This is a genomic window from Micromonospora sp. NPDC049201 (assembly GCF_055586805.1).
This window is the reverse complement of record NZ_JBVJHM010000005.1, coordinates 173014-230684: the sequence shown is the minus strand read 5'-3', so window position 1 is coordinate 230684 and position 57671 is coordinate 173014. Positions and strand designations below refer to the sequence as shown.

Below are 57671 nucleotides of genomic sequence, written 5' to 3'. Positions count from 1 at the left end.
GCGCCGGCCGTCCGGGTTGTCGGTGGGAGTGGTTAACCTGCGCGCGTGACCGCCCCCGGAGACGTCCCACCCGACCACCTCGACCGCCTGCGACCGGTCTGCCTCGGCCTGCCGGAGACCCACGAGGAGCCGGCCTGGGTGGGCCTGCGCTGGCGGATCCGCACCCGCACGTTCGCCCACGCGTACACCGTCGGCCCCGACCACCCGGCCGCCGTCGCGCGGGCCACCGCGACCGACGAACCGCTCAGCGTGCTGACGTTCCGCGCGCCCGGCGACGAGATCGCCGGGCTGCTCGCCGCCGGTCCGCCGTTCTTCGCGCCGGGCTGGGGCGCCGACGTGGTCGGGATGGCGCTCGACGACACGACGGACTGGACCGAGGTCGCCGAGCTGCTCACCGAGAGCTACTGCCTGCGGGCGCCGAGGAAGCTGGCCGCCCGGGTCGACCGGCCGCCGGGCTGAGTCAGCCGAGCTTCTTGCACAGCGTCTCGAACGCCAGGTCCGGGCGACGCGGCACACCGAAGCGCTCGTCGCCGTAGGGGAACGGGCTCAACTCGCCGGTGCGGGCGTAGCCGCGCCGCTCGTACCAGGTGATCAGGTCGTCGCGCTGGACGATCACGGTCATCCGCAACTCACCGGCGTGCCAGCGCTCCCGGGCGTACCGCTCGGCCTCGGCCAGCAGCTCCCGACCCAGCCCGCCGCCCTGGTGACCGGGCGCGACGGCGAACATGCCGAAGTACGCGTGGTCGTCCCGGCGCTCCAGCTGACAGCAGGCGACCGGCGCGCCGTCCCGCTCCGCCAGCAGCACCACGCCGGCCGGACCGGTCACCGCCGCGACCACCATCTCCGGGTCGGTGCGCTGGCCGTCGAGCAGGTCCGCCTCGTGGGTCCACCCGGCCCGGGCCCGGTCCCCCCGGTAGGCCGACTCGATCAGGTCGACCAGGGCGGGCACGTCGGCGGGTCCTGCGGTACGGGTCGTGGTGCTGGTCATCGTGCTCTCCACGGTCGGCGCGGCGTACCCCGCCAGCGTACGCAGGCGGGTGCGCGACGCACCCGGCGGCACGGGACGGCCGGGGCCGGCGCGGCGTGGTTGACTGCCGGCGTGGAGACGACCATCGGCGCGTCGGGCCGGCCGGCGACGCTCGACCTGCCGGCCGGGCCGGTCCGGGGCGGGTTGGTGGTGCTGCACGGTTCGCACGCCGACCAGCGGTCCCACTTCCTCTACCGGCACCTCGCCCGGCTGCTGCCGCCGGCCGGCGTCGCGGTGCTGCGCTACGACCGCCGCCCCCGGATGGACGGCCGCGACGTGCCGCTCGCCGACCAGGCCGAGGACGCCGCCGCCGCGGTGACCGTGCTGCGCCGGCACGTCGGCCCCGCGCCGGTCGGGCTGTGGGGCTTCAGCCAGGGGGCCTGGGCGGCGGCGGTCACCACCGCCGCGCACCCCGTCGACTTCCTGATCCTGGTCTCGTGCAGCGGGGTCAGCCCGGCCGTGCAGATGCGCTACGGCACCGCCGAGCAGCTACGCCGGCACGGCTACGGGCCGGCCGACGTGGCCGAGCTGACCCGGTTGCGCGAGGTCGCCGAGGGGTTCCAACGCGGCGACGTGCCGCGCCCGACCGCGCAGGCGGCGCTGACGGCCGCGCTGTCGCGGCCCTGGTTCCCGCTGGCGTTCCTCCCCCGCGAGCTGTCCGAGCGGCCGGGCACCTGGGCCGACATGGATTTCGACCCGGCGCCGGTGTTCGCCCGGCTCGCCGGCCCGGTGCTGCTCTGCTACGGCGAAACCGACGGGTGGGTGCCGATCGAGGAGAGCATCGCGGTGTGGCGACGGGCGGCCCACGACGCCGACCTGACCGTGACCCGGCTGCCCGGTTGCGACCACGCGCCCACCCTCGACGGGCGCGACGAACTGGCCGCCGTCAGCCCGCGCTACGAGGCCGTGCTGCTCGACTGGCTCGACCGGCGGCTGCCGGCCGGCTCCCCTCGGGCGTGAGCTGAAACCGCGTCGCCGCCGACCCGCGACGCGGCTACGCTGCGCGCCATGACCGCCGAGCTGCCCCCGTACGAGTTCGCCTTCCCCGGCCCGCTGCGTGACCAACTGGTCGCCGCCGTGCTGAACGGCACCAAGACCAGCACCACCGGGCTGCTTCAGGACAACGAGATCGAGGGCGAGCCGCTGCCGACCGTCGGCAGCCGGTTCGCGGTGATCGACTCCGCCGGCCGGCCGGTGGCCGTGATCGAGCTGGTCGAGGTCCGCGTGGCCCGGATCGGCGACGTGGACCTCGACCACGCCCGGGACGAGGGCGAGGGCTACACGTCGGTCGCCGCCTGGCGCGCCGGCCACGAGGACTACTGGCACGGCGACGACTACCGGGGGTGGCTCGGCGAACCCACGTTCACGATCGACGACGACACGCCCGCCGTGCTGGAGCGCTTCCGCCTCGTCGAGACGCTGTGACGGCACGCTCAGCCCGCTGTGGGTGCAGTTGTCGTCGCTCTGGCGACAACACACGCACCCACAACCCGGTGGTGGGCGGGCCGATGCCGCTCAGTCGAGCCACCACGCCTGCATGTCCGCCCCGACCGGCGTGAAGCGCAGGACGGTCACCACGGCACCGGCCACCACGCCGGCCAGCAGCAGCACCCGCAGCCCGCGCGGCAGCGACCGCCGGTCCCGGGCCAGCAGCACCACGCCGTAGCCGGCCAGCAGCGGGCTGGCCAACCCGGCGAGGTAGAGCAGCGCGGTGAGGCCGTAGAGCCACATGAACGGGTTCCAGCCGTGCATGCCGAACGGCACCAGATCCTTCGGGTCGTACGCGCCGGTGCGCAGCTCGGCCGGGCCCGCGTCGGCCGACACCATCCGGCCCAGCCAGAGCGCGGCAACGGTGAGGAACGCGACAACCAGCGCCACCTGCGCCGTCGCGACGGTGCGTGCCAGCGGAGGACGGTCGGGCAGGGCATCGACGGACATGGGTGCACTTTAACCGCGCCGCCGAGGACCCGGTCACCTTCCCGCTCGGTGGCCTTCTGATGTCGGGGGCATCGACCCGGTGCAGGCTGCTTCGCGGCGGCGCCGCACGTCAGTGGGCGGGGGCCTCGGCGCGGAGGAACGCGGCAGCCCGCTGATCGAGCTTCCTCGCGTGCGCGGGAAGGCGGGGTCCGAAGCTGCTGAGGCGGGTTCGGATGTTCGTCACGGCGGTGCGGGCTCGACCGGATCGGACGCCGGCCATCGCGTCCATGGTGTGCTGCCAGTTCTCGGTCGCCTCCCGTAGCCGACCCCGGGCGCACTGCACGTCGGCGAGGTTGGCCAGGGTGAGTGCGTGGGTGCGCCGGTACGCCGTGGTGTTCCGGGTGGCGATCGACCGATTCAGTTGGGCTTCGGCCGCCGGGAGATCGCCAAGATCCCGGAGGGCCTGGCCGGCCTGGCTGGCGAGGGATGTCTCGGTGAATCCGCTGGTCCTGATCCATGCCGGCTCGTCGTCGGGCGAGGCGGCCGCGAGCGATGCCTCGGCTGCGGTGATCGCCGCTGACGTGCGGACCTTGTCGCCCGTCGCGCCGTGCCCTCGCGCGGTGAGGACCGTGAAGAGCGCCGTTGCCGCCGGCGTTGCCCGGCCCTTCGACCATTCCAGGGACGAGTTGGCCAGTTGCAGGGCTTCCTGTGCGTGGCCGAGGTCGACGGCCTGATGTGCCATCGCCCGCAGGGTGAAACTGGCGAGCGCCCGATCGTCAGCCTCATTCGCCAGGCGCAGCGACTGCACGTAGTAGCGCTGGGCGAGCCCGTGAAGTGACGAGTCGAAAGCCTTCCAGCCGGCCAGGTAGGTCAACTCGGCAGCAGCGCTGAACATGGCCCGACGGTCGCCGTCCGAGGAGAAGCCGCCGCGGAGATAGTCAGCGACGTCGGAGACGAGGTATTGCACCACGGCGAGGCGCGCATGCCCTCCCCCGAACCGCTCGTCCGCCGTGCTGAACACGGTCAGCATGTTTCGTACGGCGTCGATCTCACCGCGACCCACGGCGATGCCTCCGCCCTGCGCCCGTCGCCCACGGTCCGCGATCTCCTGCCAGGAGTCGAGGGGGACGGCCAACGCCGCCAATGAGTAGAGCGCGGTACGCCCGAACGCTCGTCGCTCCACGTCGGCCCTCCCGACCGTGAGAAGATCGATGACCGGCGCATGTCCGCGCCAGTCCAGGCCGCCCACCTCGGACTCAAGGCTACCGCTCTTGAGCAGTTCGAGACAGGTTGGTCGGACCACTCGACCGAGCCGGCGGGAGATCGCCTCGGCCAGATATCGGGCACTGCTGCCACTGGGCTTCACACCGGCAACCCAGTGCCCGACGTGGGATCGGTCGCAGGAGAACAGATGCTCACCGTCCTCGCGGGCGACGGCGCGAACCGCAGCGGCGCAGGCGTCGTACGACCACTGGCACTCCCTGATCGCCGCTCGTAGTTTCTCGTTGCGCTGCTTCGGTGACCGCGCCATTCGCTGGCCTCCCACCATGTCGGTGTTCCACACGTTCCACATGCCCGGTGGCCGGTCGGGCTACCGGCCATCAACGCGGCCCCTTCACTGTAGGTAGAACCTATGACACAGAAGGTGAGCGCAGATGGTCTCCGTGGTCGCGTCGGTCGTGTTCGGTGGGCTGGTGCCCGGGCTCCTGCTCGGGCTGCTCGCCTTCCGGGTGAAGTCTCGGTGGTGCCCGCGCTGCGGAGCGTCCACGCTGGCCAGCTACCCACCGGCGGAGCGCGACCGGTGACCGGCCGGCGGCTGCTCGACACCGACGAGATGCCGATCGGACGCCGCGTGGCCCGCTGGCGGGTCCGCCGCCGGATGACCCAACAGATGCTCGCCGACCGGCTCGGCAAGTCGAAGAGCTGGGTCGACAAGGTCGAACGCGGCGTACGCGCGCTGGACCGCTACTCGGTGATCCAGGAGATCGCCGAGGTGCTCCGCCTGGACCCGGCGGTCCTGCTCGGCCCTCACCGGCCACCGTCGGCAGCGGAAACCCGGCTGGACGGGGTCGAGGCGGTGCGCGCCGCCCTCGCCCGCTATCACCGCCGTCCCCCCACGCCGGTGCCGGCGGACCAGGTCGCACCGCACGTCGCCCATGCCTGGCTCACCTACCAGCATGCCCACTACGCCCAACTTCTGCGCGTCCTGCCCTCCCTGCTCGACGCCGCCCACGGCCACCGCGACCTGCTGGTACCCGCCTACCGGATCACCGCTTCGGTGCTGGTCAAGCTCGGCGAACCGGACCTCGCCTGGCTCGCCGCGGACCGCGCCGTCACCGCCGCCGGCAACCCCACCCACGCCGCCACCGCCACCATCGCCGTCACCCAGGCACTGCGCGCGCTGGGTCGGCACCGCCTCGCGCTCACCGCCGCCCGTGCCGCCGCCGACACCACGACCCACGATGCGGTACGCGGAACGCTGCTGCTTCAGGCCGGCCTCGCCGCCGGCTACGGCGACCGCCGGCACGCCGACGACCTGACCGACCGCGCCGCCGCACTCGCCGACCGCTGCGCCACCGACGACGACCCGCACCACACCGCGTTCAATCCCACAGCCGTGCTGCTGGCCCGCTTCCTGACCGCCCTCGAAATCGGCGATAGCACCGAAGCGGTGGCTCGGCACGAGAGCGCGATCCGTGCCGGCGGATGGTCCCGGCTGCCGGTCGAGCACCGCGCCGCGCACCTCGTCGACGCCGCGCGCGCCCACCTCGGCACCGGCGATCTCACCGCTGCCGCCCGGGCGCTGGTCGAAGCCGATCGGATCGCTCCCGCCGAGGTCCGTTGCCGGCCGGTCGCGCGTACCCTCGTCGCCGAGATAGCCCGGTGCGACCCGACGGCGGCCGACGTCGCCCGGATCGCGGCCATGATCGGTCTCACCCGCTGACCCGGACCGGGTGGAATTGAGGGGCGAATTCAGGGGTTGTTTTGCCGAACCCCCTGAGCGAATGCGCATTCCTTGCCGGGCCGACAATTCCACGGCTACTTTTCTCGACGTTGCGCTCACGCACCGCCGCGAAGGAGAGCACCCGTGGACCTCACCCTGACCTTTGACAACGCGTACGCGGCGCACGCCGCGGTCGTCATGTCGACAGTCGCCGAGTCGAACCCGGGCGAGACGCTCCGGTACTGGCTGGTGGCCGCCGACGACGTGCCGGCGAGCGCCCGGAACACGCTCACCCGCATCGCCGGGCCCAACGCCACCGTGGAGTTCCTCCGGGTGGACGCCGCGCAGGTGAACCTGTCGAAGGGCAGCGACCCGCTGATGGCGTACCTGTCACCGGCGATGTACCTGCGGCTGCTGGTCCCGGCGGCGCTGCCGGCGGACGTGCGCCGGGTGCTCTACCTGGACTGCGACACGATGTGCCTGAACAGCCTCAAGCCGTTGTTCGAGGTGGACATGGGCGGGGTGCCGCTCGGCGGGGTGCGGGACCCGTTCAACCGCCGGCTGCTGGACATGGGCGGCATCCCCGGCCTGTCGAGTTACGACCACCTCGACCCGCACGCGCTCTACTTCAACTCCGGCGTGCTGCTGATCGACGTGCCGCGCTGGAAGGAGTGCGAGGTGAGCGAGGTGTCGCTGGACTACCTGCGTCGGCACGCGCACGAGTCCCGCTACCCGGACCAGGACGCGCTCAACTTCGCGGTGCACGCCAACTGGCTGCGGTTGCCGTGGCGGTGGAACGACCTGATGGCCTGGCGACGGGAGCCGGAGTTCGGCGGCAAGCTCACCGACTCGTCGATCATCCACACCGCCGGCCCGGTCAAGCCGTGGCAGCCCGGCTTCCCGCAGGGCGCCCGGCGGGACTTCTACTGGCAGCACCGGCGGCGCAGCGGCGGCGGCCTCGGGTCGACGCTGCGGCGCTGATCCTCGCGGACACGACGAACGGCCCCGCCCATCGGGCGGGGCCGTTCGTCGTCGTCGGGCACCTAGGGGCCGGGCACCGCCCAGCGCAGGCCGGCCGGGTCCCGGAACACCACGCCCACCGGCGGGCCGCCACCTGTGGGTTCGAGCGTGGCACCGGCCGCCAGCGCCCGCTGCACGAGCTGGTGCGGATCGGCCGGCGCGAGCGGCAGCGGGCCACCCGGACCGCCCGGGTCACCCGGGCCGTCGGACCACTCGCTGACCGTCAGCCGGTGGCCGTCGACCACCAGTTCGGCGTGCAGGACGCGACCGTCCAGCAGACACTCCCGCTGCACCGGCACCGCCTCGAAGACCGCCGCGTAGAACGCGGTCACCGTGGCGACGTCGGTCACCGTCAGGTGCGCACCGTTGCGCGGATCCCCGACGCCCATCGCGTTACCGCCTCTCGTTCACTCCGCGATACGGGTTCGGCCGGTCCAGCGGAAGACCGCCGGCGTGCCGTCGACGACGCCGGCCGGATCCCGCTCGAAGTGCTCGTAGCCCCCGTAGTGCCGTACCTTGATCTTGGATTCCACCGGGGACACCCGGTGGTTGCGCAGCTCGACCGGCAACGTCGCCGGCCCGCCCTCCAGCACCGCCTCGACGATGCCGGCGGCGTCCGTGCCTATCTGGGGGGCCGCCAGCGGCCAGGCGGTCCGGTCGTCACCGTTGACGAAGGACGTCGCCGTCCGGACGGCCGGGGCGGGATCGGAAGAAGCTGTCATGGCACGACCTCCGTCGTTCGTGTTCCGCCTCGCCGTGCGCGCGCCGCGGGCGCCGCGCACGAGCGCGGGGCGGATCGCCGCCGGTTCCGCCGGGGCGGACCGTGCGGCGATCTCCCGTGCGACTCGAACGTAATCCAGATCACACCGCCGACGTACCCTTAGCCGCCCCCTAGCGGGGGCCGGCAGGCCCTACTCCCAGCGGAACAGGCGGGTGGCGAGCAGGCAGCCCAGGATGGCGGTGCCGGCCAGCACGAGCAGCTGCGACACGGACGGGCTCTGCCCGGCCCACGCGGCGGAGAGGGTGTCCACGGTGGCGCCCAGCGGCGAGTATTCCCCGATGCGGGCCAGCACGGTGGGCATCTGGTCGCGGGGCAGCCAGGCCCCGGCCAGGAACAGCAGGGGGAAGAACAGCGTCGGCCCGATGGACTGCGCCGACCGCGCCGACGGGGCGAGCGCGGCGATGAGCAGGCCGATCGCGAACAGGCAGGCCACCCCGAGCAGAAAGGCCAGCACGAAACCGGGCACGTTGGCCGGCGCGGGCTGGTCCAGCAGGAAACGTACGCCGACCGCGGTGACCACCGCGCCGGCCACGCCCATGGCCAGGTTGACCACCACCTGGGCGATGAGCAGCAACGCCGGGCTGACCGGGGTGGTGGCCAGCCGGCGCAGCACCTTGCGTTCCCGGTAGATGCCCAGCGCCATCGGCAGCGTGAACAGCGCCAGCATCCCGATCGTCAGGGAGAGCGCGATGGACGGCAGGAACGTCTGCTCGCCGTGCTGCCCGGGGGTCGCCTCCTGGGGAGCCCCGCGCTGCGGCAGGCCGAACACCAACATCAGGCCGAGCGGCAGCGCGAAGACGAAGAACAGCGAGACCGGCTCCCGCAGGAACAGCTTGGCCTCGACGGCGACGAGCTTGGACAGGGCGTTCACGATGACCTTCCGTCGAGCGCCGGCGGGGTGGCCGGGTGGCCGGTGAGGGAGACGAACGCGTCGTCCAGGGTGGGCTGCTCGACCCGGAGGCCGGCGTAGCGGATCTTGCGCTCGGTCAGCGCCGACAGCACCGCCTGGAGCACCTGCTCGGGGCCGGTGACGGTGACCTCGTCGCCGTCCCGGCGCACGGAGCTGACCTCGGGCAGCGCGGACAGCAGCGCGTCGTCGAGGTGGTCGAGCGCGCGGAAGTGCACCCGGTGCTCGGCGTCCACCCGGGACATCAGCCCGGCCGGCGTGTCGATGGCGACCACCCGACCGGCGTCGATGAGCGCGAGCCGGTCGCAGAGCCGCTCGGCCTCGGCCATGAAGTGGGTGACCAGCACAACCGTCACGCCCCGGTCGCGGATCCGCTCGACCAGGTCCCAGGTGTCGCGCCGGCCCTTCGGGTCCAGCCCGGTGGTCAGCTCGTCGAGGATGGCGATCTCGGGGCGGCCGACCAGCGCCAGCGCCACCGACAGGCGCTGCTTCTGGCCGCCGGAGAGCTTGTGGAACGCGGTGTTGCGCTGCTCGGCCAGCCCGAGGTCGGCCAGCAGCTCGTCGATGTCGGCCCGGTTGCGGTAGAAGGACCGGTAGAGGTCCAGCGCCTCCCGTACCCGCAGCTTGTCGGGGAGCTGGCTCTCCTGGAGCTGGGCGCCGACCCGCTGGCGCACCTCGGTGCGGTCCCGGATCGGGTCGAGCCCGAGCACCCGCACCGTGCCGCCGTCGGCGCGACGCAGGCCCTGTACGCACTCCACGGTGGTGGTCTTGCCGGCGCCGTTGCGGCCGAGCACCCCGAAGATCTCGCCCTGCTCCACGCTGAACGAGACGTCGTCGACCGCCACCTTGTCGCCGTACCTCTTGTGCAGGTGCTCGACTTCGATGACCGGCATCTGGCGGGATCCTCCGTCGCGTACGGGTGCCGCCGGCGAGTCGCGGCGTCGGTGAGGGCGGGGGCGACCCGCGCGGCGGGCCGACGCCGCCCATCATCCGGGCAACCGAGACGCGGTTCAACCCATCGGCCGATGAATCGGGGGTGTACGGCCCGTCGCCAGGGGTGTCGGACGGTCACCCGGCGTGTCGGCGGACCCGGTGACGACAGGGGGTGGCCGGCCCCGGGGCGGCCCGGTTACGGTCGGTGCGCCGCCGCCGGCGGCGAATCGCGAGAGGGGCGCCCGTGCCGCTGCTGAGCTGGCTCGACCGGTCCACCGACGAGCGACCGGACGCGGTCCGGGTCGACGACCGGGCACTGTCCTGGGTGGAGTTGCGCCGGGCGGCCGCCGCGGTCGCCGACGACCTGCACGGGGTCCGCCGGGTCGCGGTGCCCGCCACGTCGAGCCTGGAGACCGTGGTCGGCGTGGTCGGCGGGCTGCTGGCCGGCGCGGCGGTGGTGCCGGTGCCGCCGGACGCCGGGCCGGTGGAGCGCGACCACGTGCTGCGCGACTCCGCCGCCGAGGTGCTGCTGACGACGCCCGGGACGCCGGCCGTCGACGGTCCCGCCGGGCCGCCGGCCCTGCCGGTGGACCTGACCCGCCGCTCGGACACCCGGCATCGCGAGCCGGACGCGGCGACCACCGCGCTGATCCTCTACACCAGCGGCACCACGGGCGCGCCGAAGGGCGCGGTGCTGTCCCGCCGCGCGGTCGCCGCCTGCCTGGACGGGCTCGCCGACGCCTGGGCCTGGACGCCGGACGACGTGCTGGCGCACGGCCTGCCGCTGTTCCACGTGCACGGGCTGGTGCTCGGCGTGCTCGGCCCGCTGCGGATCGGCAGCCGGCTGCACCACGTCGGCCGGCCCCGCCCCGACCGGTACGCGGCTGCCGCCGGCTCGCTCTACTTCGGCGTACCCACGATCTGGTCGCGGATCGCGGCGGAGCCGGCGGCGGCGCGGGCGCTGCGCGGCGCCCGGCTGCTGGTGTCCGGCAGCGCCGCGCTCCCCGAGCCGGTCTTCACCGCGCTCACCGAGCTGACCGGCCACCGCCCGGTCGAGCGGTACGGGATGACCGAGACCCTGATCACGGTGAGCGCCCGGGCGGACGGGCCCCGACGGCCGGGCACGGTGGGGGTGCCGCTGCCCGGGGTGCGCACCCGGGTGGTCGACGAGCGGGGCACGCCGCTGCCCGCCGACGGGGAGACCATGGGCGAACTCCAGGTTCGCGGCGACACGCTCTTCGACGGTTACCTGAACCGGCCGGACGCCGACGCGGCGGCCCGGACCGCGGACGGTTGGTTCCGCACCGGTGACGTGGCGACGGTCGGCCCGGACGGCGCCCACCGGATCGTCGGCCGGGCCGCCACCGACCTGATCAAGAGCGGGGGGTACCGGATCGGCGCGGGTGAGGTGGAGGACGCGTTGCTGGCGCACCCCGGGGTCCGGGAGGCGGCGGTGGTCGGCACCCCGCACCCGGATCTGGGCCAGCAGGTCACCGCGTACGTGGTCGGGGACGGGCTGGGCGAGGCCGAGCTGATCGACTTCGTGGCCCGGCAGCTCTCCGTGCACAAGCGGCCCCGGCAGGTGCGGCTGGTCGACGCGCTGCCCCGCAACGCCATGGGCAAGGTGCAGAAGAGCCGGCTGACCTAGCGTCGCGGGGCCGCCGGGACGGTGACGGCGGTGAGCACCAGACCCCGCTCCACCAGGAACCGGCCGTCGAACGCGGTCAGCTCCACGCCGCCGAGTCGCGGGCCGGGCACCAGCAGTCGGGCGGTGAACGTGCCGGCCGGGTCGACCGTGATGTCCGCCTCGGCGAAGTCCAGCCAGCGGCCGGTCAGCGGGAACCAGGCCTTGTAGACCGACTCCTTCGCGCTGAACAGCAGCCGGTCCCAGTAGGTCCCGGGGTGGGCCGCGGTGAGCGCGGCGGTCCGGGTGCGTTCGGCGGGCAGCGCGATCGCGTCCAGCACCCCGTCGGGCAGCGGCGCGTGCGGTTCGGCGTCCACGCCGACGCTGCCGACCGTCGCGGCGCGGGCGAGGGCGGCGCCGCGGTAGCCGTCGCAGTGGGTCATGCTGCCGACGACGCCGGCCGGCCAGCCGGGCGCGCCCCGCACGCCGGGCAGGATCGCCGCCGGTGGCAGGCCCAGCCGGGCCAGCGCCCGGCGGGCGCAGTGCCGGACGGTGGTGAACTCCTGACGGCGTTTCGCCACCGAGTTCGCGACGACGTGTTCCTCGGCCGGGTGCAGGCGCAGCCCGACCGGGTCGGTGAAGCACTCCTCCACCACCACGGCCGGCGGCAGGATCCGCTCGATCACGCCCCGGATGGTAGGGCGTGTCCGCCGTTCCGTCCGACCCGCGGGCGGTGGTCAGGGGTCGCGTACGGGGTGCTGTCCGCTCCGCCGGATCAGCAGCGACTTGCGGACCCGGCCCTGCGCGCCGCGGGGCAACTCGTCGACGAAGTGCACCCGGCGGGGCCGGGCCGCGGCCGAGAGCAGCCGGCCGACGTGGTCGATGAGCGCCTGGGCGGTGAGCCCGGCCGCCGCGACGACGTACGCGACGACCTGCTCGCCGAGCGTGCGGTGCGGCGCGCCGACCACCGCCACGTCGTGCACGCCGGGGTGGGTGAGCAGCACCTCCTCGACCTGCCGGGTCGGCACCGGCTGGCCGCCGCAGCGCACCACGCCGATGCCCTCCGGGCCGAGGATGCGGTGCCGGCCGGCCGGGTCCACGGTGGCCAGGTCGCCGGTGGGGTGCCAGCCGTCGACCGGTGGCGCCGACCCGGGCCGGTCGGCGTACCCGCTGAACATCGTCGGGCTCCGGACGCTCAGTTCACCGACCGCGTCACCGTCGGCGGCCACCGGCCGGCCGGCATGGTCCAGGACCCGGGTCTGCACGCCGGGCAGCGTGGTGACCGGGGCGCCGGCCGGACCGGTGAGCACGATCAGCGTCTCCGTGGTGCCGTACCCCTCCACCGGATGGTGGGAGGTCAACAGCCGCAGCCGCTCGCCCACGGCGGGCGCCAGCGGGGCGTCGCCGGAGACCAGCATGCGCGCCCGGGACAGCGTCCGGGCCCGGGGCGCGTCCCGGGCGATGCGCGCCCACTGCCCGGGCAACGCCAGGTAGATGGTGCCGGCCGGGCCGGCGGTGGCGTGCCGGTCGAGGTGGACGAAGCGGCTGCCCACCCGGAGCGCGCCGAGCAGCCCGACCACCAGCCCGTACGCCCGGAACAGCGGCGCGCCCTGGACGAGCACGTCCTCGGCGCTCCACCGCCAAGCGGCGGCGAGCAGGTCCAGGTCGGCCGCGATGGCGCGGTGCGAGATGCGGACGCCGCGGGAGAGCCCGCCGACGCCGCCGGTGTAGAGGATCACCGCGTCGCTGGCCGGCAGCGGGTCCGGGTGCGTGGCCCAGGACCGCTCCCGCAGGTCCACCGGGACGATCGGCAGGGTGGGGTCGGCGGTGGTGGTGGGGCCGAGCAACACGTCGGCGCGGGACTCGCGCAGGATGCGGTGCCGCTCGTCCGCCTCGGCGCCGGGCGGCAACGGCACCACCGGCACGCCGGCCTGGACGGCCCCGACGATCCCGACCATGGTCTCCAGGCTCGGGCCGGCCTCGACCGCGACCGCCCGGGCGCCCAGGATCCGGCCGGTGACCGCGTTCGCGCAGCCCAGCAGCGCCTCGGCGGAGAGCGTCCGGCCGGCGACCCGGAGCGCGTCGCAACGGTCCGCCCCGGACCCCCGCAGCCCGGGCAGGAGCGTCATCGAACCGGGGCCCGGTATCTCGGCGGTGGTTGGCAGATCACGCGCGAACCCTTCACGTCCCGGGCGCGCGGCCCGTGGCCGATCCCCCCGTCGTGCGGCGGATTGTCATCCGCCGACCATGGCGGACAGTCCGAAATTAGGCGGCCGACGGGCGGCGGACAACCCCTACCCCACATGCGCGACGACGCGTCCGGTCGCGGTGTCTCCGTCCCGGAGCGGCAGGTGGGGGGTGGACGGAGCCCTCCGGATGAAAGTCGTTCGCGTTGATCGGTCGATGGTGCGAGGCATCCGCGGGTACGAACGAAATCGGGCCGTCGAATCGCGCCCGGCGCTCCATCGCGCCATCCAACCAGGACCGGGAAATAACGATTCCTATTTCGTTCCGGGGCAGTTACCGACAGGGCTGCGCTCTTTCCTACCGCCGTTCCGTGGACCGATGCGCCGCGAATTTCTTGTTTAACAACAAGTTGCGGCAAAGGGCTTCCAGACGGACTGAAACGGGCAAGTTGGGCGAGGGTCGAAAGTGCGGCGACGGCTGCCGGAATCGGCCGGCAACCGCCGGGGCGAGAAACGGTCGAAGCGCCGACGACCCGGGCCGGACGCACCGGCCGGAGCGACAGGTGACGACGCCGGCCCGCGGCATGCGGGCGGACCGACCGGCATCGCGCCGCCGTTCGACGCACCCCGCCGACGCGCTCGCCGTCCGGCAACAGGTGAACAGCGAGAACGCTCCCACGCCGTGGGGCGGGGAGCCGGCGCGCGACCCGGGCCGCCGTGCCGACTGCCGGAGCCGGCCGACCGGCCGCCGCGGCCACCCCCCGAGGCCGGACGTCCGTTCTCCACGCGCATTAGCGGCAAGGGTGGAAAACGTTACCAACCGCCCTGTCGGACCGTCTGCGTCACGTTCCGGAAGAACCGGATGACTTTCCGCTGTCGGACCGCCCGGGTCGCCCTCGTCGCCCCCCGACGCGGCGACGCCATGTTTGCTCATCCTTTACATCCTTCGACTTGCCGCCCAATTGCCGGGCTGACATACTCCACTCCATGAATCGGGATCGATAGAGGCGGACCGCGTCGATCCGCCCAAATTGCGGGACCGCAGGTGACGGCGGATTTTCGACGCGTGAGACCAGGCACGACGTTCGATGAGACGCCCACGTCGTACCATCGTTGTCGGTATTCGCCAATTGGAATGGGTCAAGGATTTGTGGGTCTCTGACTGCAACGGGTGTCACCGGAGACCACGGCGCACGGCCCGCCCGGGGGCCGCGGCCGGGCGGAGGCCCGCCCGATGACGATGGCCGAACGGGACCGGCATCTCGACGTCCTGACCGGTCGGCTCGCCGGCCTGCTCCACCCCGGCGGACCCGCCCCCGCCCCCGGCCCGATCACGCTGATCACCGGGCCGGTCGGCGCCGGCAAGACCACGCTCCTCCAGTCCTTCGCCCGGCGGTGCGCCGAGGCCGGGGTCACGTACCTCGGCGCCAGCGCGTCGCGCAGCGAACGCACCGTGCCGCTGGAGGTGGTGCGGCAACTCGTGCGGCGGGCCACCGTGGACGACGCCGACCGCGACCGCGTCGGCCGGCTGCTGGACCAGGCCGTGCTGCGCTGGGGCGAGACGGCCGACGAGGAGGCGCTCGCCCCGCTCACCGCCGCGATCGGCGGCGAACTGCTGGAACTCGTCGCGCGGGCACCCGCCGTGGTCGCGGTCGACGACGTCCAGCACGCCGACGCGCCGTCGCTGCGCTGCCTCGACCACCTGACCCGCCGGGTCACCGGCCTGCCGGTGCTGATCGTGCTGACCGAGGCGCCGCGCACCCGGCCCTGGCAGCCCACCGCCTACGCCGAACTGCTCCAGCCGGCCCGGCTGCACCGGCTCCGGCTGCCGCTACTCACCGCGGACGGGACACACCGGATCCTGGCCGACCGGCTGGGCGCGCCGGTGGCCCGGCGGATCGCCGACGAGGCGTACCGGATCAGCGGTGGAAACCCGTTGCTGGTGCACGCGCTGGCCGACGACCACCCGGCCGGCGCCGAGACGCCGACACCCGGCGAGGCGTTCCGGGAGGCGGTGCTGAGCTGTCTCTACCGCTGCGAACACCTGGTGCTCAAGACCGCCCGCGCGTTGGCGGTGACCGAGGAGCCGCTGCACGGCCCGCTCCTGCCCCACCTGGTCGACCTCCCCTCCGAGCTGAACCTGCACGCCGTCGACGCGGCCACCAGCGCCGGTCTCGTCGACGCCGACGGTCTCCGCCACCCGGCGGTGCGCCGGGCGGTGCTCGACGGCATGACCGTGGAGGAACGCGCCCGGTTGCACCGCGCCGCCGCCCAACTGCTGCACGACGACGGCGCCCCGCCACCGCGGATCGCTCCGCACCTGCTCACCGCCGACGAGCTGGCCGAGCCGTGGATGGCGCAGACCCTGCTCGACGCCGGCGAACAGGCGCTTGCCGACGGCGACGTGGACACCGGCCGGCGCTACCTGCGCCGCGCCAACCGGGACTGCGCCGACGAGTGCCTGCGGGCCCGGATCCGCTCCGCCCTGGCCCGCGCCGAGTGGCGGCTGGACCCGCAGGGCGCGGTCCCCCACCTGCTCGGCATCGCCACCGCCGTACGCGCCGGCCACCTGGACACCCGACAGGCCGCCGGTCCGATCCAGTACCTGCTCTGGCACGGCCAGATCGGCCGGGCCATGGAACTCATCCACCACCTCGGTGAACGTGCCGACGGTGCGGACGCGCGTTCGGCCGGCGACCTGATGATCATCAAGGGCTGGATGGCCACGCTCTATCCCGGGGTCCCGCTGGACGGCATCGCCGCACCGGCCGGCACCACCCGGGACCCGCTCGCCCTCGCCCGGGTCCGGCACCGCCTGCGCGGTGTTCTCCTGCTCGACACCGTGCTGGGTCGGGGCGACCTCGGCGCGCTGGAGAACGCCGAGCGCACGCTCGGGACGCTCGGGCTGGACGATGAGCCGAACATGTGGAGCGCTGTCTGCGCGGTGATCGCCATGATCTACGCCGACCGGCTCGACCTGGCCGGCGAGTGGTGCGACCGGCTGGACCGGATCGCCTCCGCCCGCCGGCACCGGACGCCGCGTGCCCTGCTCACCGCCGTCGCCGCCACCGTGGCGGGCCGACGCGGTGACCTGCGCCGGGCGCGTGAACTCGCCGAGTCGGCGCTCAACCGGCTGTCCCCGAAGGGGTGGGGTGTCGTCATCGGCGCGCCGCTGGCCATCCGGCTGTGGACGCTGACCTGCCTCGAGGAGTGGGACGAGGCGGCGGCCTGCCTGCGTACGCCGGTGCCGCCGACGCTGTTCGAGACCCCGTTCGGCCTGCACTACCTGCACGCCCGGGGCGTGCACGCCCTCGCCGCGGGCAGCCCCGAGGCGGCCCTCGCCGACTTCCAGTTGTGCGGGCAACTGATGACCTCGTGGCGGCTCGACCAGGCGCCGCTGGTCCCCTGGCGGACCGAATCGGCGCGGGCGTTGCTGCGGATGGGCCGCCGGCAGCAGGCCGAGAAGGTGGTCCGGGAAGAGCTGGACCGGCTCCGACCGACCGACCTGCGCTACCGGGGCGCCGCGTTGCGGGTGCTCGGCACCGTCCAGGAGGGCGCGGAGCGGATCCGACACCTGCGGTGCGCGGTACGACTGCTGCGCCAGTGCGGGGACCGGGTCGAGCTGGCCCGCGCCCTCGGCGACCTCGGCCAGGCCCAGCAGCAGGCCGGCGACCTGCGTGAGGCGCGCAGCACGGCCCGGGCCGCGCGGGTCCTCGCCGAGGAGTGCGGGATCCCGGTGCTGCGGCCGACCGCGGCCGGCCGGGCCACCTCGGGCAGCCGGACCACCGCGCCCGATCCGGCTTCCGACGCCGGGATCCTGCTCACCGGCCTCAGCGACGCGGAGTCCCGGGTCGCCTCGCTGGCCGCGCAAGGGCACACCAACCGGGAGATCGCCGAGCGGATGTTCCTCACCGTCAGCGCCATCGAGCAGCGGCTTACCCGGATCTACCGCAAGCTGGACGTCAACTCCCGCAGCGAACTGGCCGCCCGGCTACGGCTCGACCGCTGAACCCGAGCGGCCACCCCCGTACCACCGACCGGCCGATCGTGGCCGACCACTCGGCCTGCCGTGTCCTGCCGACGTATGATCCGAGCTGCGCGACCGGCCGTCACCCGATGTCCATCGTGGCGAAACCCCACCGTCATCCGGTCGGGCGACGCCCCCCTTCCGGACGGCCACGCAACCCCTAACGCCCCATCGACACCGCAGGTTTACCGCCGAAACGGTGGGGTCCCGGGACCGTTGTCGCACGCCAGGGCCGATGCCAGACTCGCCTGGAGCCGGAACGGTCGTCCGACGACGCGCTCCGGTGGGGAGGATTCCAGGGTCCACCCGGCCGGCGACCCGGTGCGCTTCACCCCTGTTTCGCGTCTGCGACGGGTGTGGTGAAGGGGTCGTCGACGACACCGGGCGGAGCGGCCTGCCGGCGGCGGTGACCCCGTCGCGGCGCCGCCGACGAGAAGGGCTGACGACACACGTGCTGGTACAGCGAGAAGAACAGCTCACCCTGCTGCGCGAGACCTTCCAGAACTGCGAACGGCAGCGGAGGGGACACGTCTCGCTCGTCACCGGCGCGGTGGGCAGCGGCAAGACGAGCGTGCTGGAGTCGTTCGGCGACTGGGCGGCCAACGCCGGTGGCCGGGTGCTCAGCGCGACCGCCTCGCGCGCCGAACGCGGACTGCACCTGGGGGTGCTGGGGCAACTCCTCCAGGGGGCGCGGCTCGACCCCGAGACCGGGGTACGGGTGGAGCGCCTGCTGCGCCACTCCCCGGCTGCCCCGCCGGAGCCCGGACACGGCGGCGACGACGCCGCCGACCAGGTGTGGGCGCCGGTGCTGCACGGCCTGTTCAGCACGCTGCTCGAACTGGCCGAGTCGGCGCCGCTCGTGCTGACCGTCGACGACGTGCACCACGCCGACCCGGCGTCGCTGCACTGCCTGCTCTACGTCGCCCGCCGGCTGCGGCACACGCCGATCATGGTGGTGCTCGCGGAGGCCCGCACGCTGCGTCCGTCGCACCCGCACTTCCGGGCCGAACTGTTCAGCCAGCCCCACTTCACCCGGATCACCCTGCCGCCGCTGACCGTGGAGGCGATCGCCCGGCTGGTCGACGACGACGTCGAGCCGGCGGCCCGCGAGGCCGCCGAGCGCTGCCTGCGGATGACCGGCGGCAACCCGCTGCTCACCCGGGCGCTCATCGAGGAACAGCCCCGCCCGGCGACGGACGAGGAACCGACCGTGGACGCCGCCCTCGGCGACGCGTTCGACCAGGCGGTGCTCGGCTGCCTGTACCGGCACGAGCCGGGCGTGCGCCGGGTGGCACAGGCGATGGCGGTGCTGGACCGGCCGGGCGGCCCGGCGGACCTGCTCGGCCACCTGCTCGACGTGGTGCCGGAGTCGGTCACCCCGATGGTCAGCATGCTGCGCACCACCGGCCTGCTGGACCAGGATCGGCTGCGGCACCCCAGGATCCGACGGTCCATCCTGGCCGACATGTCCGTCGACGAACGACGAGACCTGCACCAGCGGGCCGCCGAGGTGCTGCACGAACACGGCGTCGAGCCGGGCGGCGTGGCCGAGCACCTGGTCGCCGCCGGATGGGCGGAGGCCGGGTGGACCGTGCCCGTGCTGCACGACGCCGCCGCCCAGGCGCTCGCCGCCGGCCGGCCCGACGTGGCCGCCGGCTGCCTGCGCCTGGTCGGCCGCGCCGAGGTGGACGACGAACAGCGGGTCGCCATCACCGCCATGCAGGTCAGCGCGCGCTGGCAGATCAATCCACTGGCCGTCAACGGGCAACTCGACCAACTGGTCGACGCCGCCCGGGCGGGCGGCTGGCCGGCCGACGCCGCCCTGTCCGCCGCGCCGTACCTGCTGTGGCAGGGGCGGGTCGAGGAGGCCGACGAGGCGATCGCCGGCTGCGCCGGGGACGACGAGCAGGCCCACGCGACGGGCCGTCGCCGGACGATGCACCTGCTGCTGGGGCTCTCCCACCCGGAGCACCTGGCCGCCGTACGGGAAGCGGCCGGTGCGCCGCGGACCGCGCTGCTGGCCGGCGGCTCCTCACCGGCGCAGGCGCTGGGCCTCGTCGGCGCGGCGCTGACGCCGACCGGCGACCACGACGCGGTGGCCGGCGCCGAACAACTGCTGCACCGCCACCACTGCGACGACGGCATGCTCCCCCTGTTGGCCGCGCCGCTGCTGGCGCTGCTCTGGGCCGGGCGTGCCGACCGGGTGGCCGTCTGGACGGCGGCGCTGCTGGAGCGGCCGGCCGTGCGGCACGCCCCGCTCTGGCGGGCGGTGCTGCGGGCGCTGCGCGCCGAGGCGGCGCTGCGGCTGGGCGACCTGACCGTGGCCGACCAGCAGGCCCGGGCCGCGCTCGACGACCTGCCGGTGGCCGCCTGGGGAGTCGCCGCGGCCGGCCCGCTGGCCACGCTGATCGCCTGCGCCACCGAGTCCGGGCGGCATGCCGAGGCGGATCGCTGGCTGGCGCAGAGCGTGCCGGCCGGCGCCTTCCGCACACCGCTCGGGCTGCACTACCTGGCCGCCCGGGCCCGCCATCACCTGGCGCTCGGCCGGGCCCACGCGGCCACCACCGACCTGCGCCGGTGCGGCGAACTCATGCGCGCCTGGGGCGTGGACGTGGCCGGGCTGGTGCCCTGGCGGCTGGAGCTGGCCCGGGTGCAGCTCGCGGTAGGCAACAAGGCGCACGCCACCCAGTTGCTCCAGGAACAGTTGCGGGTGCCGCACGGGGTGGACGACCGTACCCGGGGCCGGGCGCTGCGGCTGCTCGCCGGCACCACCGCGCCGGACCACCGGCGCAAGCTGCTCTCCGAGGCGGTGAACCTGTTGCAGGGCTGCGGCGACCGGCTGGAACTGGTCCGGGCGCTCGGGGACACCGGGCAGACGCTGCAACGGGCCGGCGACTCGGCGCAGGCGCGGCTGCTGGTCCGCCGGGCGTACCAGTTGGCGCAGGACTGCGGCGCCTCGGTGCTGGCGCAGCGGCTGGTCCGGCGCGAGCCGGGCAGCGTGCCGGCGGGTCCGCCGGCCGAGGCTCCGGAGCCGGAGGACGGGCTCAGCGAGGCCGAACGCCGGGTCGCGGCGCTCGCCGCGCAGGGCCACACCAACCGGCAGATCTCCAGCAAGCTGTTCATCACGGTGAGCACCGTGGAGCAGCACCTGACCCGGGTCTACCGCAAGCTCGACGTCAAGCGCCGCTCGGACCTGCCGGCCCGACTGGTGGCCTTCGCCGAGCCCCTGGGCGAGGAGATCCAGCCCGCCGCGTCCTGACCCGGCCGTCGGTGTAAGGCGGGGCCCCTTGTTAACACCTGGTGTTAACAAGGGGCCCCGCCTCTACCGAATGCGTTAAGAAGGGGCCCTTCCTTATCCGCTCAGGACCAGGTCGGCGGCGGCGGTCACCCCGCCGGCGCGGCGCAGGCAGTCACGCCAGCGGGCGGCGCGGTCGCGGAAGGACGGCTCGGCCAGCAGCCGGCGCAGCTTCCCGACGACGTCGTCGACGTCGAGCGGGTCCTCGTGCTCGACCGCCAGCGCCACGCCGGCGTCGACCACCCGCACCGCCCCGTCGTAGCAGTCGAACCAGAACGGCATCACCAACTGCGGCACCCCGAACCAGGCCGCCTCGTGGATCGCGTTCGCGGCGGCGTGGTTGAAGAACACCCGCACGTGCGGGTGCGCCAGCACCTCCACCTGCGACGGCAGCCACGACTCGACGCGCAGGTTGGGTGGCAGTTCGTCGGCCGGTGGCAACAACGCGTGCCGGGCGGCGGGCAGCTTCCACAGCACCTGGTGCTCCGGCCCGAGCCGGGCGGCCACCTCGACCAGCGCGGCCACCTGCGCGGCGGTCGGACGCATGATGGTGCCGAATCCGACGTAGACCACCGACTCGTGGGCGTCGAGCCAGGCCCGCAGCTCGGCGCCGTCCGGGCTCGGCACGATCTCCCGGGGCACCATCGAGCCCACCATGCGCAGGTTCGCCGGCGCGGTGTCGAACGGGTACTCCAGCCCGAACACCGTGTAGGCGAGCAGCGCCTCCGCCGCCTCGGCGTACTGGGAGGGGCGCAGCTCGACGTTGCTGATGCCGGCGTCCGCGCGCCGCGCCGCGGCGGCGGTGCTGCGGGCGAGCCGCTCCGGTTCGGTGAGCGTGGCCACCAGCGCCGCCCGGTAGCGGTCGTTCGCCGCCCGCTGGCTGGGGTTCATCGCCAGGGGCAGCCCGGACAACGACATCGGGTACGCCGGCGGCAGGCTGTCCTGGAGGAAGTTCGACGGCGGCACCGTGACGCTGATGACGAACGGCACCCCGCGGGTGATGGCCGCGTCCAGGCCGAACGAGGCGAACGAGTCCACCACCGCCCGCGCCGGCCGCACCTCGTCGATGACCGCCAGGCAGCGCTCGTACAGCTCGTGCAGGTGGTCGAAGTCGGTGGACGCGTCGACGTAGCTGGCGAAGTTCACCACCCGGGAGCCGGTGGACATCCGGCGGTGCGTCTCGTCGTCCCAGTGCTCCGGGCGGACCTCCACCCGGGGCGGGCCGAGCGAGACGAACCGCACGTCGCCGTCGCCGGGCAGCGCCTCGATCTCCGCCCGCCGCTCGTCCGTGCAGGCGAACCGGACCGGTCGGGCGGCCCGACGCTTCAGCTCACCGGCCAGCGTGAGCAGCGGGTTGAACAGCCCCGCGCTGCCGGAGCTGACCAGCAGCAGCGGGGCATCGTCGGGGTTCATCGCGGCCGGCCCCTAGTCCATCGCCCGGCGCATGAAGCCGCGGATGCCGACGGCGGTGAAGACCACGAACACCCCGGCGAGCACGACCAGGTCCAGCCAGAGCGGCACCGACTCGACACCGGGCGGCGCGACGAGCGACCGGGTGGCCTCGCTGACGTAGGTGAGCGGGTTGAGCGCGCAGACCACCTGGAACCAGGGCAGCGAGTCCAGCGCGCGCAGCGGGAACTGGGTGGCGCCGGTGAACATCAGCGGCGTCAGCGTGACCGTGAACATGATCTGGATGCGGTGCGGCGGGACCAGGGTGCCGAACGTCAGGCCCAGGGCGGCGCCGACCAGCGCGCCGGCCGCCAGCACGCCGATCACCGGCAGCAGCGTGGAAAGCGGCCAGGTGACGCCGAGGATCAGCATGCCGACCGGGATGAGCACCAGCCCGGCGACCAGGCCCCGGATCGCACCGAAGACGATCTTCTCGAACGCGACGAGCGGGATCGCCATCGGCGACAGCAGCCGGTCCTCGATCTCCCGGGTGAAGGAGAAGTCCATCACCATCGGCAGCGCGGTGTTCTCCAGCCCGATCAGGAACGCGTTGAGTGCGATGACGCCGGGCAGCAGCACGTTGGCGAAGTCGTCGCTGGCGTAGCCGAGATCCTTGAGCACCTTGCCGAAGATCAACAGCATGAACAGCGGCTGGAGGAAGACCTGGGCCAGGAACCCGCCCAGCTCCCGGCTGGTGACGAAGACGTCGCGCCAGAGCACCGCCCGGAACGTGGTGAGCTGGTCGCGCAGGCGTACCGGCGGGGGTGCGGTGACGGCCGGCGGCGCCGGCGCGGCGGGGGCGGTGACGGTCACCGAAGGTCCCTTCCGGTCAGGTGGATGAAGACGTCCTCCAGGCTGGGCTGGCCGACGCTGAGGTCACGGACCTCGCAGCCGAGGTCGGTGAGGACCTTCAACGCCATCGGCACGGCGTTGGCCGGCGCACCGGCGGTGTAGACCCGGAACGACAGCGGCGCGTCCGGATCCTCCGGCGTCGGCATCGGGGGCATGCCGGGGAACATCGGCAGCTCCGCCGCGCCGCCCGCGCGCAGCCGTTCGACGCGTTCCACGTCCGGCACGTCGGTCAGCGCGGTCTGCACCGCCTCGGCCGGGGCGCCGGGCGCGACCACGAGCGTCAGCGTGCTGCTGCCGGGCAGCGTCCGGGTCAGCGCGGTCGGCGTGTCCAGGGTGAGCAGCTTGCCGTGGTCGACGATGCCGACCCGGTCACAGAGCTTCTCCGCCTCCTCCATGTCGTGCGTGGTCACCACGACGGTGACCCCGGACCGCTTCAGGTCGGCGATCCGCTCGTGCACGAACAGCCGGGACTGCGGGTCGAGACCGGCGGACGGCTCGTCGAGGAAGAGCACCCGGGGGGCGTGCATCAACGCCCGGGCGATCATGGTGCGTTGGGCCAGGCCGCCGGAGAGGAAGTCGGTGCGGGCCTTGGCGAAGTCCTTCAGGCCCATCTGTTCCAGCAGCTCGTCGGCGCGTTTCACGCGGCGGGCCCGGGACACCCGGTGGTACGCGGAGTGGAACAGCAGGTTCTGCCGGACGGTGAGCGACCGGTCCAGGTTGACCCGCTGCGGCACCACCGCGAGCAGTTGCCGGGCCACGGCCGGCGCGCGGGACACGTCCGCGCCGCAGACCAGGGCGCGACCGGAGGTGGCCCGCACCCGGGTCGTCAGCACCCCGATCGTCGTGGTCTTTCCCGCGCCGTTCGGCCCGAGCAGACCGAAGACCTCGCCCGCGGCGACCGAGAAACTCAGTCCGTCCACCGCCGGCGGCATGTCGGGCCGGTACTTCTTGACCAGCCCGTCGACCACCACTGCCTCGTCCACGTCGTCATGCTCCCGTCCTGGTTCCTGGTAAGACAGTTGTCCGCCACCGCGATAGGGGGCGTTAGGGGCAGCCAAGGGGCGGCCTCACAGCCCTCGCTCGGTGAGCCACGCGTCGACGGTGGCGGCGAGTTCCGGGCCGCGTTCGCCGACCATGGTGAAGTGGTCGCCGGCCGCGTCCCGCGTCTCGTGCGGGTACGGCCACACCGACTTCCACCCGTCGGGTTCCCCGGTCCACTCCCCCAGCGGCTCGCCGGCGCGTACGAGCAGCGTCGGCGCGGCCATCGGCGTGGGGTTCCAGTCCAGGAACAGCGGCAGGTAGCCGGCCCACGCGGTGGCCCGGTGGTCGTCCATCGGGGTGTACGCGCTGTCCCGCTCGACCATCCCGTCGAGCAGTTGCGAGGTCCAGCCGCCGAGCACCTCGCTGCCGGCCGGGTAGGTGTCCATCAGCACCACCGCGGCCGGGGCACGGCCCTGCCGCTCCAGCTCGGCGGCGAGCAGGTTGGCCACCATCGCCCCGCCGGAGTGGCCGGCCAGCACGAAGTCGCCGGATCCGACCGCGCGCAGCACGGTGTCCGCGTGCACCCGCAGCAGCGCGTCGAGGTCGGCGGGCAGCTCCTCGCCGACGCCGAAGCCGGGGTTCGGCAGCGCCCACACGTCCCGCCGGCCGCGCATGCCGGCGGCGACGCGGGCGTACTCGTGCGCGCCGGAGAGCAGCGACATGGTGCAGCAGCAGACCACCGGCGTGGCCGGCCCGTCGGCCAGCCGCATGACGGCGGCCGGTCGGGTCAGCTCCTCCGGGGTGCGGAAGCTGGGCCGGAACTGGGCCAGCTTGACCAGCAGCTCGGCGTAGCCGGCCGCGTCGGCGCGCGCCTTGGGCTGCCGGAACAGCCCGCCGAGCAGGCCGCCCGCGCCCTCCGGTGACGCCGCGTCGGCGGGCGCGTCGGCGGCCGGCCCGCCGAGGATCGCGCCGAGCAGGTGGCCGGCCAGCGCGACCGGGGTGGGATGGTCGAAGAGCAGGGTGGCGGACAGCTCCGCGCCGGTCTCCTGGCGCAGCGCGTCGCGCAGCTCCAGCGCGGTGAGCGAGTCGAAGCCCAGTTCCAGGAAGTCCCGGTCCTCCTCGACCGCGCCCGGCCCGGCGTGTCCGAGGACGGTGGCGGCCTGCGCCCGGACCAGGTCCAGCAGGATCCGGTGCCGGTCGGCGGCGGGCACGGCGGCCAGCCGGTCCCGCAGCGCGGTCGCCGGGTCGGAGCCGGTCCCGGCGGCCGGGGCGGTCGGTTCGGTCACCGCGTCCGGCACGCCGCGCAGCAGCGGGGCCGGCCGGACCGCGGTGAACGCGGGCACGAACGCCGGCCAGTCGACGTCCGCGACGGCGACCTCGTCGCTGCCGGCGGCGACGGCCCGGTCCAGCGCGTCGAGGGCCACGCCGGGGTCCAGCGGTCGGATTCCCCGACGGCGTAGCTGCTCCGGGTCGGTGACCTCGCCGTGCCACGGCGCCCACGCCAGCACGGTGGCCGGTCGACCGGCGGCGCGGCGGCAGGCGGCGAGGGCGGCCAGGCCGGCGCCGGTCGCGGCGGTGACCGCGGCACCGCCGCTGCCCCAGGTGGCGGCCGTGGAGACGAAGATCAGGAACTTGTCGACCGGGTGGTCGGCGCAGACGGCGTCGAGCCGGGCCACCGCGGCCAGGTGCGCGCCGACGGTGCCGGCCAACCGGTCCGGGTCGGCCGCCGCGACCGGCTCGCCGGCCCCGCCGGCGTCGGCCACGTGCAGCACGGTACGCACCGGCGTGCCGGCCGCGGCCAGTCGCGCCAACGCGGCGGACAGCGCGTCCGGACCGGCCACGGTGGTCACCTCGACGCCGTGCACCGTGGTCCGCTCGACGCCGTCCAGGATGGTCCGCGCGACACCGTCCGGGCCGGTCTGGTCGCTGTCGGCCGGCAAGGGTGGACCGGCCAGGAGCAGGTGGGTCGCGCCCGCCTCGGCGAGTCGGCGCAGCAGGTGCGGGCGGCGGACCGGGGCGTCGCCGTGCACCAGCACCGCGCCGTCCGGCCGCCACGGGCTGTCGACGCCGGCCGGCGCGCGTTCCAGCCGGCGGGCGCGCAGGCCACCGGCGCGGATCGCGAGCTGGTCCTCGACGCCGTCCCCGGCCACCACGCGGGCGAGCCGGGCGGTGTCCGGGCCGGCCGGTTCGGCGGGCAGGTCCAGCAGGCCGCCCCAGAGCCGGGGGTGTTCCAACGCCAGCACCCGGCCGAGGCCCCAGACGGTGGCGACCGCCGGGTCGGGCGCCGGGTCGACGGCGTCGACGGCGACCGCGCCCCGGGTGACGCACCACAGCGGCGCGGCGACCCCGGCGTCGGTGAGCGCCCGCACCAGCGCGACGGTGCCGGCGAGGACGTCCGCGGCGCCGGTGGCCGCCGATCCGGCCGCGTCGCCGGTGGCCGCCGATCCGGCCCTGTCGGTGCCCGGCCCCGATTCGGCCGCGCCGGTTCCCGGCTCCGGTCCGGCCGCCGGCGCTCCGGTGTCCGCCGACGCGTGGCCGGCGGCGAGCAGCGAGATCACCCGGACCGGGGTGACCGTGTCGAGGCGGTCGCGCAGCGCGGCGACCGGGTCGACGCCGGGCGGCGCCGGTACAGGCACCGGGTCCAGGCCCTCGGCGCGTACCGCGTCGGTCACGGCGTCGAGCAGGTCGCCGGGTGGGCCGACGACCAGGCACGGGCCGGTCGGCGCGACGCCGGTCGGCGGGTCGACCGGGGTCCAGCCGGTCCGGTAGCGCAGTCCGTCCAGGGTGGCCGTCCGGCGGTGACGGTCCCGGTAGCCGGTCAGCGCCGGCAGCAGGTCGCCGAGCGGGCCGGCGGCGGCGTCGTCGAGACCGAGCAGGGCGGCCAGCGCGGCCGGGTCGCCGTCCTCGGCCGTGGACCAGAACTCGCCGTCGGCCGGGTCGGCGGGGCGCGGGCCCAGGTCGAGCCGGATCGGGTCGGGCCAGAACCGCTCGTGCGCGAACGCGTACGTGGGCAGGTCGACCCGGGTCGCGTCGGTGCCGGCGAACAGCGCGGGCCAGCGTACGCCGGCGCCGCGCAGGTCCACGGCGGCGAGCGCGGCGAGCAGGCCGGCCGGTTCGGACAGCTCACGCCGGGCGACCGGCACGAACGCGGCCGGTTCGGCGTCGGGCAGGCACTCGCGGGCCAGCGCGGTCAACGCGGCGTCCGGGCCCAGGTCCAGGAAGGTGCCGGCCCCGGCGGCGGCGAGCGTGGCCACCGCCGACGAGAACCGCACCGTGTCGCGGACGTGCTCGACCCAGTAGCCCGGGTCGGTGGCCTGCGCGTCGGTGAGCGGCTCGCCGGTGCGGTCGGAGACCAGCGGCACGCTCGGCGGCTGCCAGGTGAGTTTCTCGGCGACCACCCGGAACTCGGCCAGCATGTCGTCCATCCGGGCCGAGTGGAACGCGTGGCCGACCCGCAGCCGGCGGGTCCGGCGGCCCTGGGCGGCGAGCCGTTCCCCGGCGGCGAGCACCGCGTCCTCGTCACCGGAGAGCACCACCGACTCGGGGCCGTTCACCGCGGCCAGCGCCACCCGCGCGTCGAGCAGCGGCGTCACCTCGGCGGCGGACGCGCGGACCGCGAGCATCGCGCCGCCGGCCGGCAGCGCCTGCATGAGCCGGGCCCGGGCGGCCACCAGCGTGGCGGCGTCGGGCAGCGACAGCACACCGGCGACGTGCGCGGCGGCCAGCTCGCCGACGGAGTGGCCGAGCAGGTGCGCCGGGCGCAGGCCGAGCGCGGTGACCAGCCGGTACGCGGCCACCTGGTAGGCGAAGAGCGCGGGCTGGGTCCACTCGGTGCGGTCCAGCAGCGCCGCCTCGGGGGTCTCCGGCGCGGCGAACGCCACCTCGCGCAGCGGCCGGCTCAGGTGCCTGTCGAGTTCGGCGGCCACCTCGTCGAACGCGGCGGCGAAGACCGGGAACCGGCGGTGCAGCTCGGCGCCCGCGCCGGGTCGCTGGCCGCCCTGCCCGGGAAAGAGGACGGCGAGCTTGCCGGCGGTCCGGGCCACGCCGCGGACCACGCCGGGCGCGGGCCGGTCCTCGGCGACCGCACGCAGCCCGGCGCGCAGCGCCGCCGCGTCGTCGCCGGTGACCGCGGCCCGGTGCGGCAGCGCCGCCCGCGTGGTGAGCAGCGCGTACGCGACGTCGGCCGGGCGCAGGCCGGGGTGGGCGTCGAGGTGCTCCAGCAGCCGGCGGGCCTGCCCGGCGAGCGCCGGCCCGGAGCGCGCGGAGACCACCCAGGGCGCCGGCGGGGCGGGGCGTCCGGCCGGCGGGGTCGGCGGATCCTCGACCTGTTCGATGACGGCGTGGGCGTTGGTGCCGCTGACGCCGAACGCGGAGACACCGGCCCGGCGCGGGCGGTCGGTCGCCGGCCACTGCCGCGCGTCGGTCAGCAGCTCCACCGCGCCGGCCGTCCAGTCGACGTGCGGGGTGGGCCGGTCGACGTGCAGCGTGGCCGGGAGCCGGCCGTGCCGCATGGCGAGCACCATCTTGATGATCCCGGCGACGCCGGCGGCGGCCTGGGTGTGGCCGATGTTCGACTTGACGGAGCCGAGCAGCAGCGGCGTGGACCGGTCCTGCCCATAGGTCGCCAGCAGCGCCTGCGCCTCGATCGGGTCGCCGAGCGTGGTGCCGGTGCCGTGCGCCTCCACCACGTCCACCTCGGCGGCGGTGAGCCCGGCGTTGGCGAGCGCGGCCCGGATCACCTTCCGCTGGGCGGGGCCGTTGGGCGCGGTGAGGCCGCTGCTGGCGCCGTCCTGGTTGACCGCGGTGCCGCGCACCACGGCGAGCACCGGGTGGCCGTGGCGGCGGGCGTCGGAGAGCCGTTCGACGAGCAGCATGCCGACGCCCTCGGACCAGCCGGTGCCGTCGGCGGCGGCGGCGAACGACTTGCACCGGCCGTCGGTGGACAGGCCGCGTTGCCGGGAGAACTCCACGAACACGGTGGGGGTGGCCATCACGGACACGCCGCCGGCCAGCGCCAGCGTGCACTCCCCCAGCCGCAGCGCCTGGCAGGCCAGGTGCAGCGCGACGAGCGACGAGGAGCAGGCGGTGTCCACGGTGATCGCCGGGCCCTCCAGGCCCAGCGCGTACGCGATCCGGCCGCTGGCCACCGCCGCCGCGCTGCCGGTGCCGAGGTAGCCCTCGACGCCGCCGCCGACGCCGGTGAGCAGCGCCGCGTAGTCGCCCTGGCTGCTGGTGGCCGCGTACACGCCGGTGGGCGCGCCGCGCAGCGCGGTGGGGTCGACGCCGGCGGATTCGAACGCCTCCCACGCGGTCTCCAGCAGCAGCCGCTGCTGCGGGTCCATGGCGAGGGCCTCGCGCGGGCTGATGCCGAAGAACGCCGGGTCGAAGTCGCCGGCGTCGGGCAGGAAACCGCCGTCGCGGACGTAGGAGGTGCCCCGGCTGGCCGGGTCGGTGTCGTAGAGCGCGTCGAGGTCCCAGCCCCGGTCGGCGGGGAACGGCGCCATCGCGTCGCGGCCGGCGTCGACCAGCTCCCAGAGCTGCTCGGGCGAGCGCACCCCACCGGGGAAACGGCAGCTCATCCCGATGATCGCCACCGGTTCGGTGAGCCGGTCGGCGAGCTGCTGGTTCTGCTGCTTGAGTTTCTGGTTGTCCAGCAGCGACGCGCGCAGCGCGCCGACCACCTCGTCCAGCGAGACGCTCATCGGGCCCTCCCTGCGGCCGGCCGGGTCACGAGTCGGATCCTTCGAGCGCCATCCGGACCAGTCCGGCGACGTCGAGGTCGTGGATCTCGGCCGCCGGCACGTCCGGAGCCGGGTCGGCGGCCGGCGCGGCGGTGTCGTGGCCGAGGCGCAGCAACTGGTCGAGCAGGCCGGCCTGGCGCAGCCGGTCCAGCGGGATGGCCGCGAGGACCCGCCGGACCGTCTCCTCGTCGGCGCCGCCGGCCGGCTCGTCGCCGCCGGGGAACAGCTCGTCGTCGAGGTACGCGGCCAGCCCGGCCGGGGTCGGGTAGTCGAACACCACGGTGGTGGGCAGCTCCCGCCCGGTCGCGGCGGTGAGCAGGTTGCGCAGCTCCACCGCGGTCAGCGAATCGAACCCTAGATCGAGGAAGCCCCGTTCCGGCTCGACCGCGTCGACCGAGGGGTGGCCGAGCACCTTCGCCGCGTCGGTGCGTACCAGGTCCAGCAGCGCGTCCCGGCGGTCGTCGGCGGTCAGCGCGCGCAGTTCGGCGAGCCGGTCCCGGCCCGCCGGCCCGGTCGTCGTCGCCGGCGGCGGCTCGGCGGCGGCGGCGAGTGCCCGCACGGCCGGCAGGTCGGCCAGCAGTGGGCTGGGCCGCAGCGAGGTGAACAGCGGGTGGAACGTGGCCCAGTCGACGTCGGCGACGGTGACGCAGGTGTCGTCGGCGGCGAGCGCGTGCCGCAGCCCGGCCATCGCCGGTTCGGGCGGCAGCACCCGCAGGCCGCGGCGGCGCAGTTGCTCCGGCGCGTCGTCGTCGAACATGCCGGACTCGGTCCACGGCCCCCAGGCCACCGACGTGGCGGGCAGCCCGCGCGCCCGCCGTCGCTCGGCGAACGCGTCCAGCGCGGCGTTGCCGGCGGCGTATCCGCCCTGCCCGCCGCTGCCCCAGGTGGCGGCGATGGAGGAGAAGAGCACGAACGCGTCCAGTTCGACGCCGTCGAGCAGCTCGTCGAGCAGTTCCGCGCCGGCCAGTTTCGGGCCGATGACGTACGCCAGGTCCTCCAGCGTGGTCTCGGCCAGCGGCACCACCTCGCTGACGCCGGCGGCGTGCACCACCGCGCGCAGCGGCGGCCCGTCGGCGCGCAGGTCGGCGAGCAGCGCGGCCATGGCGGTCCGGTCGGCGGCGTCGGCGCGGGCGACCCGGCAGTCGACGCCGGACGCGGTCAGCTCGGCCAGCAGGTCGGCCGCGCCCGGCGTGTCGACGCCGCGCCGGCTGGTCAGCACGATCCGTTCGGCGCCGGCGTCGGCCACCCAGCGGGCCACGTGCCCGCCGAGCGCGCCGGTGCCGCCGGTGATCAGGACGGTGCCGCGCGGCTGCCACGGCGTCGGGTCACCGTCGGTGGGCGCGCTGGCGAGCCGCCGGGCGTACGTCCCGTCGCCGCGCACCGCGAGCTGGTCCTCGGCGGTGGTGGTCAGCAGTGTGGCGAGCCGCCGGGCGGTGTCGTCGTCCACGGTGGCGGGCAGGTCGACCAGGCCGGCCCAGCGGGTGGGCTGTTCCAGCGCGGCGACCCGGCCGAGGCCCCACAGCGCCGCCTGCCGGGGGCTGGGCGGGGCGTCACCGACGTCGACCGCGCCCCGGGTGGCGCACCAGAGCCGGGCCGGCGCGTCCAGGTCGGTGAGCGCCTGGAGCAGTCCGACGGTGGCGGCCAGGCCACGCGGCAGCGTCGGGTGCTCGGCGTGCGGCGTCTCGTCCAGCCCGAGCAGCGACAGGACGCGGGTCGGCCCGTCGCTGGTGGCGGCGGTGACCAGGTCGGTCAGCCGGGCGGCCAGTTCGTCGGCGTCGGCGGCGGTGTCCACCGGCGCGGTGGTGGCCGCCGGGCCGAGCGCGCCGGCCAGCGTGACCAGGTCCGGTTCGGCGGCCCGGTCGGCGGGCAGCAGCACCAGCCAGCGGCCCGGACCGTCCGGCGCGGGCCCGGTGGTGGCGTCGACCGGCTCCCAGCGCACCCGGTAGCGGCTGCCGTCCACCACCGACCGTTCCCGACCGCGTCGGCGCCACGCCGACAGCGCCGGCAGCACCGCGCCGAACGGCTGGTCCGGGGCCACGTCCAGCTCGGTGAGCAGGCCGTCCAGGTCCTCGGCCTCGACGGCCGCCCAGAACCGGCGTTCCACGGCGGTGTCCTCGGCGGGTGGCGCGGTCAGCCAGGCCGGCGGCTGCGGCCAGTAGCGCTGCCTGTCGAACACGTGGGTGGGCAGGTCGGCCGGCTGCGGGTCGGCGTCGGCGTAGAGCGCGGGCCAGTCCACGCCCACGCCGTGCACGTGCAACGCGGCGACCGCGCGCAGCAGGGTGAGCGGTTCCGGCCGGTCCCGGCGCAGCGTGGGCAGCACCGGCGGGACCGGCCCGTGGGCGGCCAGCACGCCCTGGGCCGGCGCGGTGAGCACCGCGTCCGGGCCGACCTCGAGGTACGCGGTGCAGCCGTGCGCGCGCAGCGCGGTGACCGCGTCGGCGAAGCGGACGGTGTCGCGGGCGTGCCGGGCCCAGTAGCCGGGCGCGCCGATGCCGGCCACGTCGACCGGCGCGCCGGTGACGGTGGAGATCAGCGGCACGGTCGGCGGGTGGTGCGGCAGCCGGGCGGCGAGCGCGGCCAACTCGTCGAGCACCGGTTCCATCAGCGGGCTGTGGAACGCGTGGCTGACGGTGAGCCGTCGGGTGCGTACCCCCCGGGCGGTCCAGTCGGCGGCGGCCTGGTCGACGGCGTCGGTGGGGCCGGCGACCACGACGGCGGCGGGGCCGTTGACCGCGGCGAGCGCGAGTCCGTCGGCGAGCGTGGCGCGGACGTCGTCCTCGCTCGCGGCGACCGCGAGCATGGCGCCGCCGGCGGGCAGCGCCTGCATGAGCCGGCCCCGGGCGGCGACCAGTTCGGCGGCGTCGGCGAGGGTGAGCACGCCGGCGGCGTGGGCGGCGGCGAACTCGCCGATGGAGTGCCCGGCCACCGCGTCCGGGCGCAGGCCCCACGAGGTGAGCAGCCGGAACAGCGCCACCTCGACGGCGAACAGCGCCGGCTGGGTGAACTCGGTGCGGTCCAGCAACGCCGCGGTGTCGGTGCCGGGGTCGGCGTCGAGCAGCGGGCGCAACGGCCGGGGCAGGTGCGGGTCGAGCGCGGCGCACGCCTCGGTCAGCGCGTCGGCGAACACCGGGTACGCGGCGGCCAGCTCGCGGCCCATGCCGGGGCGTTGCGCGCCCTGCCCGGAGAACAGGTACGCCAGCCGGGGCCGGCCGGTCACCGCGCCGGTGACCAGCGCGGGCGAGTCGTCGCCGGTGGCCAGCGCACGGAGCCCGGCGCGCAGCGCCCGACGGTCGGTGGCGAGCACCACCGCGCGGTGGTCCAGCGCGGCCCGGGACACCGCCGAGGACCAGCCGACGTCGACAAGCGGGGGCGCGGTCGGCCCGGCGAGCCGGTCGGCCCACGGCGTGGCCTGCGCGGCCAGCGACGCGGCGGTACGCGCGGACAGCAGCACCGGCACCACCGGCGGCTCCGCCGGCTCATCGGTCGGCGCCGGCGGCTCGGGGGCCTGCTCCAGGATGGTGTGGGCGTTGGTGCCGCTGATGCCGAACGAGGAGACGGCGGCGCGGCGCGGCCGGCCGGTCAGCGGCCAGGGCCGCCCCTCGGTCAGCAGGTCCACCGAGCCGGTCGTCCAGTCCACCTGGTCGCTGGGCGCGTCGACGTGCAGCGTCGGCGGCAGGTAGCCGTGGCGCAGCGCGAGGATCATCTTGATCACGCCGGCGACACCGGCGGCGGCCTGGGTGTGGCCGATGTTCGACTTGATCGAGCCGAGCAGCAGCGGCCGGTCCTCGGGGCGGCCCTGCCCGTACGTGGCGAGCAGCGCCTGCGCCTCGATCGGGTCGCCGAGGCGGGTGCCGGTGCCGTGCGCCTCGACCGCGTCCACGTCGCCCGCGTCGAGCCGGGCGTTGGCCAGCGCCGCGCGGATGACCCGCTGCTGGGCCGGACCGTTGGGGGCGGTGAGCCCGTTGGACGCGCCGTCCTGGTTGACCGCGCTGCCCCGGACCACGGCGAGCACCGGGTGGCCGTTGCGGCGGGCGTCGGAGAGCCGCTCGACGAGCAGCACGCCGACGCCCTCGCCCCAGCTCGTGCCGTCGGCGCCGGCCGCGAACGCCTTGACCCGGCTGTCCGGGGAGAGTCCGCGTTGCCGGCTGAAGCCGACGAACACGCCGGGGGTGGACATCACGGTGACGCCGGCGACCAGCGCCAGGGAACACTCGGCGGCGCGCAGCGCCTGGCCGGCCCAGTGCAGCGCGACGAGCGACGAGGAGCAGGCGGTGTCGACGGACACGGCCGGCCCTTCCAGCCCGAGCGTGTACGACACCCGGCCGGAGAGCACGCTGCCGGCGTTGCCGGTCATCAGGTGCCCCTCGGCGCCCTCCGCGGTGAGCATGAGGTTGCGGTAGTCCTGGTAGTTGGTGCCGACGAAGACGCCGGTGGGGGTGCCGCGCAGCGTCCGCGGGTCGATGCCGGCGCGTTCGATCGCCTCCCACGAGGTCTCCAGCAGCAGCCGCTGCTGCGGGTCCATGGCGAGCGCCTCGCGGGGCGAGATGCCGAAGAAGCCGGGGTCGAAGTCGGCCACGTCGGGCAGGAAGCCGCCCTGGCGGGCGTAGCTGGTGCCCTCGACGGCGGGGTCGGTGTCGAAGAGCCGGTCGAGGTCCCAGCCCCGGTCGGTGGGGAAGTCGCCGATGGCGTCGCCGCCCGAGGCGAGCAGTTGCCACAGCCGTTCCGGGTCGTCCGCACCGCCGGGGAAACGGCAGCTCATCGCCACCACGGCCAGCGGCTCGTCGGGGGTGGCCACGGCGGCCGGCCCGTCGACCGGCGCGCCGGCGCCGGTGAGCAGCTCGTCGAGGTGCCCCGCGAGCACCGCCGGGTTCGGGTAGTCGAACGCGAGCGTGGCGGGCAGCCGCAGCTCGGTGGCGGTGGCGAGCAGGTTGCGCAGGTCCACCGCGGTCAGCGAGTCGAGGCCGAGGTCGCGGAACGGGCGGGTGACCGGCACGTCGTCGGCGGCGCCGTAGCCGAGCGCGGTGGCCGCGCACTGGCGGACCAGGTCACGCAGCGTCTCGGTACGCTCGGCGGCGGTGCCGCCGGCGAGCTGCCGGGCCAGCGCCGAGCCGGGCTGGTCGACCGGTTCGGGCGTGGCCGGCGTCTCCGGGGGCCGCAGCGCGTCCCGGACCTCGGGCAGGTCACCGAGCAGCGGGCTGGGCCGGACCAGCGCGAACGCGGGCGCGAAGCGACCCCAGTCGACGTCGGCGACGACCACTGTGGGTTCGTCACGGCCCAGCGCCCGGGCCAGCGCGGCGACGGCCGACTCCGGGTCCATGGCGACCATGCCGCCGCGGCGCAGCCGCTGCTGGGCGCGTTCGTTGTCGGCGGGCAGGCCGGCGCCGGCCCAGGCGCCCCAGGCCACGGAGAGCGCCGGCAGCCCGTCGGCGCGGCGCCGGTGGGCGAGCGCGTCCAGGTGGGCGTTGGCCGCGCCGTACGCGCCCTGGCCGGCGTTGCCGGTGGTGCCGGCGACGGAGGAGAAGAGCACGAACGCGTCCAGCTCGTGGTCGCGGGTGAGCGCGTCGAGATGGTCGGCGGCGGCGCTCTTGGGCGCGGCGACGGTGTGCAGGCGGGCCGGGGTGACGGTGTCCACGATGCCGTCGTCGAGCACGGCGGCGGTGTGCAGCACGGCCCGCAGCGGCGCGTCGTCGGGCAGGTCGGCGAGGAGCGCGGCGATCTGGTCGCGGTCGGTGACGTCGCAGCGGGCCACGGTGACGCGTACCCCGAGGTCGGTCAGCTCGGCGGCGAGGTCGCCGGCGCCGGGGGCGTCGGGGCCGCGGCGGCTGGCCAGCAGCACGTGCGCGGCGCCGGCGCGGGCGGCCCAGCGGGCCAGGTGCCCGCCGAGGCCGCCGGTGCCGCCGGTGATCAGCACGGTGTCGCGGAGCCGGACGGTGTCGTCGGCGAGGTCGGTGTCGCGGGTGAGCCGGCGGGCGTGGGCGCCGGTGTCGCGGACGGCGATCTGGTCCTCGGGCCCGTCGGCGCCGAGCACCGCGCCGAGCAGCGCGGCGGTGGTGGCGTCGAGCCGGTCGGGCAGGTCGACCAGGCCGCGCCAGCGGGCCGGGTGTTCCAGCGCGACGGCCCGGCCGAGGCCCCAGACGGCGGCGGCGGCCGGGTCGGGGGCGGGATCGGTGTCGCCGGTGGTGACGGCCCGGCGGGTGGCGCACCAGAGCGGCGCCTCGACGCCGAGCGCGCCGAGCGCCTGGACCAGGTGGGCGGTGCCGGTGACGCCGAGCGTGGTGGCCGGGTGCTCGGGGTGGGCGCGTCCGTCGAGGCCGAGCAGGGAGAGCACGGCGGCGGGTCCGTCGGCGGGCAGCGCGGCGCGCAGCCGGTCGGCGAGCGCGGCCGGGTCGTCGGCCGGGTCGACGGGTACGGGTACGGCGTCGGCGCCGACGTTGCCGAGCGCGCCGAGCACGCCGGTGACGAGCGGGTCGTCGGCCAGGTCGGCGGGTACCGGGACCAGCCAGGCGCCGGTGAGCCGGGTCAGCGGCAGGTCGGGCAGCGGGGTCCAGGTGACCCGGTAGTGCCAGCGGTCGGGGTCGGGTTCGCCGTCGCGGTCGGTGACGAAGCGGGGCGGGGCGGGCCAGTACCGCTGGTGGTCGAACGCGTAGGTGGGCAGCGCGACGGTGCCGGTGCCGGCGAGGACCGTGGTCAGGTCGACGGGCAGGCCGATGCTGTGCGCGGTGGCCAGGTTGGTCAGCAGCCGGGTCGGGTCGTCCTCGCCCCGCCGCAGCGTGGACAGCGTGTGCCCGGCGGTGCCGAGGTCGTCCAGGATCGCCGTGACCGGCATGGTCAGCACCGGGTGCGGCGAGATCTCCACAAACGTCGTGTGACCGGCCTCGATCGCGGTACGCACGGCGGTGTCGAACCGGACCGTGCGGCGCAGGTTGTCGTACCAGTAGTCGGCCGTCATCGTGGCCGGGTCCACCCAGTCGCCGGTGAGTGTCGACACCAGACGCGTGTGACCGGGCTGCGGCGTCACGTCCGCCAGGTCGGTGCGGAGCTGCTGCGCGACGTCCTCCACGGCGGCGGAGTGCGACGCGTAGTCGACCGGGATCAGCCGGGCCCGGATGCCGTCGGCCTGACACGACTCGACCAGGTCCGCGACCGCCTGCGGCGGGCCGGAGACCACCACTGTCGCCGGGCCGTTGATCGCCGCGATTCCCACGCCCGCGAAGCGTGGCCCGTTCGCGGCCGGGCCGGTCCTGTCGCGGGTCGATCCCGCGCCGACGGACGCCGTCGCGCTTCCGGCCAGCCGTGCGGTGACGTCGTCGGCGGACAGGTCGACCGACGCCATCGTCCCGGTGCCGCGCAACGCGGACAGCGCCCGCGACCGCAACGCCACCGTCTTCGCCGCGTCGTCGACGGACAGGATCCCCGCGACGCACGCGGCGCCGATCTCGCCCTGCGAGTGACCGACCACCGCCTGCGGCACGACCCCGACGTGCCGCCACACCGCGGCCAGGGCGACACCCACCGCCCACAACACCGGCTGCACCACCTCGACCCGGGCCAACCACGACTCGTCGTCGCCAGTCAGCACCGCCACCAGATCGACGTCGAGGTACGGAGAGAGGGCCACCTGGCACTCGGCAAGCGCCGCGTCGAACGACACGCACCGACCGACCAGACCGGAAGCCATCCGCGCCGACTGCGCACCCTGACCCGGGAACACGAACACCGGGCCGGCGGGCCGCTCCGCGGTGCCGGTCACCACCGCCGGCGACGGCGTACCCGCCGCGAGCGCATCCAGACCGGACAGCAACTCCTCGGCCGACGACCCGAGCACCACGGCCCGCTTGTCGAACGCCGACCGGGTGGTGGCCAGCGACCAGGCCACCGTCGCCGGGTCGGCCGGGTGCGCGCGCAGGTGCGCGGCCAGCCGGCCGGCCTGCCCGGCGAGGCCGCCCCGGGTCCGGGCGGAGACCGGCCAGGCGGTGACGTCGGCGGCGAGCAGTCCCGGGGTGGGGACGGCGGCGGGCGGCGCGGACGCCTCCGGCGCCTGTTCCACGATGACGTGCGCGTTGGTGCCGGAGATGCCGAACGACGACACCGCCGCCCGGCGGGGCCGGTCGCGTTCCGGCCATGGCCGCGCCGACGTCACCAGCTCCAGCGCGCCGGACGACCAGTCGATGTGCGGGGACGGCTCGTCGACGTGCAGCGTCGCCGGCACCAGTCCGTGCCGGATGGCCAGCACCACCTTGATCACCCCGGCCACGCCGGCAGCGGCCTGGGCGTGCCCGATGTTCGACTTCACCGAGCCGAGCAGCGCCGGCCCGGCGTCGCCACGGTCCTGCCCGTACGTGGCCAGCAGCGCCTGCGCCTCGATCGGGTCACCCAGGTTGGTGCCGGTGCCGTGCGCCTCGATGAGGTCCACGTCGGCGGTGGCCAGCCGGGCGGCGGTGAGCGCCTGGCTGATCACGCGCTGCTGGGCGGGCCCGTTCGGGGCGGTCAGCCCGTTCGACGCGCCGTCCTGGTTGACCGCGCTGCCGCGCAGCACCGCGAGCACCGGGTGCCCGTTGCGGCGGGCGTCGGAGAGCCGCTCCACCAGCAGCCAGCCGACGCCCTCGGAGAACCCGGCGCCGTCGGCGGCGGCGGCGAAGGAACGGCACCGCCCGTCCGGGGAGAGCGCGCGTTGCCGGCTCGACCCGATGTAGAGGCCGGGGGTGGCCATCACGGTGACGCCACCGGCGAGCGCCAGCTCGCACTCCCCCGCCCGCAGCGCCTGCGCGGCCAGGTGCAGCGCGACCAGCGAGGACGAGCAGGCGGTGTCGATGGAGACGGCCGGGCCCTCCAGGCCGAGCGTGTACGACACCCGGCCGGAGGCGACCGCCGCCGCCCCGCCGGTCATCGAGTGGCCCTCGTCGCCGTCGGGCGACATCATCAGCAGCGTGCCGTAGTCCTGCCCGTTGGTGCCGACGAACACCCCGGTACGGCTGCCGCGCAGCGTGGCGGGGTCGATGCCGGCGGACTCGACGGCCTCCCACGCGGTCTCCAGCAGCAGCCGCTGCTGCGGGTCCATGGTGAGCGCCTCGCGGGGGCTGATGCCGAAGAACGCGGCGTCGAAGTCCCCGGCCCCGTCGAGGAAGCCGCCCTCGCGGGCGTACGAGGTGCCGGGGTGGTCGGGGTCGGGATGGTAGAGCCGGTCGAGGTCCCAGCCCCGGTCGTCGGGGAACGGGGCAACCGCGTCCCGGCCGTCGGTCAGCAACTCCCACAGGTCCTGCGGGTCGCGGACGCCACCGGGCAGCCGGCAGCTCATCGCGACGATCGCCACCGGCTCCAGTTCCTGGGACTGGGCCTCGCTGAGCCGGCGGCGGGTGTCGTGCAGGTCCGCCATGACCCGCTTGAGGTAGTCGCGGAGCTTGTCTTCATTGGCCATCGGTAGCCGCTTCCTCGCAGGGGACGGGAGTGAGCCGGTGCGGGTCAGGAGAGACCGAGGTCGCGGTCCACCATGGCGAACAGCTCGTCGTCGCTGGCGTCGCCGAGATGACGGCCGAGGTCGTCGTCGCCGCCGCTGCCCTGGCCGAGCCGGGTGAGCATGGCCTGGAGGCGGACCGTGGCCCGGACCCGGGCGGCCTCGTCGCGGGCCACCACGTCGAGCCCGTCGGCGATCCGGTCGAGGTCGTCCAGCAGCGCGGTCGGGGTGACCACGTCGTCCTGGGCCACCTCGGCGTAGAGGTACTCGGCCAGCGTGGTCGGCGTCGGGTAGTCGAAGACCAGGGTGACCGGCAGCGCCACCCCGCTCGCCAGGCCGAGCCGGTTGCGCAGCTCGACCGCGGTGACCGAGTCGAAGCCCAGTTCGCGGAACGCGCGGTGCTCGTCCACCGACTCCCCGGACGGGTAGTTGAGCACGGCCGCGACCTGGCTGCGGACCAGCGCGAGCAGCACCGCCATCCGGTCGCCGGCGGGCAGCCCGGCGAGCCGGTCGCGCAGCGACTCCGGGCCGTCGGGCACCTCGCCGCCGGTGGTCCGCTCGACCGTGCGCAGCCGGCGGACGTCCGGCAGGTCGCTGATCAGCGGGCCGGGCCGGGTGGCGGTGAACGCGACGGAGAACCGTTCCCAGGCGATGTCGGCGACGGTGAGGAACGCCTCGCCGTGGTCGACGGCCTGGTGCAGCGCGGCGATCGCGGCCTCCGGCGGCATCTCGGGCACGCCGTGCCGGTGCAGCAGTTCCCCGAACGGGCCGTCGGCCATGCCGCCGCCGGCCCAGGCGCCCCAGGCGATGGACGTGCCGGGCAGGCCGAGGCCGCGCCGGTGCTGGGCGAGCGCGTCGAGGAACGCGTTGCTCGGGGCGTAGTTGCCGACGCCGGAGCTGCCCACCGAGCCGGCGAACGAGGAGAACAGCACGAACGCGCCGAGGTCGAGGTCGAGCGTCAGCTCGTGCAGGTGGTACGCGACGTCCACCTTGGCCGCGAGGACCCGCTCGATCTGGTCGATGCGCAGGTCGTTGATCAGGGCGTCGTCGAGCACCGCGCTGGCGTGCACCACGGCCTTCAGCGGCCGGTCGGCGGGAATGCCGTCGATCAGCGCGGCCAGCGCGTCCCGGTCGGCGGCGTCGCAGGTGACCACGCTGGCGGTGGCGCCGAGCGCGGTGAGCTCGGCGACGAGTTCGGCGGCGCCGGGGGCGTCCATGCCGCGCCGGCTGGCCACGACGATGTTCTCCACCCCGCTGCGGGCGAGCCAGCGGGCGGCGTGCCCGCCGAGCGCGCCGGTGCCGCCGGTGACCAGCGCGGTGCCGGAGGGCTGCCACGGGTGCGCGGGCCGGCTGTCGCCGAGCGGGACACGGGTGAGCCGCCGGCCGAGCAGTCCGCCGGGGCGTACCGCGATCTGGTCCTCCTCGCCGGCGGCGGTGAGCGCCGCGACCAGCAGGCCGGCGCTGCGCTCGTCGACCGCCTCCGGCAGGTCGACGAGTCCGCCCCAACGCTGCGGGTGTTCCAGCGCGGCGACGCGGCCGAAGCCCCAGATCATCGCCTGGCCGGGCGAGCGGAGCAGTTCGGCGCGGCCGACCGAGACGGCGCCGGACGTGACCGCCCACATCGGAGCGGCCAGGCCGATGTCGCCGAGCGCCTGGACCAGCGCGACGGTGGCGGCGAAGCCGCCGGGCACGGACGGGTGCATCGGGTGGACGAGTTCGTCGAACGCGAGCAGCGACACCACGCCGGTCACCTCGGTGAGCGTGCCGTCCGCGCCGGTGGTGAGCGCCTCGCGCAGCAGCTTGCCGAGCAGGTCCCGGTCGACGTCGGTGGTGCTGACCGGCAGCGGGACGACGGTGGCGCCGGCGGCGGCGAACGCGTCGACGCACGCCTCCTGCCAGGGTTCGACGATGTCGCCGGTGGGCAGCACGACCAGCCAGGTGCCGGCCATGCCACGGTTGGTGATGCCGGTGAGCGGCTTCCAGGTGTCCTGGTAGCGCCAACTGTCGATGTCGGACTGGCGGCGCTGCTGCCGCCGCCAGCGGTGCAGCACCGGCAGCGCCGGGGCGAGCGCGTCGAGCGCCTGCCCGGCGGGGAGGTCGTCGCCGGCGAGCACCTCGGCGAGGCCGGACAGGTCGTCGCGTTCGACGGCGGCCCAGAAGCCGCTGTCGTCCGGGTTGCCGTGGTCGGCCGCCTGGTCCTCCCGCTCGGGGCCGCCGCTGCCGTCGAGCCAGAGCCGCTGGTGGTCGAACGCGTAGGTGGGCAGCGCCACGGTTTCCGTCTCGGCGAGGACCGTGGTCAGGTCGACCGGCAGGCCGATGCTGTGCGCGGTGGCCAGGTTGGTCAGCAGCCGGGTCGGGTCGTCCTCACCCCGCCGCAACGTCGACAGCGTGTGCCCGGCGGTGCCGGTGTCGTCCAGGACCGCCGTGACCGGCATGGTCAGCACCGGGTGCGGCGAGATCTCCACGAACGTGGTGTGTCCCGCCTCGACCGCCGTCCGCACCGCCGTGTCGAACCGGACCGTGCGGCGCAGGTTGTCGTACCAGTAGTCGGCCGTCATCGTCGCCGGGTCCACCCACTCCCCGGTCAGCGTCGACACCAGCCGGGTGTGACCGGCCTGCGGCGTCACGCCGGCCAGGTCGGCACGCAACTGCTGCGCCACCTCCTCCACGGCGGCGGAGTGCGAGGCGTAGTCGACCGGGATCAGCCGGGCCCGGATGCCGTCGGCCTGACAGGCGTCCACCAGGTCGGCGACCGCCTGCGGCGGACCGGACACCACCACGGTCGCCGGGCCGTTCACCGCCGCCACCCCGACACCGTCGAAGCCATCCAGCCGGGCGGTCACCTCGTCGGCGGACAGGTCGACCGACGCCATCGTGCCGGTGCCGCGCAACGCGGACAGCGCCCGGGACCGCAACGCCACCGTCTTCGCCGCGTCGTCGAGGGACAGGATTCCCGCCACACAGGCCGCGCCGATCTCGCCCTGGGAGTGGCCGATCACCGCGTCGGGCGTGACGCCGGCCGCGCGCCAGACGGCGGCGAGCGCCACACCGACCGCCCACAGCACCGGCTGCACCACCTCGACGCGGTCCAGCCAGGACTCGTCGTCGCCGGTCAGCACCGACACGAGATCGACGTCCAGGTGGGGGGCCAGCGCCGTCTGGCACTCGGCCAGCGCGGTGTCGAACGGCGCGCACCGGCCGACCAGGCCGGCGGCCATCCCGACGGACTGGGCGCCCTGGCCGGGGAAGACGAAGACCGGGCCGGCGCCGGCGGCGGACGCCGTACCGGTGACCAGGTTGCCGGCCGGCAGGCCGGCGGCCAGCGCGTCCAGGCCGGCGAGCAGGTCGGCGGGGTCCGCGCCGACGACGACGGCGCGCTGGTCGAGCGTGGACCGGGTGGTGGCCAGTGACCAGGCCACGGATGCCGGGTCGGCGGGGTGGGCGCGCAGGTGCGCGGCCAGTCGGGCGGCCTGCCCGGCGAGCGCGCCCCGGGTCCGGGCCGACACCGGCCAGGCGGTGGGGCCGGCGGCGAGCAGGCCGGCGCGGCGCGGCGCGGGGGCGTCGTCGGCGGGCGCCTCGGCCGGCTCGACGGCGGAGGGGCGGTACTCCTCGACGATGACGTGCGCGTTGGTGCCGCTGACCCCGAACGAGGAGACGCCGCCACGGCGGGGCCGGCCCAGTTCCGGCCACTGCCGGTTCTCGGTGATCAGCTCCACCGCGCCGGAGTCCCAGTCGACGTGCGGGGACGGCTCGTCCACGTGCAGCGTCGCCGGCAGCGTGCCGTGCCGCAGCGCCATCACCATCTTGACCAGTCCGGCCACGCCGGCGGCGCTCTGCGTGTGGCCGATGTTCGACTTCACCGAGCCCAGCCAGAGCGGCCGGTCCGCGGGCCGGTCCTGCCCGTACGTGGCGAGCAGCGCCTGCGCCTCGATCGGGTCGCCGAGCGTGGTGCCGGTGCCGTGCGCCTCGACCAGGTCGACGTCGGCCGCGCCGAGCCGGGCGTCGGCCAGCGCGGCCCGGATGACCCGCTGCTGGGAGGGGCCGTTCGGGGCGGTCAGGCCGTTGGACGCGCCGTCCTGGTTGAGCGCGCTGCCGCGGATCACGGCGAGGATCGGGTGGCCGTTGCGTTCGGCGTCGGCGAGCCGTTCCACCACGACCACGCCGCCGCCCTCGCCCCAGCCGGTGCCGTCGGCGCCGGCCGCGAACGCGCGGCACCGCCCGTCGACGGACATGCCGCGCTGGCGGGAGAAGACGATGAACACGCCCGGGGTGGCCATCACGGTGACGCCACCGGCGACCGCCAGGTCGCACTCGCCACGGCGCAGCGCCTGCCCGGCCAGGTGCAGCGCGACGAGCGACGACGAGCAGGCGGTGTCGACGGTGACGGCGGGGCCGTTGAGGCCGAGCGTGAACGAGATCCGGCCGGAGGCGACGCTCGTGGTGTTGCCGGTGCCGAGGTACATGTCCACGCCGTCCGGCACGTACGGCAGGCCCATCCCGTAGTTGGACGTGCTCAGCCCGACGAAGACGCCGGTGGCGCTGCCGCGCAGCGACAGCGGGTCGATGCCGGCCCGCTCGATCGCCTCCCAGGACGTCTCCAGCAGCAGCCGCTGCTGCGGGTCCATGGCGAGCGCCTCGCGGGGCGAGATGCCGAACAGGGCCGGGTCGAAGTCACCGGCGCGGTCGAGGAACCCGCCGACCCGGGTGTAGCTCTTGCCGGGCTTGTCCGGGTCGGGGTCGTACAGCCCGTCGAGGTCCCAGCCCCGGTCGTCGGGGAACTCGGTGAGCGCGTCGCGCCCGTCGGCGACCAGGTCCCACAGTTCCTCCGGGGACCGGACGCCGCCGGGGAAGCGGCAGCTCATCGACACGATGGCGAGCGGTTCGGTGTCCCGCGCCTCGACGGTCTGCAGCTTGCGCTTCGTGTCGTGCAGGTCGGCGGTCACCCGCTTGAGGAAGTACCGCAGCTTGTCGTCGTCGCTCATCGCGTCCCTGCCTTGATCCGCGGTGGTCATGTCAGGAGATTCCAAACTCTTTGCTGATGAAGTCGAAGATCTCGTCGTCGCTGGCCGCGTCGAGGTCGGGCCGCTCCGGTTCCTCGGCCGGGCCGGCGAGGTCGGTGGCCTTGGCGAGCAGGTCACGCATCCGGGTGGCGAACCGGTCCCGGGTCGCCGGGTCGAGCGCCAGCGTGGTGAGCAGCGACTCGACCGCGTCGATGCCCTGGAACAGCGGCTGGGTGGAGGGTGCCGCGTCGGCGGCGATCTCGCCGGCCAGCTTCTCGGCGAGGGCGTGCGGCGTCGGGTAGTCGAAGACCAGCGTGGCGGGCAACCGCAGCCCGGACAGCGTGTTGAGCCGGTTGCGCAGGTCGACCGCGGTCAGCGAGTCGAAGCCCAGGTCGGTGAAGAGGCGGCCGGGGTCGACGGCTTCCGGCCCGGCGTGGCCGAGCACGGCGGCCACGTTCGCCCGGACCACGTCGAGCAGCACCTTGCGCCGTTCCGGGTCGGCCAGGCCGGCGAGCCGCTGGGCGAGCGGCACACCGCCGGTGCCGGCGCCGCCCGCGTCGACCGAACGGCGCAGCGGCACCCGGACCAGGCCGCGCAGCAGCGGGGCGAGCACGCCCGACTCGGCCTGGCCGCGCAGCGCCGCCACGTCCAACCGCATCGGTACGACGGCAGCGGTGTCCAGCCGCCAGGCGGCGTCGAACAGGTGCAGCGCCTGCTCGGTGGCCAGCCCGGCGGCGCCCTGCTCGGTCATCCGCCGCACGTCGGCGTCGGCGAGGTGACCGGTCATGCCGCTGGCCTGCTCCCAGAGGCCCCAGGCGAGCGAGATGCCGGGCAGGCCCTGGGCCCGCCGGTGCGCGGCGAGCGCGTCGAGGAACGCGTTGGCCGCGCCGTAGTTGGCCTGGCCGGCGCTGCCGAGCGTGGCGGCGGCGGACGAGAACAGCACGAACGCGCCGAGATCCCGGCCGGCGGCGAGCCGGTGCAGGTGCCACGCCGCGTCGATCTTGGGGATGCCGACCGCGTCGATGCGGTCCGGGGTGAGCGACTCCAGCACGCCGTCGTCGAGCACGCCGGCGGCGTGCACCACGGCGGTGAGCGGATGCGCGGCGGGAATGCCGTCGAGCAGCGCGGCGAGCGCGTCCGGGTCGGCGGCGTCGCAGGCGGCGACCGTGACCTCGGTGCCGGCCTCGGCCAGCTCGGTGACCAGGTCGTCGATGCCGTCGGCGGTCGCGCCGCGCCGCCCGGCGAGCAGCAGGTGCCGCATGCCGTGGGTGGTGGCGAGGTGGCGGGCCAGCAGCCGGCCCAGCACGCCGGTGCCGCCGGTGATCAGCACGGTGCCGTCCGGGTCGACGCCGCCGGGCCGGGGCTCCAGCCCGGCCGGTACGCGGGCCAGGCGCGGCGCGCGGACCTGGCCGGCGTGCACGGCGAGCTGCGGTTCGCCGGTGCCGATCGCGGCGGCGAGCAGCGTGGCGCCGGCCGGGTCGGCGTCCAGGTCGACGAGCTGGATCCGGTCGGGGTGTTCGAGCTGCGCGGTGCGGGCGAGTCCCCAGGCGGGCGCGGACCGCAGGTCGACCTCGGCCGGGTCGCCGGTGGCGACGGCGCCGCGGGTGACAAGCACCAGCCGGGTGTCGGCGAACCGGTCGTCGGCGAGCCAGGCCTGGAGCGTGCCGAGCAGGCGGTGGGTGGTGGCGCGGGCCTGCGCGGCCAGTTCGGGGCCGGCGCCGTCGCCGGTGCCGCCGACCGGCACGATCAGCGTCCCGGGGGCGGGTTCCCCACCGGCGAGCAGCTCGGCGAAGGATTCCGGGGCGAGGTCGGGGCGGACCCGGGCGCCAGCGGCCTCGGCGGCGGCGTTGAGCGCGAGGTCGTCACCGAGCACCACCCATCCGGTGGCGGCCGGCGACGGTCCGGCGGTCACCGGCAGCACCGGCCAGTCCACCTGGAACAGCGACTCGTGCCGGCCGGAGCGGGCCGCGCCGAGCGCGTCGCCGGTGACCCGGCGCATGATCAGCGAGTCGGCGTGCAGGACCGGGGCGCCGGTGGCGTCGGCGACCTGGAACGTGACGCCGACGTCGCCTGCCGCGGCGACGCGGACCCGCAGCGCGGTGGCGCCGGCGGCGAGCAGCGTGACGCCGGTCCAGGCGAACGGCAGTCGGGGCGCGCTGGCGTCGGCGCCGTCGCCCATCCGGCCGAGGAACCCGCCGATGGACATGGCCTGGAGCGCGCCGTCGAGCAGCGCCGGGTGGAGCCCGAACCGGCCGGCCTCGGCGTGGTGGTCGGCGGGGAGCGCCACCTCGGCGAAGACCTCGTCGCCCCGGGTCCAGGCGGCGCGCAGGCCGCGGAAGACCGGGCCGTAGCCGAAGACGGTGGCTTCGAGGCCGGCGTAGAAGGAGTCGGAGGCGACCGGGGTGGCGCCGGGCGGCGGCCACACACCGAGGTCGAACGCGGGCGGCTCGGCGCCGCGCGGGGCGAGCAGGCCGGTGGCGTGGCAGGTCCAGGCCACGTCGGCGAGGATCTCGTCGGAGCCGTCCCGGTACGGGCGGGAGTGCAGCTGCACCGGACGGCGGCCGGTGGCGTCGCGCTCGCCGACGGTGAGCTGGATCTGGAGCGACCCGAGTTCCGGCAGCACGAGCGGGGCGAGCAGGGTGAGTTCCTCGACCACCGGCGCGCCGGCCTGGTCGCCTGCGTGCGCGGCCAGTTCGACGAACGCGGTGCCGGGCAGCAGGATCGCGTTCATCACGCGGTGCTCGCCGAGCCACGGGTGGGTGCGGACGGACAGCCGCCCGGTGAAGACCAGCCGTTCGCTGTCGGGGAACGTGACGGCGGCGCTGAGCAGCGGGTGGCCGGCGTCCTGGAGGCCGGCGGAGGCGACGTCCTGGGCGCGGTGGGCGGGCGGGTCGAGCCAGAACCGCTGCTGCTCGAACGCGTAGGTGGGCAGCGCGACGGTGTCGGTCTCGGCGAGCACGCTGGTCAGGTCGACGGGCAGGCCGACGCTGTGCGCGGTGGCCAGGTTGGTCAACAGCCGGGTCGGGTCGTCCTCACCCCGCCGCAGCGTGGACAACGTGTGCCCGGCGGTGCCGAGGTCGTCCAGGACCGCCGTCACCGGCATGGTCAGCACCGGATGCGGGCTGATCTCCACGAACGTCGTGTGACCCGCCTCGACCGCCGTGCGCACCGCGGTGTCGAACCGCACGGTCTGCCGCAGGTTGTCGTACCAGTAGTCCGCCGTCATCGTCGCCGGGTCCACCCACTCCCCGGTCAACGTCGACACCAGCCGGGTGTGACCGGCCTGCGGCGTCACGCCGGCCAGCTCCGTACGGAGCCGCTGCGCGACCTCCTCCACCGCCGCCGAGTGCGACGCGTAGTCCACCGGGATCAACCGGGCCCGGACGCCGTCAGCCTGACACGACTCGACCAGATCCGCGACCGCCCGCGGCGGACCGGACACCACCACCGTCGCCGGGCCGTTCACCGCCGCCACCCCGACACCGGCGAAGCCGCCCAGCCGGGCGGTCACCTCGTCGGCGGACAGGTCGACCGACGCCATCGTCCCGGTGCCGCGCAACGCGGACAGCGCCCGCGACCGCAACGCCACCGTCTTCGCCGCGTCGTCCAGGGACAGAATCCCCGCCACACACGCCGCGCCGATCTCACCCTGCGAATGCCCGACCACCGCCTGCGGCACGACCCCGACGTGCCGCCACACCGCGGCCAGGGCGACACCCACCGCCCACAGCACCGGCTGCACCACCTCGACCCGGGCCAACCACGACTCGTCGTCACCGGTCAACACCGACACCAGATCGACATCGAGGTACGGAGAAAGCGCCACCTGACACTCCGCAAGCGCCGCGTCGAACGGCACGCAACTACCGACCAGACCGGACGCCATCCGCGCCGACTGCGCACCCTGACCCGGGAACACGAACACCGGACCGGCGGTGGCGGCGGCCGTGCCGGTGACCAGGTGCGGTGACGGCGACCCGTCGGCGAGCGCGTCCAGGCCGGACAGCAGCTCCTCGACCGACGAACCGACCACGGCGGCCCGCTTGTCGAACGCCGACCGGGTGGCGACCAGCGACCAGGCCACCGCCGCGCTGTCCACGTCGCCCCGCGCGCGGACGTGCTCGGCCAGGCGGGCGGCCTGCCCGCCCAGCGCGGCGCTGGACCGTGCGGAGACCGCCCACACCGTCGCGGCGGTGTCCAGCAGGCCGGCGCCGGTGCCGGCCGGGGCGGCCGGTTCGTCGCCCTGTTCCACGATGACGTGCGCGTTGGTGCCGGAGATGCCGAACGACGACACCGCCGCCCGGCGCGGGCGGTCGCCCGCCGGCCAGGGCCGCGCCTCGGTGGCCAGTTCCACCGCGCCGGCGTCCCAGTCGATGTGCGGGGACGGCTCGTCCACGTGCAGCGTGCGGGGCACGGTGCCGTGCCGCATGGCCTGCACCATCTTGATCACACCGGCGACGCCGGCGGCGGCCTGGGCGTGGCCGATGTTCGACTTGATCGAGCCGAGCAGCAGCGGCCGGTCGGCGGGCCGGTCCTGCCCGTACGTGGCGAGCAGCGCCTGCGCCTCGATCGGGTCACCCAGCGTGGTGCCGGTGCCGTGCGCCTCCACCACGTCCACGTCGGCCGGGGACAGCCGCGCGGCGGCCAGCGCCGCCCGGATCACCCGCTGCTGCGACGGGCCGTTCGGGGCGGTCAGCCCGTTGGACGCGCCGTCGGAGTTGACCGCGCTGCCGCGTACCACCGCGAGCACGTGCCGGCCCTGCCGGCGGGCGTCGGAGAGGCGCTGCACCAGCAGCAGGCCGACGCCCTCGGACCAGCCGGTGCCGTCGGCGGCGGCGGCGAACGACTTGCACCGGCCGTCGGCGGCCAGTCCGCGCTGGCGGGAGAACTCCACGAACGCGGTCGGGGTGGCCATCACGATGACGCCGCCGGCCAGCGCCATGTCGCACTCGCCGCGGCGCAGCGCCTGCCCGGCCCAGTGCAGCGCGACGAGCGACGACGAGCAGGCGGTGTCGAGCGAGACCGCCGGCCCCTCCAGCCCGTACGTGTAGGCGACCCGGCCGGAGATGACGCTGCTGGTCATGCCGGTGAGCGCGTACCCGGAGGTCTCCTCCGGGGCGAACGCGAGCAGCGAGCCGTAGTCCTGGCCGCTGGTGCCGACGAACACGCCGGTGCTGCTGCCGCGTACCCCGGTCGGGTCGATGCCGGCGGACTCGAACGTCTCCCAGGTGGTCTCCAGCAGCAGCCGCTGCTGCGGGTCCATGGCGAGCGCCTCGCGCGGGCTGATGCCGAAGAAGCCGGGGTCGAAGCGGTCGACGTCGGCGAGGAAGCCGCCGCCGCGGGCGTAGAACGTGCCGGCGGCGTCCGGGTCGGGGCTGTAGAGCGTGTCCAGGTCCCAGCCCCGGTCGCCGGGCAGGTCGGTGATCGCGTCGACGCCGTCGGCGACGAGCCGCCACAGGTCGTCCGGGGTGGACACGCCGCCGGGCAGCCGGCAGGCCATGCCGATGATGGCCAGCGGCTCGTCGTCGCCGACGGTGACCGGGGCGGTCACCGGGCGGGCCGGGACGGGGGTGCCGGCGATGCCGGTGTCCAGGTGGGCGGCGAGTTCCTGCGGGCTCGGGTAGTCGAAGACCAGCGTGGCGGGCAGCCGCAGGCCGAACGCGTTGCCGAGCCGGTTGCGCATCTCGACGGCGGTGAGCGAGTCGAAACCGAGGTCGCTGAACGCGCGGCGCGGGTCGACGGCGGCCGGGTCGGGGTAGCCGAGCACGGCGGCGGCCTGCCCCCGGACGATCTCCAGCAGCGCGGCCCGCCGGTCGGCGGCGTCGAGCGCGGCGAGCTGCTGCACCAGCGACGCGCCGGTGGCCGGCGCGGCGGCGGCGCCCCGGCCGGCGCGGATCAGCGCCCGGTACAGCGGCGGGACGGCGCCGGCGAACTGGGCCCGCATGGCGGCCAGGTCGAGGCGGGCGGGCACCAGCGCGGCGGCCGGGACGCGGCAGGCGGCGTCGAAGAGCGCCAGCCCCTCCTCCGCCTCCATCGCGGACACGCCGGAGCGGGAGATGCGGTTGAGGTGGACGTCGTCCAGTTCGGTGGTCATGCCGCTGCGGTCGGCCCAGAGGCCCCACGCGAGGGTGAGCGCGGCGAGGCCGCGGGCGCGGCGGTGGTGGGCCAGCCCGTCGAGGAACGCGTTGGCGGCGGCGTAGTTGCCCTGGCCGGGGCCGCCGGCGGTGGCCGCGAGCGAGGAGTACGAGACGAACGCGGTGAGGTCGAGGTCGGCGGTCAGCTCGTGCAGGTGCCAGGCGGCGTCGACCTTGGGGCGCAGCACGCCGTCGACCCGGTCGGGGGTGAGCGAGGAGATGACGCCGTCGTCGCGTACCCCGGCGGCGTGCACCACGGCGGTGAGCGGGTGGTCGGCGGGGAGGTCGGCGAGCAGCGCGGCGACCGCGTCGCGGTCGGCGACGTCGCAGGCGGCGACCGTGACGGTGGCGCCCAGCGCGGCCAGTTCGTCGCAGAGTTCCGGGATGCCGGCGGCGTCCCGGCCGCGCCGGCTGGTGAGCACCAGGTGCCGCACGCCGTGCCGGGTCACCAGGTGCCGGCTCATGAGCTGCCCGAGCGTGCCGGTGGCGCCGGTGATCAGCACGGTGCCGTCGGCGTCGAACGCCGGGTCGGCCGGCTCGGCGGGCGCGGGCACCCGGGCGAGCCGGGCGCCGGCCGCGACACCGGCGCGGATGGCGACCTGCGGTTCGTCGGTGTCCAGCGCCGCCACCAGCGCGGCGGCGGCGGTCGCCGGGTCGTCCACGTCGACCAGCACGAACCGGCCCGGGTTCTCGGACTGGGCGGAACGCAGCAGGCCGATGACGGCGGCGCCGGCCAGGTCGGTGAGGTCGGCGTCCGGCTCGGTGGCGACCGCGCCGCGGGTGAGCACGACCAGCCGGGTCGCCTCGTAACGGTCGTCGGCGAGGAACCGCTGGAGCACGTCGAGCGCCCGGTGGGTCACCTCGGCGACCCAGCGGGGCACGTCGCGCTCGCCGCGCGGGTCGAGGAACGACGCGACAAGCACGCCGGGCGCGTCGGCGCCGTCGTCGAGCGCGCCGGTCAGGGCCGCGAGATCGGGGTACGCGGTGACGGCCGTCCCGGTGGCGGCCACCGCGTCGGCGAGCGCGGCGTCGGTGTCGAGCACCGCCCACGTGCCGGCGGCCGGTCCGGTGGGCAGCGGCAGCGGGGTCCAGTCGATCCGGTACAGCGACTCGGGTCCGCCGCCGCCTGCGGTGCGGAGCTGGTCGGCGGTGACCGGCCGCAGGACCAGTGAGCCGACCGAGGCGACGGGGGCACCGTCGACGCCGGCGAGGAGCAGCGAGACGCTGTCCGGGCCGGTGTGCCGGACCCGGACCCGGGCGGCGGCGGCACCGGCGGCGTGCAACGCGATGTCGTTCCAGGAGAACGGCAGCCGGCCGTGGCCGGGGGGCAGGCCGGGGCCGGTCGACGCACCGGCGGCGCTGGTGAGGCCGAGTGTGTGCAGCGCGGCGTCGAGCAGCGCCGGGTGCACGCCGTAGCCGCCGGCCTCGGCGGCCGGTGTCTCGGGCAGCGTCAGGTCGGCGAAGAGGTCGTCGCCGCGCCGCCAGGCGGTACGCAGCGCGATGAACGACGGGCCGTAGTCGTAGCCCTGGGCGGCCAGGTGCGGATAGAGCTGGTCGGTGGGCACCTCGGTGGCGTCCGGCGGCGGCCACGCGGCCAGGTCGGACCAGCCGGGTACGCCGGGTTGCGCCGGCCGGTCGGCGAGGACGCCGCTGGCGTTGCGGGTCCAGGTGCGCGGGTCGCCGTCGGCGGTGTCCCGGTCGGTCGGCTCGTCGCCGGGCCGGTCGTGGTCGGGCGCGGAGTGCAGCGACACGGACCGGCAGCCGGTCTCGTCGGCCGGGCCGATCCAGAGCTGGATGTCGACGCCGCCGGTCTCCGGCAGGATCAGCGGCGCTTCGAGGGTCAGTTCGCGGACGTGGTCGGCCCCGACGTGCGCGCCGGCCTGGAGGGCCAGCTCGACGAAGCCGGTGCCGGGCAGCAGCACGGTGTCGAAGACGACGTGGTCGGCGATCCACGGGTGGGTACGCCGGGACAGCCGGCCGGTGAACAGGAAGCCCTCGGCGTGGGCGACGCCGACGGCGGCGCCGAGCAGCGGGTGCCGGGCGGGGCGCAGGCCGACCGCGGTGACGTCGCCGGTCCAGCCGCCGCCGGCCTCCGGCCAGTAGCGCTGGCGCTGGAACGCGTAGGTGGGCAGGTCGACGCGGGTGGCGCCGGTGCCGGCGAACCAGGGCGCCCAGTCGACGCGGACGCCGTGCACGTGCAGCTCGGCCAGCCCGGCCAGCAACGCGTCCGCCTCGTCCCGGTCCCGACGCTGCACCGCGGTCGCGACCACCGTGTCGTCGTCCGGCAGGATCTCGGCGGTCAGCGCGGTGAGCACACTCTGCGGACCGACCTCCAGGAACGTGTCCGCCCCGGCCGCCCTGAGCGCGGTCACCCCGTCGGCGTAACGGACCGCCTCGCGCACGTGCCGCACCCAGTAGTCCGGGCCGGTGATCTCGTCCCCGGCCAACGCGCCGGTCACGTTCGACACGATCGGCAGGCCCGGTGCGGCAAACGTCAACCCGTCGAGCACGGTGCGGAACTCGGCAAGCATCGGCTCCATCAGCGGGCTGTGGAACGCGTGCGACACCGTCAACCGACGAACCCGCACACCGCGGTCCCGCCAGGTGCGCTCCAGCTCGGTCAACGCGTCCACCGGCCCGGACAGCACCGTCGACGACGGCCCGTTGACCGCCGCGATCCCCACGTCCGCGCGGTCCGCGACCGATGCGGCCACCTCGGCCTCCGGCGCGGCGACCGCGAGCATCCCGCCACCGGCCGGCAACGCCTGCATCAACCGACCCCGCGCCGCCACCAGCGCACACGCGTCCGCCAGCGACAACACACCCGCCACGTGGGCAGCGGTCACCTCACCGATCGAGTGCCCACCCACGAAGTCCGGGGCCACCCCGAACGACTCCACCAGACGGAACAGGGCCACCTCGACCGCGAACAGCCCCGCCTGCGTGAACTGCGTCTGATCCAACAGATCACCGTCACCGAACAGCACCGGCTTCAACGGCTCCGGCAGCAACGGATCAAGCTGCGCGCACACCTCGTCCAACGCGGACGCGAACACCGGGAACACGTCGTACAGGTCGCGACCCATGCCGGCACGCTGCGCGCCCTGCCCGGAGAAGAGCACCGCCAGGCCCTGCCGGTCGGTGGCCGCGCCGGTCTCCGTGGTGGCCGTCGGCGTTCCGGCCGCGAGCGCCCGCAGGCCGGCGAGCAGGTCGTCGCGGTCGGTGGCGGCCAGCACGGCCCGCCGGTCCAGCGCCGCCCGCGCGGTCGCCGACGAGAACGCCACGTCGAGCGCGGTCGACGCCGGGTCGGCGGCCAGCCGCGCGGCCCAGCGGCCGGCCTGGTCGGCGAGCGCGGCGTCGTCGCGGGCGGACACCAGCACCGGCACGACCGGGCGGGTGCGTGTCGGCGCGTCGTCGGCCGGGGCGGGTTCCTCCGGCGGCGCCTGTTCGAGGATGGTGTGCGCGTTGGTGCCGGACACGCCGAACGAGGAGATCGCCGAGCGGCGCGGCCGGTCCACCGCCGGCCACGGGGTGGCCTCGGTGACCAGCTCGACCGCGCCGGTGTCCCAGTCGACCTGCGGCGTCGGCGCGTCCACGTGCAGCGTGGGCGGGACGAGCCCGTGCCGCATCGCCTGCACCATCTTGATCACCCCGGCGACGCCGGCCGCCGCCTGCGTGTGCCCCAGGTTCGACTTGACGGAGCCGAGCAGCAGCGGCGCGGCGTCGCCCCGGTCCTGCCCGTACGTGGCCAGCAGCGCCTGCGCCTCGATCGGGTCGCCGAGCCGGGTGCCGGTGCCGTGCGCCTCCACCACGTCCACGCCGCCGGCGGCGAGCCCGGCGTTGGCCAGGGCCTGCTGGATCACCCGCTGCTGCGACGGGCCATTCGGGGCGCTCAGCCCGTTCGACGCGCCGTCCTGGTTGACCGCGCTGCCGCGCAGCACGGCGAGGATCGGGTGGCCGTTGCGGCGGGCGTCGGAGACGCGTTCCAGCAGCAGCACACCGACGCCCTCGGACCAGCCGGTGCCGTCGGCGGCGGCGGCGAACGCCTTGCACCGGCCGTCGGCGGCCAGTCCGCGCTGGCGGGAGAACTCGACGAACGCGCCCGGCGTACACATGGCGGTGACGCCGGCGACGACGGCGAGCGTGCACTCCCGCTGCCGCAGCGCCTGCCCGGCCAGGTGCATCGCCACCAGCGACGACGAGCAGGCGGTGTCGACGGTGACCGCGGGCCCTTCCAGACCGAACGTGTAGGCGATCCGGCCGGACACCACGCTGCCGGCGTTGCCGGTCATCAGGTGCCCTTCCAGGCCCTGCGCGGCGGCGGTCATCAGCACCGTGCCGTAGTCCTGGCCGGTGCTGCCGGCGAACACGCCGGTGCGGCTGCCGCGCAGCGTGTGCGGGTCGATGCCGGCCCGCTCGAAGACCTCCCAGGTGGTCTCCAGCAGCCACCGCTGCTGCGGGTCCATGGCGAGCGCCTCGCGCGGCGAGATGGCGAAGAAGCCGGGGTCGAAGTCGGCCAGGTCGGTGACGAAGCCGCCGTGGCGCGCGTACGAGGTGCCGGCGTCCTCGGGGTCGCCGGCGTGCAGCGCGTCGAGGTCCCAGCCCCGGTCGGTGGGAAACTCGGTCATCACGTCCCGGCCGGACGCCACCACCTCCCAGAGCTGCTCCGGGGTACGGATGCCACCGGGGAAGCGGCAGCTCATGCCGACGATCGCGACCGGCTCCTGCTCGCCGGCCTCCACCTCGCGCAGCCGCTGCCGCACCTGGTGCAGGTCGGCGGTGACCCGCTTGAGGTAGTCGAGAAGCTTCGCCTCGTCAGCCATGGTCCGCCCATTCCCTGTGTTGCCCCGAGCCGGCAGTGGTCACGTCAGGACACCCCCAGCTCGCGGTCGATGAAGTCGAAGACCTCGTCCGGGGTGGCGTCCTGGAGCTTGCCGGCGACGCCGTCGCCGTCCGCCGGGGCGTCCACCTCGTTGAGCGAGGCCAGCAGCGTCCGGAGCCGTTCGGTGATCCGCAGCCGCGCGCCACGGTCGGGAGCGGCGCCGGACAGCGCCGCCTCCAGCCGCTCCAGCTCGCCGAAGACCGGCGCGGCGGTGGCCACTCCCCCGTCCACGACGGCGGCGCGGACGTAGTCGGCGAGCAGCGCGGCGGTCGGGTAGTCGAACACCACCGTGGCGGGCAGCCGGACGGCGGTGGCGGCGGTGAGCCGGTTGCGCAGCTCCACCGCGGTCAGCGAGTCGAAGCCGAGGTCCCGGAACGCCCGGTCGGGTTCGACGGCGGCGTCCGAGGCGTGTCCGAGCACCGCCGCCGCCTGGCCCCGCACGAGGTCGAGCAGCGTCTTGCGGCGTTCCGCCTCGCTCTGCCCGGCGAGCAGGGCGGCGAGCGACTCGGCGGAGGGGCCGGCGTCGTCGGCGCGCTCGGCGGTGGCGCGGAGCGCCTCCGGGATGCCGGTGAGCAGCGGGCTGGGCCGGACCGCGGTGAAGCCGGGCACGTACCGGGCCCAGTCGACGCCGGCGACCACTGTGACCGGTTCGCGGCGCGCGAGGCAGCCGGCGAGCGCGGCGAGCGCGAGGTCGCTGTCGAGCCGGGCGACGCCGCTGCGCCGCCGGCGTTCGGCCACGGCGGGGTCGGCGTCGGCCATGCCGCCGGTGGCCCAGGGTCCCCAGGCGACGGAGGTGGCCGGCAGGCCCCGCCGGTGCCGCTGCTCGGCCAACGCGTCCAGGTAGGCGTTCGCGGCGGCGTAGCTGCCCTGCCCGGCGGCGCCGAGCTGGCCGGGCAGCGCGGAGAAGAGCACGAAGGCGCGCAGGTCCTTCTCGGCGGTCAGCTCGTGCAGGTGCAGGGCGCCGAGCACCTTGGGTCGCAGCACGTCGGCGATCCGGTCGGCGGTGAGGCCGTCGAGGACCCCGTCGTCGAGGATGCCGGCGGTGTGCACGACGCCGGTCAGCGGCGCGTCGGCGGGCACCTCGTCGAGGAGCTTGGCGAGCGCGGCCCGGTCGGCCACGTCGCAGGCGGCGACCGTGACCCGGGCGCCCCGGTCGGTGAGGTCCCGGACCAGGTCGGCGGCGCCGGGCGCGTCGGCGCCGCGCCGGCTGACCAGCATCAGGTGCGTCGCGCCCCGGTCGGCGAGCCAGCGGGCCACCTGCCCGCCGAGCGCGCCGGTGCCGCCGGTGACCAGCGTGGTGCCGGCGTGGTCGGGTGCGGGGTCGACGCCGCCGCCGGGCGCCCGGACGAGCCGGCGGACCAGCAGCGTGACGCCGTCGACGGCGAGCTGGTCCTCCCCGTCGGGGCCGGCGAGCGCGGCGCAGAGCAGGTCCCAGCCGTGGTCGTCGAGCGTGGCCGGCACGTCGACCAGGCCGCCCCAGCGTTCCGGGTGTTCCAGTGCGACGACCCGGCCGAGACCCCAGAGCAGGGCCTGTTCGGGCCGGCCGGCGCCGCCGTCGCGGGTGGTGCCGGCGGCGCCCCGGGTGACGCACCACAGCGGCGCGGCCACGTCGAGGTCCCCGAGCGCCTGGATCAGCGCCAGCGAGCGGGCCAGGAGCGGCGGCACCGGCTCGGTGGCGTCGACCGGGCCGTCGGCGAGCGCGAGCAGGGAGAGCACCCGGTCGGCCGGGTCGGGGCCGGCGGCGGTGAGCCGGGCGGCGACGGCGGCGCGGTCGGTGTCGTCGGCGGGCAGCAGCACGAGCCGGGCGTCCGCGCCGCGCCGGGTCAGTTCGGCCACCGCCGTCTCCGCCTCGGTGGTGCCGGCCTCGTCGGCGACGACCCACCAGACGCCGGTGAGGTAGCCGACCGGAATTCCGCCGTACGGCTGCCAGACGGCGCGGTAGCGCAGGTCGTCGAGCGTGGACCGGTCGCGTTGCCGGCGGCGCCAGTCGGCGAGCAGCGGCAGGGCCGCGCCGAGCCGGTCGAGGGATTCGGCGGCGTCGGCGGCGGTGAGGTCGGCGAGCGCCGCGAGGTCCTCGTTGTCGACGGCGGCCCAGAAGGCGGCGTCGACGCCGGTCGGGCTCTCCCCGGCGGCGGGCGCGTCGAGGCTGGCGCGGGGCCAGTAGCGGGCCCGGTCGAACGCGTAGGTGGGCAGCGCGACGGTGTCCGTGCCGGCGAGCACGCTGGTCAGGTCGACGGGCAGGCCGACGCTGTGCGCGGTGGCCAGGTTGGTCAACAGCCGGGTCGGGTCGTCCTCACCCCGCCGCAACGTGGACAACGTGTGCCCGGCGGCGCCGAGGTCGTCCAGGACCGCCGTCACCGGCATGGTCAACACCGGATGCGGCGAGATCTCCACGAACGTCGTGTGACCCGCCTCGACCGCCGTCCGCACCGCGGTGTCGAACCGCACGGTCTGCCGCAGGTTGTCGTACCAGTAGTCCGCCGTCATCGTCGCCGGGTCCACCCACTCCCCGGTCAACGT

The 57671-nt window shown here is 75.5% G+C and carries 26 protein-coding genes (1 of these 26 running past the window's edge); 9 read left to right on the top strand and 17 right to left on the bottom strand.

All coding sequences use genetic code 11. The features are described 5' to 3' along the window. The first annotated feature begins 45 nt into the window (after positions 1-45). Positions 46-459, top strand: coding sequence for an MmcQ/YjbR family DNA-binding protein (locus ACZ6O5_RS13000; RefSeq protein ID WP_465976854.1), 414 nt, complete (start codon positions 46-48; stop codon positions 457-459). Between the two features lies 1 nt (position 460). On the opposite strand, the gene ACZ6O5_RS12995 is transcribed toward ACZ6O5_RS13000, so the two are convergent. Further along, positions 461-988: a GNAT family N-acetyltransferase gene (locus tag ACZ6O5_RS12995; RefSeq protein ID WP_465976852.1), complete on the bottom strand. Its 528-nt coding sequence runs from the start codon at positions 986-988 to the stop codon at positions 461-463. 111 nt (positions 989-1099) lie between these two features. Here ACZ6O5_RS12995 and ACZ6O5_RS12990 point away from each other — a divergent pair, with 111 nt between their 5' ends. Both ACZ6O5_RS12990 and ACZ6O5_RS12985 read left to right on the top strand, forming a co-directional pair. Next, complete coding sequence (locus ACZ6O5_RS12990) at positions 1100-1987, top strand: alpha/beta hydrolase family protein (RefSeq protein ID WP_465976850.1); 888 nt, start codon at positions 1100-1102, stop codon at positions 1985-1987. Between the two features lie 48 nt (positions 1988-2035). Continuing rightward, positions 2036-2452 (top strand): ASCH domain-containing protein, encoded by a 417-nt coding sequence (locus ACZ6O5_RS12985; protein ID WP_465976849.1) that lies wholly within the window; start codon positions 2036-2038, stop codon positions 2450-2452. A gap of 90 nt (positions 2453-2542) precedes the next feature. On the opposite strand, the gene ACZ6O5_RS12980 is transcribed toward ACZ6O5_RS12985, so the two are convergent. Continuing rightward, positions 2543-2965, bottom strand: coding sequence for a hypothetical protein (locus ACZ6O5_RS12980; RefSeq protein WP_465976848.1), 423 nt, complete (start codon positions 2963-2965; stop codon positions 2543-2545). Positions 2966-3074: 109 nt separating this feature from the next. Further along, positions 3075-4508 carry a Tat pathway signal protein gene (locus ACZ6O5_RS12975; RefSeq protein ID WP_465976846.1) on the bottom strand — a complete coding sequence of 478 codons (1434 nt, stop codon included), beginning with the start codon at positions 4506-4508 and terminating at the stop codon, positions 3075-3077. A 91-nt stretch (positions 4509-4599) separates the two neighbouring features. Between ACZ6O5_RS12975 and ACZ6O5_RS12970 the strand changes: the two genes are divergently transcribed. From ACZ6O5_RS12970 to ACZ6O5_RS12960, 3 genes are all read left to right on the top strand, one after another. Then, positions 4600-4749: a hypothetical protein gene (locus ACZ6O5_RS12970; protein WP_465976844.1), complete on the top strand. Its 150-nt coding sequence runs from the start codon at positions 4600-4602 to the stop codon at positions 4747-4749. Beyond that, positions 4746-5888: a helix-turn-helix domain-containing protein gene (locus tag ACZ6O5_RS12965; RefSeq protein WP_465976842.1), complete on the top strand. Its 1143-nt coding sequence runs from the start codon at positions 4746-4748 to the stop codon at positions 5886-5888. Before ACZ6O5_RS12970 ends, ACZ6O5_RS12965 begins: the two co-directional genes overlap by 4 nt. 144 nt (positions 5889-6032) lie before the next feature. Continuing rightward, the gene (locus ACZ6O5_RS12960; RefSeq protein WP_465976840.1) at positions 6033-6869 is read left to right on the top strand and encodes a glycosyltransferase family 8 protein; all 837 of its coding nucleotides are present in this window, start codon (positions 6033-6035) and stop codon (positions 6867-6869) included. A gap of 62 nt (positions 6870-6931) precedes the next feature. Here ACZ6O5_RS12960 and ACZ6O5_RS12955 read toward each other — a convergent pair whose 3' ends face one another. The 4 genes from ACZ6O5_RS12955 to ACZ6O5_RS12940 form a co-directional block, all read right to left on the bottom strand. Then, the gene (locus tag ACZ6O5_RS12955) at positions 6932-7297 is read right to left on the bottom strand and encodes a VOC family protein (RefSeq protein ID WP_465976838.1); all 366 of its coding nucleotides are present in this window, start codon (positions 7295-7297) and stop codon (positions 6932-6934) included. An 18-nt stretch (positions 7298-7315) separates the two neighbouring features. Beyond that, positions 7316-7630: a DUF5988 family protein gene (locus ACZ6O5_RS12950; protein WP_465976836.1), complete on the bottom strand. Its 315-nt coding sequence runs from the start codon at positions 7628-7630 to the stop codon at positions 7316-7318. A gap of 189 nt (positions 7631-7819) precedes the next feature. After that, on the bottom strand, positions 7820-8560 hold the full coding sequence (locus tag ACZ6O5_RS12945) for an ABC transporter permease (protein WP_343447401.1): 741 nt from the start codon (positions 8558-8560) through the stop codon (positions 7820-7822). Next, the gene (locus tag ACZ6O5_RS12940; protein WP_465976834.1) at positions 8557-9489 is read right to left on the bottom strand and encodes an ABC transporter ATP-binding protein; all 933 of its coding nucleotides are present in this window, start codon (positions 9487-9489) and stop codon (positions 8557-8559) included. The genes ACZ6O5_RS12945 and ACZ6O5_RS12940 overlap by 4 nt, the downstream gene beginning before the upstream one ends. Before the next feature lie 284 nt (positions 9490-9773). On the opposite strand from ACZ6O5_RS12940, the gene ACZ6O5_RS12935 reads away from it, so the two are divergent. Then, positions 9774-11177 (top strand): acyl-CoA synthetase, encoded by a 1404-nt coding sequence (locus tag ACZ6O5_RS12935; protein WP_465976832.1) that lies wholly within the window; start codon positions 9774-9776, stop codon positions 11175-11177. Here ACZ6O5_RS12935 and ACZ6O5_RS12930 read toward each other — a convergent pair. Both ACZ6O5_RS12930 and ACZ6O5_RS12925 read right to left on the bottom strand, forming a co-directional pair. Continuing rightward, positions 11174-11839: a 4'-phosphopantetheinyl transferase family protein gene (locus ACZ6O5_RS12930; protein WP_465976831.1), complete on the bottom strand. Its 666-nt coding sequence runs from the start codon at positions 11837-11839 to the stop codon at positions 11174-11176. The two genes, ACZ6O5_RS12935 and ACZ6O5_RS12930, sit on opposite strands and share 4 nt — an antisense overlap. 51 nt (positions 11840-11890) lie before the next feature. After that, positions 11891-13282 (bottom strand): AMP-binding protein, encoded by a 1392-nt coding sequence (locus ACZ6O5_RS12925; RefSeq protein WP_465976830.1) that lies wholly within the window; start codon positions 13280-13282, stop codon positions 11891-11893. Positions 13283-14573: 1291 nt separating this feature from the next. On the opposite strand from ACZ6O5_RS12925, the gene ACZ6O5_RS12920 reads away from it, so the two are divergent. After that, positions 14574-17348: an AAA family ATPase gene (locus ACZ6O5_RS12920; protein ID WP_465976829.1), complete on the top strand. Its 2775-nt coding sequence runs from the start codon at positions 14574-14576 to the stop codon at positions 17346-17348. A 469-nt stretch (positions 17349-17817) separates the two neighbouring features. Then, positions 17818-20625, top strand: coding sequence for an AAA family ATPase (locus ACZ6O5_RS12915; protein WP_465976828.1), 2808 nt, complete (start codon positions 17818-17820; stop codon positions 20623-20625). A gap of 93 nt (positions 20626-20718) precedes the next feature. Here the strand turns inward: ACZ6O5_RS12915 and ACZ6O5_RS12910 are convergent, their stop codons facing one another. From ACZ6O5_RS12910 to ACZ6O5_RS12875, 8 genes are all read right to left on the bottom strand, one after another. Beyond that, on the bottom strand, positions 20719-22074 hold the full coding sequence (locus tag ACZ6O5_RS12910; RefSeq protein WP_465976827.1) for a glycosyltransferase: 1356 nt from the start codon (positions 22072-22074) through the stop codon (positions 20719-20721). A gap of 12 nt (positions 22075-22086) precedes the next feature. Further along, entirely contained in the window at positions 22087-22923 is an 837-nt protein-coding gene (locus ACZ6O5_RS12905) for an ABC transporter permease (RefSeq protein ID WP_405089296.1), read from the bottom strand. After that, positions 22920-23945: an ABC transporter ATP-binding protein gene (locus ACZ6O5_RS12900; RefSeq protein ID WP_281940984.1), complete on the bottom strand. Its 1026-nt coding sequence runs from the start codon at positions 23943-23945 to the stop codon at positions 22920-22922. Before ACZ6O5_RS12900 ends, ACZ6O5_RS12905 begins: the two co-directional genes overlap by 4 nt. Positions 23946-24029: 84 nt before the next feature. Then, positions 24030-29645 (bottom strand): type I polyketide synthase, encoded by a 5616-nt coding sequence (locus ACZ6O5_RS12895; protein ID WP_465976824.1) that lies wholly within the window; start codon positions 29643-29645, stop codon positions 24030-24032. 25 nt (positions 29646-29670) lie between these two features. Next, positions 29671-39099 (bottom strand): type I polyketide synthase, encoded by a 9429-nt coding sequence (locus tag ACZ6O5_RS12890; RefSeq protein ID WP_465976822.1) that lies wholly within the window; start codon positions 39097-39099, stop codon positions 29671-29673. 44 nt (positions 39100-39143) lie between these two features. Next, a complete protein-coding gene (locus tag ACZ6O5_RS12885; protein WP_465976820.1) occupies positions 39144-44147 on the bottom strand; it encodes a type I polyketide synthase in 5004 nt (1667 codons plus the stop codon). A gap of 1 nt (position 44148) precedes the next feature. Beyond that, the gene (locus tag ACZ6O5_RS12880) at positions 44149-55128 is read right to left on the bottom strand and encodes a type I polyketide synthase (protein ID WP_465977232.1); all 10980 of its coding nucleotides are present in this window, start codon (positions 55126-55128) and stop codon (positions 44149-44151) included. A gap of 8 nt (positions 55129-55136) precedes the next feature. Continuing rightward, positions 55137-57671, bottom strand: the 3' portion of a protein-coding gene (locus ACZ6O5_RS12875; RefSeq protein ID WP_465977230.1) for a type I polyketide synthase. Its footprint extends 11550 nt past the window's final position; only the last 2535 of its 14085 coding nucleotides appear in the window; its start codon lies off the right edge, out of view — the gene reads right to left on this strand; it ends in the stop codon at positions 55137-55139.

What these genes read in the sequence shown, in the direction of transcription:
- ACZ6O5_RS12995 (WP_465976852.1), bottom strand. Translation starts at nt 988, where the DNA reads ATGACCAGCACCACGACCCGTACCGCAGGACCCGCCGACGTGCCCGCC.
- ACZ6O5_RS12985 (WP_465976849.1), top strand. Translation starts at nt 2,036, where the DNA reads ATGACCGCCGAGCTGCCCCCGTACGAGTTCGCCTTCCCCGGCCCGCTG.
- ACZ6O5_RS12980 (WP_465976848.1), bottom strand. Translation starts at nt 2,965, where the DNA reads ATGTCCGTCGATGCCCTGCCCGACCGTCCTCCGCTGGCACGCACCGTC.
- ACZ6O5_RS12970 (WP_465976844.1), top strand. Translation starts at nt 4,600, where the DNA reads ATGGTCTCCGTGGTCGCGTCGGTCGTGTTCGGTGGGCTGGTGCCCGGG.
- ACZ6O5_RS12955 (WP_465976838.1), bottom strand. Translation starts at nt 7,297, where the DNA reads ATGGGCGTCGGGGATCCGCGCAACGGTGCGCACCTGACGGTGACCGAC.
- ACZ6O5_RS12950 (WP_465976836.1), bottom strand. Translation starts at nt 7,630, where the DNA reads ATGACAGCTTCTTCCGATCCCGCCCCGGCCGTCCGGACGGCGACGTCC.
- ACZ6O5_RS12940 (WP_465976834.1), bottom strand. Translation starts at nt 9,489, where the DNA reads ATGCCGGTCATCGAAGTCGAGCACCTGCACAAGAGGTACGGCGACAAG.
- ACZ6O5_RS12925 (WP_465976830.1), bottom strand. Translation starts at nt 13,282, where the DNA reads ATGACGCTCCTGCCCGGGCTGCGGGGGTCCGGGGCGGACCGTTGCGAC.
- ACZ6O5_RS12920 (WP_465976829.1), top strand. Translation starts at nt 14,574, where the DNA reads ATGACGATGGCCGAACGGGACCGGCATCTCGACGTCCTGACCGGTCGG.
- ACZ6O5_RS12910 (WP_465976827.1), bottom strand. Translation starts at nt 22,074, where the DNA reads ATGAACCCCGACGATGCCCCGCTGCTGCTGGTCAGCTCCGGCAGCGCG.
- ACZ6O5_RS12895 (WP_465976824.1), bottom strand. Translation starts at nt 29,645, where the DNA reads ATGAGCGTCTCGCTGGACGAGGTGGTCGGCGCGCTGCGCGCGTCGCTG.
- ACZ6O5_RS12890 (WP_465976822.1), bottom strand. Translation starts at nt 39,099, where the DNA reads ATGGCCAATGAAGACAAGCTCCGCGACTACCTCAAGCGGGTCATGGCG.
- ACZ6O5_RS12885 (WP_465976820.1), bottom strand. Translation starts at nt 44,147, where the DNA reads ATGACCACCGCGGATCAAGGCAGGGACGCGATGAGCGACGACGACAAG.